Origin of the sequence: Brevundimonas terrae, from assembly GCF_011761985.1 — a bacterium.
Taxonomy (GTDB): Bacteria; Pseudomonadota; Alphaproteobacteria; order Caulobacterales; family Caulobacteraceae; genus Brevundimonas; species Brevundimonas terrae.
In genome coordinates this window covers 1-57671 of sequence record NZ_JAASQT010000001.1, presented here as the reverse complement: position 1 = coordinate 57671, position 57671 = coordinate 1, and the positions used below count along the sequence as shown (strand labels likewise).

Sequence of the window (57671 nt, the reverse complement as noted above, 5' to 3'; positions counted from 1 at the left end):
ACTGTTGATATTGGCAAATTAATTGACAAAATATCGATGTCGCATGTGCGGGGAGCAACCCTGCCGGTGACAGTTCGCGTGACAAGCGCGGATATCATACGGGCGCTCGGGGAGGGGCGCGATCAAGGGGATCGATGGTGGTCGGGCTTGAGGCTCGGGCCTGTTGATCCGGCTTGAGCCTCTTCCTTGCGCGGTCGATCTGTTCACCGTTTGCCAAAAGTAGAGCCTGACCATGCATCCCAGTCATTATGCCCGTCTCACCCCCGACAAGCCTGCGGTCATAATGGCAGGTAGCGGTGAGCGCCTGACCTTTGGCGAGCTGGAGGCCGACAGCAATCGCGCGGCGCAGCTGTTCCGCTCGCTGGGGCTGAAGGCAGGCGATGCGGTCGCGGCCTATCTGCCCAATATTCCAGCCTATTTTTCGGTGGCTTGGGCGGCCCAGCGTTCGGGCCTGTATTTTGTCGCTCTGTCGTCGCGCCTGACGCTGGAAGAGGTGGAATACATCGCCCGCGACAGCGGCGCGAAGGTGGTTGTGGCCGGTGCCAATCTGGAAAATACCGGCAGTCTGGCTTCGAAACTTTCGGACCTGTGCTTGTTCACCATTGGCGGTGCCGTCGAGGGCTTCAGGTCGTGGGAAGAGGCGACCTCCGCCATGCCTGCGGAGCGTATCGCCGACGAGATTGCGGGCGGCGAAATGCTGTATTCGTCGGGTACAACAGGGCGTCCCAAGGGCATCCGTCCCGAACTGCCCGCCAATGGCGATATCACCGCCATGCCGATGACGACTGTGGTGGCCAAGACCCGCTTCGAAGCCAATGAGGACAGCGTCTATCTGTGTCCGGCACCGCTCTATCATGCGGCCCCGCTGCGCTGGTCGATGGCGATCCAGCATCTGGGCGGCACGGTCGTGGTGATGGAAAAATACGATGCCGAAGCCGCTCTGGCCGCCATCGACCACTATCGCGTGACGCACAGCCAATGGGTGCCGACCCATTTCATCCGTATGCTGAAACTGCCCGATGAAGTGCGCGCCAAATATGATGTTTCGAGCCTGAAACTGGCCATCCATGCCTCGGCCCCGTGCCCTGTGCCGGTCAAAAAGGCGATGATCGACTGGTTCGGCCCCATACTCGTGGAATATTACGCAGGCACCGAGGGCAATGGCATGACCATTATCAACTCGCACGAATGGCTGAAAAAGCCCGGCTCGGTGGGCAAGGCGAACTTTTGCGTCGTGCATATCTGCGATGATGACGGTGTTGAACTGGCCGCCAACGAGATCGGCAATGTCTATTTCGAGGGCGATCACCCGTTCGAATATCACAACGCCCCTGAAAAGACGGCGGGTGCCTATCACGACAAGGGCTGGACCACGCTGGGCGATATCGGGCGACTGGATGAAGACGGCTATCTGTTCCTGACCGACCGCAAGAGCTTCATGATCATTTCAGGCGGAGTGAACATCTATCCGCAGGAGATCGAGAACCATCTGATCGGACATCCCAAGGTGGCAGATGTGGCAGTCATCGGTGCGCCATGCCCCGAGATGGGCGAGCGCGTGGTGGCGGTGGTCCAGCCCGCAAACTGGGATGATGCCAATGACGATTTTGCGGCAGAGCTTCAGGCCTGGGCGCGCACGGCCCTGTCGGGGATCAAGGTGCCGCGCCAGTATGATTTCATGGCAGAGTTGCCGCGCCACGATACGGGCAAGCTCTATAAGCGGTTGATCCGCGATAAATACTGGGAACAGGCCGCAGGCTGAGTTCTATAAGAAAACCCCCGCCGGATCGCTCCGGCGGGGGTTTTTGTTGTTGAGGCTTTGGACCTAGTTTTGGATCAGAGCCGCAGCCGCCGCTTCCTTGCGGTCATTGTCATGGACGGCGGCAATGATGGCCTTGCGTGCGATCAGGATCACGCCAACGCCGACAACCAGAGACACAGCCGTCACAACGGCCAGAGCCTTGCCGAGGCTGCTTGGGCCTTCAAAGAAATGCTCGCTGATATAGCCGGTGATCAGCGGGCCAAGACCCATACCGGCCATATTGGCGACCAGCAGATAGATGGCGGTCATACGGCCGCGCATCGATGCGGGCGTCAGGATTTGCAGCGTACCGGCTTGAAGGCCGCCAATGGTCGAGACGGTGGCCATACCGGCAGCGATCAGCACCAGCGCAATATTGGTGTCGTTGACCAGATAGCCGCCTAGCAGCAGCGGGAACTGGATGATGGCTGCGCCCAGAACGATACGCACCGGCGCATCGGCGTGGCCTTTCTTGGCCGAGCGGTCGGACAGAACACCACCAATGGCCAGACCAATGGTGCCGAACACGCCGATGATGATGCCGAAAGCCAGACCCAGTTGGGCGGGCGGCATGGCATGGGCGCGGGCAAAGTGGGCCGGAGCCCACAGCATGGCCCCGTAGGCCGCAATCACCAGAATGGAATAGCCGATGATGACACCGCCAAAGGCCAGTTTGTGGCTCTTGGCCAGCTCGAATACGGCGCTCAGCGGCGGGGCTTTGACATTGCCGCGACGGCGCGGGGCTTCGCGCACGGTAAGGCCCATCAGGATGGCCAGCGGAATACCCAGAAGGCCCACAGCCACAAAGGCCAGGCGCCAGCCGGTCAACTCACCCCACGGCAACGGCACCGAGGTCTTCATGGCCCAGCCCACCAGCATACCGCCAAACAGCATGGCCACGCCGCCACCCAGCGACACGCCCATATTGTAGAGGCTGACGGCAAAGCCCAGCCGCTTCTTCTCGAAACGGTCGGCAATGGTGGAATAGGCGGCAGGCGATAGGGTCGCCTCGCCGATACCCACCATGGCGCGTGCGGCCAAAAGCGTCATGAAACCGGCAGCAAAACCGCTGACGGCTGTGGCGGCGCTCCAACCCAAAACCCCGAAGATGATCAGGTTGCGGCGGTTGCCGCTATCGGCCATCGCGCCGAAGGGGATGCCCATGATCGAATAGAGCAGCACAAAACCAAAGCCGACCAGAAGGCCGACCTGTGTGTCGCCAAGACCAAGGTCCGCACGGATCGGGTCGATCATCAAACTGATCAGAACGCGATCCATGAAGGACAGCATATAGGCCAGCATCAGGACCAGAACGACATAGATCGCATAGCGTGAACTGTTCTTGCCGGTGGCGACAGGGGTATCGGTTGGGGATGTCATCGGGGACCTCCTGAACTGTACGGGGGTAGGATGGAGATCATGGGCATTGTGAAATCTGCGTGGCCCAATCGGTCAGTGGTTTTGAATCGAAATACTCGTCCAGACGGGTGATCCGGCCATTCTCGACACGGCAGACGAGGGTGGCAGCAAGCTCGAGGACGGGGCCTTTGACATGCACCGCATTGAGCAGGTGTTGTTGCACATAGCCACCGGCAAATACCTGAACGCGGCGGTTCAGATAGCGGCGCTCCGAGGTCTTGCCGACAAAACCCTTCAGAACGTCTAGATTGGCCTGCCGGTCCACACCAGCGCCAACCGTATTGAGCCAGACGACGACGTCAGGATCGTAGCAGGCCCTTACGGTGTCGATATCGCCCTGCTCGATGGCGCTGATGAAGCGGTCGGCCAGCTCGCGGATTGCGGCTTCGCCGGAGAGGTTTGCATCGCTCATGGGTTATCCGTTGAAAGCCAGTTTTAGACCCGCAGTTTCCCAGCGCGTCTTGTAGAGAATTCCGGTCGAAGAAGCCGTGATCCAGGCATCCTTCATATCGGCACCACCAAAACAGATATTGGTGGTGATGAAGTCCGGAACCGGCACGTCCTTCTGGTCGCCATTGGGCGCGATGATCGTGATGCGGCCATTGACGCCGGTGGCAACGCAGACATCGCCATCCTGCTGGATAGCAAGACTGTCGAATGGCTGATATCCGGGTAGGGTCAGGATCAGGCGACCCGGCATGTAGGACACTTCGGGAGCTTTCAGAACGCCCGCTTCGAGGATGTCATAGGCCCACAGACGACCGGTCCATGTTTCGGCGACATAGAGGGTCTGGCCGTCGGGCGACAGGCCACAGCCGTTCGGCCATGACAGGCGATCGCGTTGGCGGGAGATGAAGCTGCCATCGGTCTTGGCGTAATAGAGCGCGCCATAATCGCGGGTGGCGTCGTTTTCCTTGCCTAGATCGGTGAACCAGAAGCCGCCTTGGCTGTCGAAAACGATATCGTTGGGGGCGCTCAAGGGGCGTCCGTCACACTCGGTATAGAGGATCTCGACCGCGCCGGTTTCCAGATCGACGGCTTGAATACAGCCACCGGCATAATCGGCCGCGGCACCATGCGGAACCATGACGCCGCCGTCCAGATCGATCCAGCCAAGCCCGCCATTATTGCACACATAGGCACGGCCATCCGGACCGATAGCGGCCCCGTTCGGGCCACCACCCAGATCGGCAACGACGCTGACCGTGCCGTCGGGGGTCACACGGCTCAGGGTTTTGCGGCGGATTTCGACCAGAATGACCGAACCATCGGCCATGGCGATCGGGCCTTCGGGGAATTGCAGGCCGGTCGTGACGGGTATGAGCTGCATGGGTGATTTCTCTGGGTTCAAGGACAGGTCCTGTGGCATCAGACGATCGGGTGGTTGACGGGCAGGCCGAAATGGCTACGGCCCACCTGCTCGCGGCAGATGTCCCAGTCCCAGAAGGCATGCGATGTGACCGTCGCCAGATCGCGCCAGAAGCGCTGCAGAGGCTGGTCGTGGTGGTAGTTGGAGGAACCGGCATTGGTCATCATGTTCTCGACCGCCTTGCGCCCCGTATGGGCGAGGTAGCCTGCCGAGCCCTTGAGGCTGATACGGTCTTCCATGGTGTAGCCGGTCTGGATCAGGGCTTCGGTGCGGGCAATCTGGGCGCGGCCGAGAATGTCGACAGCCTGTGTCGCGACCTTCATCTCGCCCAATACGATGTGGGTGTGCTGCTGGTCCTTGACCACGGTGCCCGAGAAGTTGCGGACGCGGCGGTCCACAATCTCCTCGAAGGCTGACAGAGCACCCTTCAGGCCGCCGGTCAGAACCGGAATAATTGTGGCATAGGCCATCGGCACCAGCGGCACGCTGTACATCGGGTTTTCGTAACCCGACGAGCCTTCAGTGCGACCATTACGCAGGTCTACGCCGTCCAGCGACATGTGATCGGGAACGAAAACATTATCGACGATGATGTCGTTGGAGCCGGTACCTGCCATGCCTGTGAAATGCCAGACATCGTCAACGTTGACCGACGAGATCGGCATGACGAAACTGCGCGGCGTTTTCTCAGGCGTCAGGCCTGAAACCATGACCCAGTCGGCATGCATAATGCCCGAACCCCAAGGCGATCTGCCCGAGATACGCCAGCCACCTTCGACTTTTTCGGTTTTCATGGTGGGGGCGGTTGCCGCGGGCAGCATGACAAAGCCGCGCGCCTTCAGAATTACTTCCTGCGCCGTCGGGTGAAGTTTGGCGGCATAGAGGTTGTGGCCGATATAGAAGGAGGCAATCCACGCTGTGGAGACGCAGCCCTGTGCGATAATATCGACGACTTCAAACATCGTCTGAATGTCCGATTCCGCGCCGCCCCAACGCCTAGGGATAAGCATCTGGATCAGGCCGGCATCGATCAGGTCGCGCATATTGTCATCATGCGGACGGCGCAGGGCTTCGGTTGCTGCCGCGCGCGATTTGATCACAGGCAGCAGCTCTCTGGCGCGCCCGATAAGTTCTGCGGAAGTTGTCATAGGGAACTCGAAATTGGGTAACGAAAAGACCGGCCCCGTGGGGGACCGGTCTGAATCGGCTTAGAAGGTGAAGCTCAGGTCCACACCGATTTCGCGCGGTGGCTGGTAGACACGTGCTGCCAGCAGAGGCCCGACACCAAAGGTGTTGTTGATGATCACTTCATCCGTCAGGTTTTTGCCCCACAGGCTGACACGCCAGCGGCCATCCGGCAGTTCCAGTGCAACGCTGCCATCAATGATGGTGTTGGCTTTGCGTACGGCAAAGTCGGATAGTGCATTGAGGGCGTTGAAGCTGGTGTACATATCGCTCGCATAGCGGGCACTGGCTTGCGCTGTGACCTGACCGAAATCGTACGACTTCTTGTAGTTAAGTGTGACGCTGTTGCTCCACTCGGGGGCATAGGTCATCGGCAGGTTGCTGCGGTCGATCAGGCCCAGACCGTCACCCAGATCAGCAGTGAACTCGTCGAAGGCGGCATCCAGATAACCAACCGTAGCGGTAAGGGTGAGGGCGTCGGTCAGCAGGGCTGATGCTTCGGCTTCGAAGCCGGTGATGCTCGCGCTGCCGACGTTGGCAACCAGGGTCTGGTTGATGTTGGTGCCCGGGATAAGCTGCTGAACGCTTTGCTGCATATCTTTGTATTCACTGGTGAATACTGATGCGTTCAGGCGCAGGCGACGATCGAGCAGTTCGCTCTTCACGCCGATTTCGAACGAATCCACGGTTTCGGAATCGTAAGGTCCCACAGCTTCGAACGATCCGGCGCGACCATTGAACCCGCCCGCACGGAAGCCGCGCGAATACTGGGCGAAGGTCATCAGGGTGTCGGACCACTTGTAGCTGATGCCGAACTTGGGCGAGAAATCATCGAAGCTGGCGTCGAAGGTTCTCGCGTTCGGGAAGAACAGAGGCTGGGTGGTGAAGGTCTTCTCTTCCTTGCTGTAACGGCCACCGGCCGTCAGCGTCAGGTTCGGGATGATCTCGTAATCAGCCTGACCGAAGAGCGCCCAGGAGTCAGCCTTTTGGTTCGTATAGATGGTCGAACCGGCCGGAGCGCCGGTAACGGGATCTGGTGCTCCGAAGACCAGACCGAATTGACCAGTGCCGATTTCGTATTCCTGCGTCATGTAATAGGCACCGACGACGTAGTTCAGCGGGCCTTCTGCGGTCGAGCTGAGGCGTAGTTCCTGGCTGAACTGCTCATGGGTCTCGTCGCGGTGGACGGTCATGAAGGCGAGAGGGGTCGAGTCGAAATCGCTCAGGACATTGGTGTCCGTGCTACGATAGCCGGTGATGGAGGTCAGCTTGACGGCACCCAGATCCCAGTTCGCATTCAGCGTAATGCCCAGCGCTTCCAGATTGGAGAAGACGTCGTCACCGATGTGGGTCAGGAAGGGATCGCCATCGGCATCGGCAGGCTGGCCGAAACCGGGCAGGATCATACCCGGCAGGCTGGCATTCTCGGTGCCCGGGCCGGTGCCCTCGTCCTTGGTGTAATCAATGATCAGGGTTGCGTCGAAATTGGCTGTCGGGGTCCACAACAGGGCGCCACGCATGGACATGACGTCCTGAGCGCCCATATCGCGACCGTCGAAATTCTTGACGTAACCGTCATAGGTCTTGGCGAGGAACGAGAACTTGCCAGCGAGCGTGTCGTCGATCAGACCACCCTCTACGCCTGCACGCAGTTCCTGACGGCCATTGGAGCCGAAGGTTAGCTGCCCGCGCGCGCCAAAGTCGAAGGTCGGACGACGCGACTGGACGCTGACAACGCCGCCGATGGTGTTACGGCCATACAGCGTGCCTTGCGGACCACGCAGGATGGTGACGCCGCCAACATCGAAGAAGTCCTGAACGGCACCGACGTTACGCGACAGGTATACGCCGTCCAGTTCGACGCCGACCGACGGCTCGAAGCTGGATTCAACATCGGCAAAACCGAGGCCGCGGATGAAGAAGGCGCTGGCGAACGGATACGCACCGACGGGGGCCAGTACGACGTTCGGGATCTTGCCGTCGAGGCTGGTCAGGCTTTCGACCTTGCTGTCTTGCAGCGATTCCATGCTGAAGGCGCTGACGGCGAGCGGCACTTCCTGCAGGCGTTGTTCACGGCGCTGGGCGGTGACGACGATGTCCGAGACCTGCGCAGCTTGTTCTTGTGTGGTGTCCTGAGCGGCATCGGTCGATGCCATGGCGGGGGTGGCGAGAACGGTCGCCATAACGACCCCGCATTTCAGCCAGTTCGAGTACCTCATTTGATCCCTCCTCAAGTGTTTTTGTTATTGAGGGGAGATTGAGGTTATGTCAGATTTTTTGTCAAACGATTTGACGTTACCGATGCAAAAAAACTGATTGATTGATTAAATAATTAATAGTCATTTGAAAATAAACAGAAAGTAATTTTAGGCAATGATGAGTGGGTGAGTCCAATTATCGGCTGAAATAGCCTCAAGAGGTATTTAGCTGGGCACAAGTGAAGCCGAAAACAAGGCTATATAGTGGCCTTGTCGCGAGAGGACGCGCCAAAGCTGACACGAACGATCAATGGGTCTTGATTATCGAAAGAGTGTCGATTCAAGCTTTGGGTTTGCGTTGGCGGATCAGGCCTTCCTGGGTGACGCTGGCGACCAGTTTGCCGTCGCGGCTGAAGATCTGGCCGCGATTAAAGCCGCGTGCGCCGGAGGCTGACGGGCTGTCGGTGACGTAGAGCAGCCAGTCATCGGCACGGAAGGGTTCGTGGAACCAGATGGCGTGGTCGAGGCTGGCAATCTGGAACTGTTTGTCGAAATAGCTGATGGCGTGGGGCAGGCCGCAGGTGCTGAGCAGGGTCATGTCCGAGGCATAGGCCAGAACGGCGCGGTGCAGGCTTTCGTCATCACCGATCGGGGCCACGGTGCGGAACCATGAGGCATGGCGCGGCTCGGTCGCAAACGGGGCCAGCGGATTGCGCGTATAGACGTGGCGGAATTCCAGCGGGCGCGGGCGCAGCAAATGCTCGCGCAGGGGGGCAGGGATCAGCTCGGCATTGGCACGCCACAGCTCCGCTTCGCTGACCAATTCCTCGGGCGGGGTCACATCGGGCATGGTGTCCTGATGCTCGAAACCGTCCTCGGGCACCTGAAACGACAGCAACATGTTCAGGATCGGCTCGCCGTTTTGCGAGGCAATCACGCGGCGGGTGGCAAAGGTGCGTCCGTCATGGTCGCGCGCGACGCGGAAGATGATCGGTCTGCCCTCTTCGCCGGGGCGCATGAAATAGCAATGCAGCGAGTGACAGCGACGTCCCTCGACGGTCATCTGGGCCGCTTGCAGTGCCTGCGCGACCACCTGCCCCCCATAAACGCGCCCCTTGCCACCGGGCAGCGGGATGCCGCGATAAAGGTCCGTGTCCAGCGTTTCGACCGTCAGCAGATCAATCAGTCCCTCCACACGCGCCGGAGCGGAAGGTGACGAAGGGTCTTGCGGTGAAGGGATTTCGGTCATCGGACGCTTTGAAAAAAGGTTCGGGGAGAGGGGCGGATCATCTGCCGAGAGAGGCACCTTCGCAAGAGCCAAGCGCGACACGGAGGCCTTGTGAGGCAAGGCCGGTTGCCGAATTTTCGCGTGAAGCCGGGTGTCGTCATTGGAGATTTCTACCGGAAAGGGTCATTTTTGGACCCTTTTGGGAATATTCTTCGCAAACACAACTTTTGCGAGATGTTGAAATATTATGTTTCCAATGAAACTAAAATCGGGAAAAACGAGTATAAATTTATATAAAGAGCAATTTTACGGAAATCATTTTCCATTTTCCATTTGCCATTCGTCGTTCTCTGAATAAGTATTTTTGATCACGGCGCGGAATTTTTTGGAGATTCTGTGCCGAGGGATTGTTGTTGTCAGTAGGGCTGAGGGGGAGACGCGCATGCGCCTCGGGGAACAAATTCATTCAGGTCGCAAGGCCCGTCGTGTCTTGCTGGCCGGGGCCTGTGCCTATGCCGCACTGTCTGCGGGGGCCGCCTTCGCACAGGAAGCGCCGCTAGAGGGCGAGGATCAGGTGGCACAGGTCAGCGACATCGTCGTGACCGGCTCGCGCATTGCCCGCCGTGACTATTCGTCGAACAGCCCGCTGACCTCGGTCAGCTCGGAGACCATCGAGAACACCGGTCAGGTCACGGTCGAAAAAGCCCTGACCCAGATGCCGCAATTTTCCGGCTCGATGGGCCAGAGCACGGCAGGGTCCTCCTCGACCTCGCTGAACGGCGGTCAAGCCTATGCCAGCCTTCGCGGCCTTGGCTCCAAGCGCACCCTGTTGCTGCTGGACGGCAAGCGCCTGCAACCGTCGAACCCTGACGGTTCGGTGGATCTGAACATCATCCCCGAAGCCCTGATCGGCAATGTCGAGGTCATCACCGGCGGGGCCTCGACGGCCTATGGCTCGGATGCGACTGCGGGCGTGGTGAACTTCATCCTCAAGCGCGACATTCAAGGCGTCACCGTCGCCTCGCAATACGGCATCAGTGATTACGGAGACGGCGAAAGCTTCCGCCTGTCCGTAACCGCGGGCGACCGTTTTGCCGATGATCGCGGTCGCGCCGTGATCTCGCTCGACTATTCGATGCGCGACGTCGCCTATCAGAACAAGCGCGACTATTATTTCACCCGCAACCGTCAATCCAATACGGCGATCATTTCCCAAGGTGCCGCCTGGTTTGGCAGCAACCGCCCGACGCTGGATGCCGTCAATGACGTCTTTGTCGGCGATTATGGTCTGGACCCTGTGCTGGGCGCGGGCGGCTTCTATAACGGCCAGATCGGTTTCAATACCGGCGACGACAGCCTGTTCAATCTGGGCGGCGCATCGCCGGTCATGAACTTCAAGGACCCGGAAACGGACAACCACTTCCTGAATGCCGCAGGCACCAACATGCTGTGGGGATGGAACAAGGGTCGGGTCCAGAACGAAAACGAGCGCTATTCGCTGTTCTCGCGCGTGGATTACCAGCTCACGCCGACCATCGATTTCTACCTGCAGGGATCGCTGACCAGCTATGAGTCCGAGGGGACCTTCAACCCGACGTTGGCCGGTCTGGCCTATGCGCTGTCGGCACCGGTCACCAACCCGTATATCAGCAACGAATTCGCCCACATTCTGGCCTCGCGCCCGAACCCGACGGCTGATTTCGCTCTGTGGAAGGACCTGGATTTCGCCGGCGAGCGCCTGCAATCCTATGCCTATAACGTCTCGCAGTTCATTGGCGGCCTGACCGGACAGGTCGGCTATAAGGACTGGACGTGGGAAGCCTATGCCAGCGTGTCCAAGGCCGATTTCGAGAACAAGCAGTCCGGTGGTGTCAGCCGCTCGGCGATCTCGCGACTGCTGTACAGCCCGACCGGCGGTTCGGAATTCTGTGCGGGCGGTTTCAATCCGTTCGGTAACCACAACCCGTCGGCCGAATGCGTGAACTATATGGTGCGCGGCACCACTAACACCAACGAGCTGACCCAGCGCATGGCCGAGGCCTCGGTGCAGGGCGGGCTGTTCGAGCTTCCGGCGGGCGAGGTGCGTTTCGCCGCCGGTGTCGGCTATCGCTACAACCATTTCGACTTCCGTCCTGATGCGGCCCTCGACCAGCCGGACGGCACCAGCGACATCCTTGGCTATAGCGAGCTTCGCGCCTCTTCGGGCAATGTGGACAGCACCGAGGTGTTTGCCGAATTCCTCGTGCCGCTGCTGAAGGACCTGCCCTTCATCCAGTCGCTGGAAATGGATCTGGGCTATCGCTTCTCGGACTATAGCTCGGTGGGCGGGGTCCATGCCTACAAGGCCGATGTGAACTGGCAGATCAACGACATTGTGCGTATTCGCGGCGGCTATAACCGCGCCGTACGTGCGCCCAGCGTCGGTGAGCTGTACTCGCCCATCTCGGCGGCGACCGTGGATATCGGCAACCCGTCAGCGGCCAATACCAATGGCGATCCCTGCGATGTCCGCTCCAGCTTCCGTCAGGGACCGAACGGCCAGAAGGTCGCCGATCTGTGCGTCGCGCTGGGCGTGCCCGCCGCTCTGATCGACAGCTACCAGTTCGGGGCCGCACAAGTGTTTGCCCTAACCGGCGGCAACCCCGATCTGGAAGAAGAAACCGCCGATACCTATTCGTTCGGTACTGTTCTTCAGCCGACTTTCCACTCGCCGTGGTTGAGCAATATCTCGGCATCGATTGACTGGTACCAGATCAAGGTCGCCGATGCGGTCGGCACCTTGGGCGTCGGCAATGGCATCCGTTATTGCTTCAATGACGGCGGCAACAACCCGAACTTCGATCCGAACAACTATTACTGCACCTTGCAGGACCGCAACACCAATGACGGCTACATGGTCAATCCCAGCCAGCCTTTGTTGAATCTGGGCCAGTTCAATGTGACCGGTATCGATGTCCAACTGGACTGGCGTCTGCATCTGGCCGATGTGGGTCTGGCACAGGCGGGCAGCATCAGCATCGGCACGGCGATCAGCTATCTGGACAGCTTCGAAATCCAGGCCCTGCCGGGTGCGCCGACCTTTGACTATGCCGGTACATGGGGCACGGCCATCGAGGCCAATGCAGGACAGGCCCACCCCGAATGGAAGGCGTCCACCAGCTTTACCTATTCGCGTGACAGCTGGAATGTCGGCCTGCGCTGGAGGCACATGTCGGAGATGATGAACTCGGCCCGCGTGACGTCGCCCAACAGCACGACGCGCGGTGTGGATGCCTATGACGTCTTCGACCTGAATGCCCGTGTCGATCTGCCATGGGAAACGTCTGTGCGCTTTACCGTGACCAACCTGTTCAACGAGGCTCCGCCTCAGGTCGGTGATGTGCGCGGCACCTATGATGCCCAGAACTATGACACCTTGGGCCGCTATTATTCGCTGGCCGTCACCAAGAAGTTCTGATCCGTTTCAGGCCGGAGACGCAAACTGTCTCCGGCCCGATTTTCCGTATTCCGGCGGGGTTGAGTGCGCCGTGAAAGTCTAGAGTATCCGTTTAGGGGGCGGTGCCATTCGCACCGCGGAGGAGGAAGTATGAAACTGAACCTGAAGAAGAGCTGGGCCTTTGGTCTGGCGGCCGTACTGATGGCTTCGGCCAGCGCTGCTGCGGCCCAGAACGTGTCCTATATCCATGCCGGTCGCGTACTGGCCGATCCGGCCACCGGCCGCGTGACCGAGCGCCAGACGCTGGTGATCGAGGATGGCAAGGTCAAGGAAATCCGCGACGGCTTCGTGGGTGAAGGTACGGTTGTGGACCTGTCGGACAAGTTCGTCCTGCCGGGCTTCATCGACAGCCACGTCCACCTCGGTGGCCAGCAAGGCGATGGCGACCGCGCCAGCCGCTTTACCAGCACCTCTGCCGATGCGGCTCTGCGCGGCGCACAATATGCCAAGATCACGCTGGAGGCCGGTTTTACCACGGTGGCCGATCTGGGCGGTAATGCCGACGCGGTTGTCGGCCTGCGTAATGCTGTGGCCCAAGGCCGTATTGTCGGCCCGCGCATTCTGGCCTCGGCCGGTACGGTGACCCCGCATGGCGGCCACGGCGATGCCAATGGCGTGCCGGAATCCATGGTGCCGCTGATGCGTACCACGGGCGTCTGCTCGGGGCCGGACGACTGCCGCCGTGCCGTGCGCGAGCGCGTGCGTTCGGGCGCTGATGTCATCAAGATCACGGCGACCGGCGGCGTTCTGTCCGATACCGGTGCAGGCCTGAACCAGCAGTTCTCGCAAGGTGAGCTGGAAGCCATTGTCGAGACCGCCCACTTCATGGGCCGTCGCGTCACCGCCCACGCCCACGGCACGGACGGTATCAACAGCTTCCTGCGCGCCGGTGGTGACTCGATCGAGCACGGCACCTTCCTCGACAATGAAGGCATCCGCATGCTGAAGGCCAATGGCGGCTATCTGGTCCCGACCTTGCTGGCCGGTGACTTTGTGGCCCGCGAAGCCCAGCGTCCGGGCACCTTCTTCACCGCCAACCAGCGTAAGAAGTCGCTGGAAGCCGGTCCGCTGATGCTGGACATGGCGCGCCGCGCCCACGCCGCCGGTGTGAAGATCGCGTTCGGCACCGACAACGGCGTTGGCCCGCACGGCGACAATGCCCGTGAGTTCGTGCTGCTGGTCCAAGCCGGTCTGACTCCGATCGAAGCCATCCGTACCGCCACCATCAATGCGGCCGACCACTTTGGTCTGCAAGACGAGATCGGCCGTATCACGGCAGGCTATAATGCCGACATCATCGCCGTTGACGGTGACCCGTTGCAGGACGTGGCCACCCTGCGTGACGTCAAATTCGTCATGCGCGCAGGCAATGTCTACAAGCAGTAGGTCGAAAGACTGACCGCTGAAAACGCGAAAGGCCGCTCCGCAAGGGGCGGCCTTTTTCGCGTGTGACTTTTGGCATGCCGATGTGGAAAAAGAGCGCATCGCGGCGTGATTTGCGCTAGGGGGAGCGCCCCCCGATCAATGCCTGACCTGAAAGTCCGCCGCGTGACTGTTTCTTCTGCTGCCGCCCCCATCGCTACTCTGGGTATCGACTTTGGCACCACCAATACGGTGATGGCGCTCAGCCTACCGGGGCAGGAGGCGCAGGTGGTGACGCTGCAAGGGCCAGCCGGTGGTCTGTCGGGTTTCCGCTCGGCGCTGGGCTTCCAGATCATCCCCGCCGCCGACGGATCGGCACCCGAACGCATCATCTCGGCAGGGCCATGGGCCGTCGAAACCTATCTGGAAGATCCGCTGGATACGCGCTTTATCCAGTCGTTCAAAAACTTTGCCGCCAGTGCTGCCTTCAGCGAAACCGTCATCGACGGTCGCCGCTACAGGTTTGAAGACCTGCTGGCCGTGTTCATGGAGCAGGTGCGCCAACATGCGGGCGAGGCGCTGCAAAACCTGCCGCCGCGCGTGATCGTGGGCCGCCCCGTCACCTTTGCGGGCGGCAATCCCAACGAGCCGCTGGCGCTGGAGCGCTATCAGGCGGCGTTCACGCAACTGGGCTTTGGCGATATCCGCTATGCCTATGAACCCGTTGGTGCGGCCTTCTATTTTGCCCGCTCATTGGAAAAGGCCGCGACCGTTCTGGTGGCCGACTTCGGCGGCGGTACCAGCGACTTTTCCATCATCCGGTTCGAGCCAACGCTTGATGGCCTGCGCTCCACGCCGCTGGGCCGCGCCGGTGTCGGCATTGCGGGCGATGCGTTTGACTATCGCATCATCGACAATCTGGTGTCGCCGGAACTGGGCAAGGGCACGACCTATACGGCTATGGGCAAGACCCTGCCGGTGCCGCAGCGCTATTTCACCGCCTTTGCCAAATGGGAGCAGCTGGCCCTGCTGCGGGCCTCGCGCGACATGAAGGACATTCGCGGTCTGGTCCGTAATGCCGACGAGCCGGAAAAGATGGAACGTCTGGTCGAGGTGCTGGACGAAAACTACGGCTATGCCCTGTACCAGTCCGTCTCGGCGCTCAAGATCGCCCTGTCGTCACAGGACGAGGCGGAGTTCGTCTTCGCACAGGGCGATGTCGATATCCGCCACACCGTCAGCCGTGACACCTTCGAGGGCTGGATCGCCCCCGAACTGGCCCAGATCGAAGGGGCGGTGGACCTTGCGCTGGAACGGGCAGGGATGGCTCCCGAGGGTATTGATCGCGTCTTCCTGACCGGCGGCACGTCCTTTGTGCCTGCGGTGCGCCGCATGTTTGTGGACCGCTTTAGCGAGGAACGCATCGAAAGCGGCAGCGAGTTCGAATCCATCGCTTCCGGTCTGGCCCTGATCGGACAGGAAACCGATCTGGACATGTGGAGCGAGACGCAAAACGCGGCCTAAACGGCCCGAGCATGGCTGTGGCCCGATCATGTTGCAATGCGGGATAAAGGTCCGACATTCGACAGAGGCGAGGATGGTTGTTCCTTGAAATCTGCCGAAGCGATGTTTTTGTTGCGTGGCAACTGCCCGTTTCCTCAGGCGAAGCGCACGCAATATTTCGACATGGCCATTTTAAAGGTGGATTTTTGCGTCTGGCTGCCTTAGGTCAGCGGCATGGTTGAGAAGCTTGCACATGCAGGTGTCGCCCGTCTGCGCATGGCTCCGATGAGCCTAGCCATGGGACGACTTATGAGTGGCCGCCGGGGTTAACGGCTGCCTCGGTGGCGACTTGCGTTCGCCGCACATCTCCCGACTGTAATCTGCTTGACCAAGAGAGGCGCAACACATGCTGCGCGACCCCTCGGTAAAATACCGTGCCTTCCCCCAAATCGACCTGCCAAACCGTCAGTGGCCGTCGCAATCCATCACCAAGGCCCCGCGCTGGCTGTCCACGGACCTGCGTGACGGCAATCAGGCGCTGGCCGACCCGATGGATGCCGACAAGAAGCAGCGCTTCTTCGACATGCTGGTAAAGATCGGCCTGAAAGAAATCGAGGTCGGTTTCCCGTCGGCGGGCGCGACCGAGTTCGACTTTATCTCGGGTCTGGTGCGTCAGGATCGCATCCCCGAAGATGTGATGGTGCAGGTGCTGACCCAGTCCCGCCGCGACCTGATCCAGAAGACGTTTGAATCGCTGGAAGGCGCCCGTACCGCCACCGTCCACCTGTATAATGCGGTGTCCCCCGCATGGCGCGAAGTCGTGTTCAATATGGACCGCGCCGGGGTAAAGGCACTGGCCATCGAAGGCGCAAAAATGCTGCGCGAAGAGGCCGAGAAACGCCCCGACACCGACTGGCGTTTTGAATATTCTCCCGAAACCTTCTCGACCGCCGAACTGGATTTTTCTCTGGAGGTCTGCGAGGCCGTTCAGGACATTCTGGAGCCGACGGTTGAAAAGCCGATCATCTTCAATCTGCCTGCGACGGTCGAATGCTCGACCCCCAACATCTATGCCGACCAGATCGAATGGATGATCCGCAACCTGTCACGCCGCGAGGCCGCGATCATATCTCTGCACCCGCATAATGACCGTGGCACGGGCGTTGCCGCGGCCGAACTGGGCCTGATGGCCGGTGCCGACCGGATCGAGGGCTGTATCTTCGGCAATGGCGAGCGCACCGGTAATGTCGATCTGGTGACGTTGGCGCTCAATATGTACACGCAAGGTGTCTCGCCGGAACTGGACTTCTCCGACATGGAGGAGATCGTCAAAACCGTCGAATACTGCAACCAGATCCCCGTCCATCCGCGCCATCCCTATGCCGGTGAGCTGGTCTTCACCGCCTTCTCCGGTTCGCACCAGGATGCGATCAAGAAGGGCTTTGAAGCGCAGGAAAAACGCAACGACCAGTTCTGGAACGTGCCCTATCTGCCGATTGATCCCGCCGATATCGGGGCCAGCTATGAAGCGGTCATCCGTGTGAACTCGCAGTCCGGCAAGGGCGGCATGGCGTGGGTACTGCAACAGGACAAGGGGTTGAGACTGCCCAAGGCCATGCAGGCCGATTTCAGCCGCGCCGTTCAGAAAAAGGCCGACGAGGTCAGCCGCGAACTGACCAGTGCCGACATCTGGGATGCCTTCCAAAAGGCCTATCGTCTGGAAGGCGCGCAGTATTTCGAACTGATGACCTTTAGCGAACAAGGCCGCGCCAAGAGCGACGGCCAACGCGTCTTCACCGGCGACGTCAAGATCGGCCACAAGGTGACGCCGATCTCGGGTCGCGGTAATGGCCTGATCTCGGCCCTGCTGGACGGTATCCGCGAGGCGGGCGCCCCCGAGTTCGAAATCATCGACTATCAGGAACACGCCATCGGCGCTGGCACCGACGCCCGCGCCGCCGCCTATGTCCAGTGCAAGACCAAGGATGGCCGCACCGTCTTTGGTGCGGGCATGGACAGCGACGTCGCCACCGCCTCGGCCCGCGCCGTCATCAGCGCCGCCAACAGTGTGCTCGCCGCCTGATCCTGTCCATTCTTGATGCGGGAAGGGGCGGACCTGAAAAGGTTCGGCCCTTTCTTTTTGCAGCGGTTTCGCACCGTGGCGCATCAGGGCGTTCCTGTCGTATGACGGATGCTGACCAAGGGGGATTGCGTGACAGTATCGGCGGTTAAGACGCGGGCATCGGGCGCGAAATGGGCGTGGGGCAGCTTGCTTGTGACCCTGCCGGTGGTGGCATGGACGGCGCTGGCCGTGCATTACCAACTGCGGCCGCTCATCGGCGTCTGGGCCTATGCCGTCCCGCTGTTGATGCTGGCGGTTCAGGTCTGGGTGTCCTTGATGGGGCGCGGGCGAGCATGGGTGGTTCTTGCCATCATGGTCGCTGTCGTCGCTCTGGGCTGGGCGCAGGTTCGCCCGCTACAGGTGCGTGACTGGGCCCCCGAACTGTCGCACGGCGTTGTGGCCGATATCCAAGGCTCCACCGTGCATCTGTCCAATGTGCGCGACTTTCGCTGGCGCACCCGCGATGATGGCGAACAGCGCTGGATCAGCCAGACGGTCGATCTGGATCAACTTGAAACCGTCGATTTCATCAGCACCGTATGGGCCAGCCCCCACATCGCCCACACTATGGTCAGCTTCGGCTTTTCGGACGGCCAGCATGTGGTGTTCTCCGCTGAAATCCGCCGCGAAAAGCACGAGAAGTTTTCCGAAATCGGCGGCTTCTTCAAACAGTTCGAACTGGTCCTGATCGGGGCCACCGAAGAGGACATCGTCAAGCTGCGCACCCATGCGCGCAACGAGGACGTGTCCATCTTCCCGCTGACCATGACGCCTGCGCAAAGGAAGGCCCTGTTCCTGTCCTATGTCGGCCTCGGCAATGATCTGGCCGCCAAGCCACGCTTTTACCAGACCATCACCACCAACTGCACGACCGTGATCTGGAAGCTTGCCCGCACCGTGGAAAAGCGCCTGCCGATGGACTGGCGCATCCTGCTGTCGGGCCACACGCAGGACTATCTGTATGACCTCGGCGTGATCAAAAACGACCGCCCGTTGACGGACATCAAGGCCAAGGCCCACATCACCGAAACCGCCCGCGCCTTGCCGGACACCGCGCCCTATTCCCAAGCCATTCGCCAAGGCCTGAGCTAGATAGGGCCTGAGCTGGATCACGGTATGTTCGACGTTTGGCTGCCGCCCTTGCAGGACAACCGCAAGGGTGAGACACACAGCCAAACCCGTTAAACATGCGTAGTGAATATGACCTTCTCAGCTCCCGTCGCCGCCCCCATCTCCGTCGAGGAACGCCACGCCCGCATTCGCACATTGGCGGCGCGACTTCAGGCTGATGGTCTGGGGGCCATGCTTCTGGGGCCAACCAATTCGCTGCGTTACTATACGGGGCTGGACTGGCACCCGTCAGAGCGGCTGACCGGTGCGCTGGTGCATGCCGACGGGCGTGTCCAGTATGTCTGCCCCCGCTTCGAGCTGGACAAGATTGCCGGTGTGACGGGCAATGACTATGCCGTCGCGGGCGAAATCCTGACATGGGAAGAAGAAGAAAGCCCCTATGCGCTGGTCGCGGGCGCGGTTGCCCCCGATGCGCGTCTGGCCGTCGATGATCAGGTCGCAACCTTTGTCTGGCTGGGCATGGCCCGCGCCATGGGTGCGGAGCGTCTGGTAGATGGTGCGCCGCTGATCGTGGCCCAGCGCGGCGTGAAATCAGCGACAGAGATCGCCCTGCTGATCCGTGCCAAGGCGATCACGCTGGAGGTCCTGCGCCGCACCCGCCACTGGTTGCAGGAAGGCGTGCTGACCTCCGAGGTCAAGCGCTTCATTGATGCCGAACACCGCAAACTGGGCGGCGAAGGCGGCTCGTGGTTCTGCCTCGTTTCGTTTGGCGATGACACCTGCCTGCCCCACGGTGGCGAAGGCGACCGCGCGCTGAAAAAGAACGATGTAGTGCTGATCGATACCGGCACGCTGGTGGATGGCTATCATTCCGACATCACCCGTACCTATGTGTTCGGTGAACCGAGTGACGAATTCCGCCGCGTCTGGGACCACGAGAAAAAAGCCCAGGCTCTGGCCTTCGAGGCCGCCCGTATCGGTGCCGAGTGCCAGAGCGTCGATGTGGCGGCGCGTGATTACCTGACCGGTCTGGGCTATGGCCCCGACTATCGCCTGCCGGGTCTGCCGCACCGCACCGGCCACGGCGTCGGTCTGGATATCCACGAAGCCCCCAATCTGGTGCGCGGCGATACCACGCCGCTGCAAGCGGGTATGTGCTTCTCCAACGAACCCATGCTGGTCATCCCCGGCCAGTTCGGCGTCCGCCTCGAAGACCATTTCTACATGAGCGAAACCGGCCCCGTCTGGTTCACCCAACCCTCCCACAGCCTCGACGACCCGTTCGGCGAAAACGCCTGACGGTTCGATGAGGGCCAAAGGACTGGCTATCTGATAGCCAGTTCGTGGATCTCGATCCGGAGACCGCCGAGGGGGGAGGCTGTGAAACCCAGCTTTGCGCCATGGGCGATGACGGCGGATTTGGCGATGGACAAGCCAAGGCCGCTGCCGTCGCTGCGCGAGTTGGCGGGACGGTAGAAACGCTGGCCCAGTTTGGACAGTTCGTCTGGCGAGACGCCGACACCGTCATCCTCGACAATCAGGACGGGACCGTCTGCTTGGTCTTCAATGGCGATCCGGATGGTCTGGTGGGCATGGGCGATGGCATTGGTCAGCAGATTGCTGAGGACCAGTTCAAACCGTGCCGGCACGACATGCAGGGTTCGCTCGCTGCCAATGATCTGCAGACGCTTGTCTGTATTAAGCGGGGCCAGTAGGTCGCCCAGTGTCAGCCAGCGCCTGTCCCCTTCGTTCAGGGGCGATGCCTCGTCCTCACGCGCGAGGGTCAGAAGATTGGTGACCAGACGGGCGGTCCGGTCCACCGAGGTCTGGATCAGTTTCAGGGCATCGGCACGGGCTTGCGGATCGGAAGTGCTGGCCGCGACCTGAGCCTGTATGCGGATACCGGCCAGAGGGGTCCGCAGTTCGTGGGCAGCGGCGGCTGTGAACTCGGTTTCACGCTGGCGTGCGGCCATGACACGGGCCATCAGGTCATTGACCGCATGCACCACCGGATGCAGCTCCGACGCATCGGAGGGCAGGTCCAGCGGTGGCAGGGTTTTCGTATCGCGCCCGACCAGAGCGGCGGCCATTCTGCGGACGGGCCGCAAACCTGCATCCAGTGCGCCCCAGATTAGAAAACCCAGCACGACAAGGCCCAGCAAGGCAGGCAATAACAGGCCTTGGACCACACTGCCGACAAGGCCGTCGCGCACCGCCAGACTGTCGCCGACCATCACCCAATAGGGCGTGCGGGGCACCTGTACCGTATAGACCCGCCATGTCTCGCCATTGATGGTGCGCTGTGAAAACCCTTCCTCGGATGTGGCCAGCATCTGGGTGGGGGCGCTGTTGGATTTGGCCACCAGATCACCGCCCAAAGTCCAGATCTGGCAGGACAGTTTCTGGCCATCGCCAAGACCTGTTGCCGGGGCGGGGGGGCGGATAACCGGCACAACCTGACCCTCCCCGATCAGGGACGAAACCATTCCCGCCGACTCCATCAGGCGGCGGTCCAGCACGCGCTGAACCTCGGCGCGGGTCTGTAACTGCACCCAGACAACCGACCCGCCCCAGACGAGCGAGGTCATCAGGATCAGCACCAGAAAGATACGAAGCCGCATGGAGGTCATTGCAGGGTGTACCCCACGCCGCGCACGGTGCGGATAAAGGTGCTGCCTAGTTTGGCGCGCAGATTGTGGATGTGCACCTCGACAGCATTGGAGCCGATATCTTCTTGCCAGCTATAGAGCCGTTCTTCGAGCTGGCTGCGCGACAGCACCTGTGACGGGCGCTCCATTAGCGCATAGAGGATGTCGAACTCGCGCCGTGACAGGAGCATGATTTCGTTTTCCTGCCAGACCTGACGCGAAACCGGATCGACCTTTACCGCGCCGTGGGTGACGAAATTCTCGTACAGGCCGAGATTGCGGCGACGCACAGCCCTCAGACGCGCGGCCAGCTCATCCAGATCGAACGGTTTGACGATATAGTCGTCGGCCCCCGTATCCAGTCCTTCGATGCGCTGGACGGTGTGGTCACGCGCCGTCAGCACAATGACACTGGTGTCGAGCGCCTTTGAGCGAATGAAGCGCAGCACATCCAGCCCGTCGCCATCCGGCAGGCCGAGATCGAGTATGGCCGCATCGAACGGCGTGGTTTCCAGCGCAGCCAAGGCTTCCTCGACCGTGTGCAGCAGCTCGACAACATAGCCGCGCTCCCGCAGGCCGATCCTCAGACCGTCTGCAATGACCGGATCGTCTTCAACCACCAGAACTCTCATGACGCGACCGCTGACACTGTGGGCTTAAGTTTGGCTTAAGCTGTGGCGGCGAGGGCCACCGGATGAACCTTTCCAGCCGTCTATCCCATGTCGCGGCGATAATTGTGACTATGGTCACTATCGCCATCATGCCGCTTTCGTCCCACGCTGCCCAGTTTTTGACAGCGGACGAAGCCTTTGTCCTGCGTGCGGAGCGACAGGCCGACGGCAGCCTGCGTCTTCGCTGGACCATAGCGGACGGGCACTATCTGTATCGTGACCATACCAAGGTGAAGACCGACGGGCAGGTGCTGGCCGCCACCCTGTCGTCGGGAATGGAAAAGGACGATCCGGGTTTCGGGCTGGTGAGTGTCTGGTTCGATCGCGGCGAGGCCGTCATCGGATCCCAAGCCCTGACCCGCGCCGGAAATCCGGCAAGGGTTCAGGTGACCTATCAGGGCTGTCAGGACGGCTCGGTCTGTTTCCCGCCGACGACGCAGGATGTCGAGGTGCCGTCGGTACCTGTCGTTTCCAGAGAACCGGCCAAGACACCGGAGCCGGTACCTCAACCCGCGCCGATGCCCCAACCTGCGCCGGTAATCGACGAGCAGGCTGCGCCCGCCGAGGTTGTGGAACCTCAAACCGCTTCCGTTGCGCTGGATGCGCCTGTTGCCGCAGAGCAGGCACGACCGGAAGTCATGCCAGAAACGATGATCGAGCGCCTTGAACGCCAAGGCGGCCAGATATGGATATTGGCGGCCTTCTTCGGGTTTGGTCTGTTGCTGGCCTTCACGCCCTGCGTCTTTCCCATGTACCCCATTCTGGCCGGAGTGATCGGGCAGGGGACCAGCGGCACACGCAGAGGCTTCTTCCTGTCTGTGGCCTATGTTCTGGGTCTGGCGACGGCGTTTGCGGCGCTGGGGGTTGCGGCGGCATGGTCGGGCCAGAATCTGCAAATGGCCCTTCAGTCGCCTTGGGCCATCGGCATTTTTGCGACTGTGTTTCTGGTGCTGGCGGCGTCCATGCTGGGCGGATTTGATCTCAGCCTGCCGCGATGGTGGATGGACCGTTTCAACGGACCGGCGCGAACCGGAAAACGCTCGCTGTTCTCGGCAGGGGGGATGGGGTTCGCATCGGCCCTGATTGTGGGACCGTGCGTGACCGCGCCATTGGCCGGTGCCTTGCTCTATATCACGCAGACGGGCGACGTCGTTCTGGGGGCATCGGCCCTGTTCGCCCTCGGTCTGGGCAAGGGCGTGCCGCTGGTCTTGTTCGGCACAGCCGGTGCCCGTTTCCTGCCCAGGGCGGGGGTCTGGATGAACCATGTGAAGGCGGCTTTCGGCTTCATCTTCCTGATCATGGCGTGGTGGCTTTTGTCGCGCATTCTGCCTGTTGAAGCCGTGATGGTGTCGGGGGCCTTGATCGCCTTTGCCGTCGCGGCGGCGCTGGTACGCCTCGGCAAAGGAGGGCACGCAGCACTGTCAGTGCCCTGTCGCGCCTTGGCCATGGCCGCCGGATTGTGGGGCGCGTTGCTTGTGGCCGGTGTGGCGCTGGGGGCCAATGATCCTTGGCGTCCGCTATCAGCTTTGAGCGCCGGATCATCGAACGGCACAACGGAAACCGACCCCTATCCGGTTGCCGCGATTGTCGAGGACGGCGCGTCACTGAAAGCCGCCCTACAGCGTGCCTCCGCACGCGGTGTGCCCGCCGTCGTCTATTTCACGGCAGACTGGTGCGTGACCTGTAGAGCGGTTGAGCGCGATGTTTTGCCCGCTTCCGAAGTGGTTCAGGCCTTGGGCCGCGCTGATCTGATCAAGGTCGATGTCACATCAAACACCGACGAGGTGCGCGGCCTGATGACCGAATACGGCGTGGTTGGCCCTCCAACCATGGTGTTTGTGGGGGCCGAAGGTTCCGAGCGCACCGCAGGGCGTCTGGTCGGAAAGATCACCCGCGAGGCTATGTTACAGGGCATCGAAATGGCCGGAGAAGCGCCGCGATGAATGCTCTGCAACTCGGTCCTCTGGTCCTGTCGGGCGAGCGTTTTGCCATCATCGCCGGCGTCTTCGTGTTCATGATCGGCACGGGCCTGTTGGCATCGCGGGTCAGCGAGCGGTTCAATCTCTGGAGTACAGTGGTCGTCTTTGCCGGACTGGCGGCGGCCCGTCTGGGCCATGTGGCTGGCAACTGGCAGTATTTCCACGATGATCCCCTGCGTATCCTTGCCGTCTGGCAGGGCGGTTTTCAGTGGGTCTGGGTCGTGCCGGTTTTACTGGTGGCCGGTATTGTCCTGCTGAAAACCACCACTGAACGCGCATGGGCCATCGCGCCAGCGGGCGTCAGTGCCTTTGTGTTCACTCTCATCTATCAGTTGGCATCGGCAACCGAGCCCATGCCTGCGCCGCATATCGCGCTTGAGCCACTGGACGGACCTGCTGTCATCCTCGCCCAAGGCGATGGCCGCCCCACCGTCATCAATCTGTGGGCGAGCTGGTGCGCGCCGTGTCGCCGCGAAATGCCCGCTTTGGAACAGGCCGAACAGGCCAATCCCGATGTGCGCTTCGTGATGGTCAATCAGGGCGAGGGCAGGCAGAAGGTGCAGGACTTCCTCGAGACGGAAGGCATCACCATGCAACATGTCCTGCTGGATCAGGGCATGCAGGTGCAGAGACATTACCGGACGGTGGGCCTGCCTGTGACCCTGTTCCTCAATGCCGATGGCACATTGCGTCACGCCCATGTGGGCGAAATCGCGCCCGAGCAGATCGCCAAACAGATCGCCCGCCTGAAGTAAGGGGTCTTAAGCCTGACTTAAGCCGGAAGGGCGACGGCGGGGCAGTATTTTAAAGCCCGCCAAATCTTTGCGGGCCGATCTAGGAGATATCCATGAAGCTCGTACCGCTCAGCGCCGCTTTGGTCGCCGCCGCAACCTTGGTTGCCTGTGGTCCGGCAGATGCCAACAGCCCGCCCCAGAACGGCGGTGCCATGGTCATGGATGTGGGCTTTAGTGCCCTGCTCAGAGCGCCCGCCACGCCCTTCCTCGGTGCCGAGGACGCCGACATCACCATCATCGGCTACATGGATTATAACTGCCAGTACTGCAAAATGATGATCCCCGAACTGGAGGGCCTGCTGGCGGCAGACCCCAAGGTTCGCATCCTGTACAAGGAATGGCCCATCTTCGGCGAAGTGTCCGAGAATGCCTCCCGTCTGGCGCTGGCTGCGGGCTATCAGGGCAAGTACCACGATGTGCACAAGGCCTTTATGAGCGCGCCCAGCCGCATCGACAGCGATGCAACCGCACGCCGTCTGGCCACCGAAGCCGGTGTCGACATGGCCCGTCTGGATACCGACCTCGCCCAGAACCGTGCCGCCATCGACGCCGTACTTCGTCGCAACACCGTCGAGGCCTCTGCCTTAGCCCTACGCGGCACCCCCGCCTTCGTCGTCAACGGTATCCTGATCCCCGGCGGCATAAAGCAGCAACAGTTCGAAACCCTAATCGCCCGCATCCGCTCCGGCCAACCACTCTATTGAGCAGGTGGGCCCAAAAGTGTGCCCAAAGCGACACCCAAGCATCTGTTTTGATTGAGGAACCGTGGCGGACAGAGAGGAAGTCCTCTCGTTTAAGGAAATCAATCAGTTAGCTTGTCTAATGGCCCCAATAGGGGTCTTTGATTTCAAAAGGCTTTTTACCCAATTGTCTAACGAGCGCGGGGGCGTTTCAGCCATGAAAAACCCCGCCAGCGTTGCAGCGCTAGACGGGGTCCATAACAACTTGCGACAAGGCACAAGCAAGGTGCCTTTCTACGGCGTTCAGGCTCGCACCGCAACCGCGGAGGCCGCCCAATGAGCCGCCGCCTAGACCCCGACAACTTCACTGCCGAGAAACTGGCCTGGCACCAACTGCTCAGCGCCACGCCGGGCCTATCGCTTCCGGCCAAGGCTGTGGCGGGCCAGATCCTCCATGACCTAAACTCGCTTCAGGGCGGCGCATGGCGCGGTCAGGACAGCATGAGCGAGCTTTTGGGTGTCAGCGAGCGCCAACTGCGTCGCCTGCTCTCAGAGCTTCAGAAAGCGGGTTTCCTCGACATCGAGGTCCAGAAGGGTAGGGGGCGTACCAACCGTTACTTCGCTACGGTCCCCACTGGTATCGAACTCTTCCGCCCGAAGGCGTCGGACTGCACCCAAAAGGCTCCTCAAACGGAGACAGTAAAGCGGACACCAGCGTCCTCTTATCCCGCCAAAAACCGGACACCCATGACCAAAAAACCGGACATGGATGGCCGACAATACCTTTATAAACCCATTAAAGACTCTCGAGCGCCTCTCAGGTCGTCGCCAAAGGCGACCCCTGTTGTCGCATGTTTTCCCAATCCAGATATCCGACGTGAGGTGCTCGCCCTGATCGGTCCAGAAAAGACGGCAAGCTATCTGGACAGTGCTCTCTGGGATGCTGCCTCACGGATGATCTTAACGCCGCACGCCCTCGGTGCTGACCGTTTGCGTGAGTTTGCGGGGCGATACCTAGCGAGGGAAAATATTGGCGTTTCGTTTGGCACTAGCGAGCAATCTCGGCACGCGGCCTAGAGCCAATTGGTGCTTAGCTCTTGATCCAGTTTCAGTATTTTATGTCGATAAGCGCATATGCAATATTTATGCTTAAAAGAGCATATTTAGACTTTATGTTGAAAGCGCCATAAATCTGGTTTATGCTGAATGGCGCATAGGAGAGGCCGTATGGAACAGCTCGCGCGTTCACCCCGCCAGCTCGGGGATTTCATCCAGCGATGCCGGAAAGCCAAGGGGCTGAACCAGTCCGAACTGGCTGATCTCGCTGGCACTCGACAAGAAATGGTTTCGAAGATCGAGAGCGGCGCGCCCGGCTCCAGGATCGCTACCATCTACGACCTGCTGGCGGCGCTCGATCTGGAAATGACGCTCACGCCCCGGTCGCGCAGTTCTTCAGGTGATATCGAGGACATCTTCTGATGGGGCGTCGTCGGGCCTATGTGCCTCTGAACGTCCTGATCAACGGTCGGCAGGTTGGTCGCCTAGAGAAAGAGGCCGACGGTGCCGTCTTCTTCCAGTACAGTCGCGACTGGATGGATTGGCAGCAGACCTTCCCGATCTCTCTGTCCCTGCCCCTGCAAGAGGCTGCCTTTCGAGGCGCGGCGGTCAATGCGGTGTTCGACAACCTCCTGCCGGACAATCCTGCGGCACGCAAACAGGTCGCCGAGAAGACCGGGGCCCAAGGCGTCGACACCTATAGCCTGTTGTCGGAAATCGGCAGGGACTGCGTTGGCGCGATGCAGTTCCTCCCCGACGGGCTGGACATCGATACCTCGGGGGCCATCGAGGCGGAGCCGATTAGCAACGCCGGGATCGAGACCCTGCTTGCTAATCTCGCCCGGGCCCCGCTTGGCGTCGATCCCGACGAAGGCTTCCGCATTTCCATCGCTGGTGCGCAGGAGAAGACGGCCCTGCTGTTCCATGAGGGGCAATGGAAACGACCGATCGGATCCACGCCGACGACGCACATCCTGAAGCCCCAGCTGGGCCGCATACCGACCGCGTCAGGCGAGGTGGATCTCAGTCACAGTGTCGACAACGAGCACTACTGTCTCGCCCTTCTGCGGGCCTTCGGTCTGGAGACGGCGAAGACCGAGATCGCGACCTTCGGTAAAAGGCGGGTGCTGGTTGTGGAACGGTTTGATCGAGTCTGGCGGTCGGACGGCCGGCTGCTTCGCCTGCCTCAGGAAGACATGTGCCAGGCGCTGTCCATCCCCTCCAGCCAGAAGTACCAGTCCTACGGAGGACCGGGGATGCAGGACATCCTCGATCGTCTTCAGGAAGCCGACGATCCGGCCCGAGACCGGATGGCCTTCTTCCGCAGCCAGATTCTGTTCTGGCTGACCGGTGCCACGGACGGCCACGCCAAGAACTTCAGCCTATTCTTGAGGCCGGGCGGACGGTTCCAGCTGACCCCCTTTTATGATGTGCTAACGGCCCAACCGGCCTTTGATGCGAAGCAGATCCTCCATAAGGACTTCCGTCTGGCCATCTCGGCTGGGGCGTCGCCGCACTACCGGATCGACAATGTCCTCGGGCGTCACTTCATCCAGAGCGGCAAGGCTGCGGGCCTAGGTCGGGCAGCCATGCGAAGGGTAGTTGACGAGATCCTGGCTGGTGCAGCGACGGCACCAGATAGGGCATTGGCCGACATGCCAAACGATTTCCACTCAGAAGCCCATGATGCGATCAAGACCATCCTGCCGCGACGATTGAAACTCCTAGAGACCGCCTACGAGGAACTCTGACGTGCATGCTTAGGGCGTGTCAGCCCATGGCACATGCATCCGATGTACCGAATCTAGGCCAACGAAGTGGCCCAGTGCATCCGATGTACCGAATTCAGAGCGCCAAATCGGCCCTTCTGCATCTGAAGTACCGAATCTGGGCCAGCGAGAATGGCGCAGTGCATCCAATGTACCGAATTCAGAGTGCCAAACCGGCCCTTCTGCATCTGAAGTACCTAATCTGGGCCAGCGAAATGGTCCAGTGCATCCGATGTACCGAATCTAGAGCGCCAACTCGGCCCCTCTGCATCTGAAGTGCCGAATCTAGGCCAATGAGAATGGCCCAGTGCATCCGATGTACCGAATATAGAGCGCCAAATCGGCCCCTGTGCATCTAAAGTACCGGACCTAGGCCTCCGAGAAAGACCGTTAGTGACTCATAGCAGCGGTTGGGAAGGTCCGCTGCTAGCCAGTCGTTGGGTACATCAGCTCTGGATCACTAACATCGGCAGTATGAGGTGATAGTCAGCTCTATAGAATACCGAACGCCATTATCTATCCAATCTTACGTGATCAGCCTATTAACTGTGTGGAGTGAGCCAGTCATAGCCGCCGGCTTGCGTGAAATGGTTGAGAGCTCGGGGGAGTTTAGATGGCGCGATCAGCAACAGAGCGATCGGAAATAATCGCTCGACTAGTGGAGCGTGCGAACATTGTCGAAGTGGCGGTGGGCTTAGGTCTACAAGTCGAACGACGCCAGGCGGAGCCGCGCAAGGCGATCTGTCCGTTCCACGACGACAAAGATCCTTCCTTAAGCTTGTACGGTTCACGGAACGGGAAACGAGGCCACTACCACTGCTTCGTCTGCGGCGCTCACGGTGACGCAATCAAGCTGGTCCAAACCTATGAAAATCTTACATTTGGTGAGGCGGTTACGCGCTTAGCTCGTCTTATGGGGGAAGATATTCCCGGAGGGCTGGTAGCTCAATCTGATCGGCGCGCGGGCGGGAATGAGCTGAGCGAGTTAATCCAGAAGGCGTCGTCTCGGGCTAAGGCGGGGGCTACCTACGCTGTCGAACGGGGCTTCGACCCAGCGTGGCTTCGGGAACGTGGTGTGGCCAACCTAAGTCTCACACCACTTATCGAAAAAGCGCGCAAAGATCGAGTGCTTGAAGAAGCTCTTGTCGCTGCGGGGATCGCTCGTCGCCGCGATGAGGGAGAAGTTAGAGAGTTGTGGCAGGAGGGCTTGCGCGGCTTCTTCAGCGGCGAGCGTTTAGTCTTCCAGATCAATGATGAGCGCGGTGTCGTAGCCGGTTTTGCCGCGCGATCGCTTACGAACAATAAGCCGAAGTATCTCTACTCTTACGGCTTTCCTCGGCGAGACGTCTTGTACAGGGCGGATGCCGTCATGCGGCGGTTGGAATCGGAACATGTAAACTCCGACGGGCAGCCGTTCGATCTCTACATCGTCGAAGGCTTGTTCGACGCCTTGCGTTTCGAAGCATTGGGCTTCAACGCCGTGGGGATACTTGGTGCCCGGATGACGCCAGGACAGCTCGATGTCCTGCGGGGCCTAGCCATCGTAGCCTCTCGTTTTGGCCGCGAACTTAACATTCACATCTTTCTCGATCGTGACGAGGCTGGGCGGCTTGGTGCCTACGACGCTTCACTGGCGATCCTACGAATGTTGGAGGATGAAGCGCCCTTCAGCCTTGACGTCATCTGGCCCGCTGAGGACGATGGAAAAAAGATCGACCCTGATACGGCGCTACGAGCGCTTGATCGTCAGGCGGCGACGTCAGTCTTGAGCAACTGGTCAGTACAGCCACTCACGTTCCTAGCGTCCCATTTATTAGCGCTGGATCCGCGCGCCATTGAGTGGGATTCGGTCTCGCGTCTGAAACGCGCGTCCGCTGCGCGCACCATCGCTCAATCAATTGCCGGAGTAGGTTGGACGAAGATTGCCGCCTCGCTAACGACATCGGATAGAGACTCGGGCCTTGTCGAGTTTGCCGAGCTGGTGAGCGTCTATGCTCAGCCAGCTCTGTCAAGGAGTCCGTCGCTTCTACAGGACACGTCCTTCCGTTCAACGCCCGACACCTCAGCGGATTTACTCACCGCTCTGACGCTCGCGCGGTCGTCAACGTCTAGGCGCGAGTATCCCACCGACGATGCATCTTGGGATCGTCTTGGAGCGGCGGCATCAACGGCGCTACATCTTCATGCACAAAGGCTCAAGCTTGGAGACGGACCATCGACGACGTTGCTCGCACGTGAAATTCCTAAGGGAGGCGGACGCTATCGCCTGAAACGGGGTCCCGTCGCTGAAGACGCGCTTATCCAGCAGTATATTCTGATCGAACTTCTGCGCACTCGTCCGGATTGTCCGGCATTTGAGATGAATGTGCCGGCGGTCCGGTATGCGTTAAATCGAGATGGTGATGGTGTAATCTACTGTACTGGGTCTGATCATGATGCGGAACCAGTTAGCTTCGCCTACCAGATAGACATGGCGATCGTGAACGGGGAGGCACCGCCCCGCCGGGAGGGTCCGTTCCGTCCATACTTCGATTGCTGGCGATCATTCATCGATTTTGTGGAATCCAAAATTAAGGCGTTCCACCACGACGAGCTCCAAATTCTTCGTCTCGACGTAGCTGGTTTCTACGATAACATTCGACGCGACGCGGTTGAAGATGCGTTGACCCGACCACTTGCAGCGGCCATCTCTGCACTGGCGGCTTCTGACGGTGGCGTAGGCGCGTTCGCAAAGCTATTCCGTCCCGAAGCCTCAGAGAGTCCGGAGAGACGAGCAGAGGCGACAACAGATTTTCTTCTGAAGCACACCTTTGGGTTGAAACATCGCCACCCGGATACAGGGCAAGAAGTCGAAGAAGATCCGCTCAAGGGCATCCCACAAGGGCCCGATCTGTCTGCCTACCTTGCAAACATTTCCTTGTTCGAACTGGACGAGCTGATGCGAAGGGAGATAGCCCAGATTAACGCTGCACTCTCTGATCGGGACGCCTGTGGGGCGGCGTATGCGCGATACGTCGATGACATTGTGATCGTGTGCGCAGACCTTTCTACTGCATCACTCTTGCGAAGAAAGATCGAGGCGCATCTCGCCACTCTCGGTTTGTCGCTAAATCGGAAAAACGCCACTCCGCCGCCCATGACTCGTGAGGAGGCAAGGGCGTGGATCACAGACAACAGGGCGGGATTTGGCTTCTCGGGGCCATTGGCTGATCTGCCAACGACCGAGGCTATGGACCCCCTCGCAGAGGCGGGTGACATCGATAGAAAGACGGCGCTTGGGTTATTGTACGATCCAGAGTTGGATGACCCGGCCAACTCTGAGCGGACAATATCTCGGATCGGCTGGGCACTTCAGGCACCAGACCTCAGGTTTAATGATCGGGCTAGCGCTTACAGGCGCCTCTGGACGTTGGCTGCATCGGGCACGCCTGTGGCAGTCGAGCAGGTTGCAGGCGATTTCTTGAGTCTTGTCAGAGAAGTCGATCCTGCCGTTCTGCTGGTAGTTGATGGCGATCCCCGACGCGATATTTTGTTGGCCTGTATTGAAGGGCTCGACAGGGCGCTCCGCCTTTCCGTTCCTAGCGGAATGCTGCCCGACGCTGCATGTGAGGAGATAGCTGCGCGAACCCAAGCACTGGCGCACGCGGTGCTTCAGGATGTTTTCACGCCGCTGGTTTCGGCGTTCGGAGAGGATGCGCAAGGCTCATTCCTTCGGCGCTACGATGTCCGAACTCAGATCTGCATGATTGGGCAGCTCGCCGCCCAGATCGTAGCTCGAAATGGCGAAGTCGAACTGGGGGCCTTGCGTAAGTACACCGACGGCACTGCAAAGGAGCAGCCCCTCTACAGTGGTCTTTTATGGTCACTGCATCGGTTTGATCGTCGGATCTTCGGTCCAAGCGAAATCACGGTCACCCGATCTAACGCCACTAGTGTCGCTTTCGCCCAACTTCATGGTGCCATCGTCAAGCTTCAGAGACTGGGGCGCATCGGAGGACAGGCAGAGGAGCTTCTGCCGCTGTCAGAAGCTTTGCTTGCTGATCCTGAGCACATCGTTTCGTCAGTGAACCAGATCCTCCGCATTTGGAGTCCTGACACTGACAGCGCGGGACTACTTAAACCTACGCAGTTGGAGCTTGATGCTGCTGCCACCCTCGTCAACCTTACTCACAGTAAGTTTGCCGAGGTGGCCGAAAGACGCCCCCATCTTCTCAGCATGATCGCGGGTCACACAGACGCGAGGCCTCTACCTTCGCCTCCGGGTTTGCAGACGCATGGTCTCCTTCTCTGGCGCCCAGACGGACAACTTCTGCTCGCTAAAGCGTCCGAAGATATCGATGATCCAGTCGGCGTCGAATGGGTCACGAGGGAAAGCGTCTTGAACTCCAGCATCGTGCTGAAGACCGCTAATCTCCCTGCCGGCTGTGAGCCAGTGTTCATCCGACCGCAGGACTGGACCCCGCGCCTTATTGCCGAGACCTATAGAGCCTTCTTCTCCCTTTGGAGGAAGCTCGACGACGATGCTGGGGAGGCGATTTCTGTTCCTACGGTATTCTCTTTCTTTGCCAGATTAGATAACGGCGCGATCTGTGATCACCGAATGGTATCGTGGACCGCTTCGCCGACGACCGTGGATGGGCACGCTTTTGTTCGGACTGGGCAGGCACTCGAGGCTCGAAGTGTCTTCGCTGAAGGCGCTGATTTCTGGCGCTTCGGCTGGGCTATCCGCGATCTCTGCGGTCGCGACCAAGTACCAGGCGACGATGAAGATGGAGCTGAGGCTCAAGCGTCCGCTCGGCTCGAGCGGGATACTCACAGGCGCGAAGCAATTCTTTCGCGTGTTTTGCCGCGGTTATCTGGTGCTGATCGGTGGGGGCCAGGTGAGATTAAGCCCGGCAAGAACATGCCAACCCGGATCGAGCGGGGGCTCAGACTCCTCGAGCGGTTTGGGGAAGGAACTGTTGGCGTAGATGCGGCGTACCTTGTTTCAGCCCTAAGCGAAGGCTTGTTCATGAACGAGAGGGTCAATGGGTCTGACAACCTATCGATTCCTGGGGCACCGGTAAGTCTTCTGGCGCGAGCGGCAAGGCGTGCGATGCGAGCCGTGCCTGAGGCTGCTGTACATTGGGCGACTGTGGAGGAGCCAAGTGCACCCTATCGGCGCACCGCCCTAGCCTGGTTCACTGTAGCCACTCGACTGCGCCTTCATCTAGCGGACTTGGGAGAGGGCGCGGCGCATCCACTTCGATCTCTGGCTCTGGGCGCTGAAGTTCTCGGTGTCGTGGCCGACCTTCGCGCACTGGTCTTCGAGTTAGCTGGCGGCCTAGATCGGACGGTTCTCGAACGCCTCTCATCTATTCGAATTGCTCAAGGATGGCTCCACGATGTTGTGGGATCGGAGATTCGCCTAGTCGACGACAGCAGATCATTAGACCCCGCGGCCGACGTGCAGATAAAAAGGCTCCTAGAGGTATTCTCCGAGATCGTCCTAGGAACCCGCGCCGGAACGAGAGGGCTTCGCGACATCATATCTCCATCAGGTTGGGTTGTGCTGGCGGCGACCCTGCTACAGGTCTTGGTGGTCGACGATGATGAAGTCGGCCTTCGTCCGCGCCTTTGGCCCATGGATCTATTGAAGCTTGAACGAGCAGAGAAGGCCCTGACTGTGCTGTTGAAGGCAATCGCCCCGGCATCGTCTGCAGTGGTGGACAGTGACGAATGGCCCTGGGACGCTTTCGCTGAGATTTATGAAGGCTGGCCGGAAGACCTCGGCGAAACACTACGCGAACTCACAGAAGCGGCCACCTTAAGCGTAACTACATGCCGATCTGGCGTGAATCCACGTGGTGAAGATGCCTATACGGGCCGGCAGACGGTTCGGTTGTCCGACGGAACCTCCATAGGAATTTCAGACTGGCAGGTAGATATCGCTCACATCCGCGGAGAAAAGGGCATCGCGACTGAAAGTCGCGAAGTCTCGGGACGGATGCAGTACGCCTATTCATTAACATGGGCAGGTGAACGCTTGCTCGGGCTGCATCTTGTCTCTCGCCAGCTCTCGGCTACGGCCTTCGGACGCCAGGAAGTTGGTAATTCCGATGCTGCCGAAGATACTGAGCAATTGAACCTTGCAAGCCTCTCTGCAGACAAGGACGCCCCTGTGGTCGGTATGGACGATACCAGACCCGTTCCAAACTCGCGTCCCAATCGATCAACAATCGAGCGGGGAGATTTTGCGGACGATAAGATCAATGTCATTCGACAGCTGCAGCAGAAGGCTTGGAGGGTTCGCGCAGGCTACAAAGGATTCGGCCGGCAGAGGGTCGCGCTACTCCAGTGGGACGTCGTCGACAGCTATGAGGCGCCTGGAGCAAAACTGGGACGTAACGAGGGCCTTCTAAAATCAACCGGAGCCATTGTTGACGAGAAGGATCTCAAGATTGGCGGAGCATTTGCTTCGACGACCGAGTATCGCCGACGAGCGATTTTAAAAGCGGCGCTATCCGCCTGCATCGACTTCGGTGTCGATGGACTTGTCCTTCCAGAATACAGCTTGCGACCGGAGACGGTGAATTGGCTGGCTCGGCAACTCAAACAGACGGCTGCGCCGATTATCGTCTGGTGCGGCACCTTCCGTCTTCCAGGAGGGACCCAGCTCGACTACCAAAACTCTGGAGGCGAGCCCTACCTCAGTGTGAACACCAAGAATACACCCGTCGGTCGGGATCGGTTCGATGATCACACGGCGCTGCTGACCTGCCTCCGTGTCCCCGCAGGCAGCCGTGCAGGAGATAGAGTCAAGGTTGCCGTCCGTCGTAAGCGGTATCCGTCTGCTGCGGCTGGAGAACTCATCCGCCCGCCCGTCAACGAGCCTTGGCGCCCCTTGCTAGAAGACGCAAACAGTCCATTCGACCTCGCATCGTTCTCCCTGGAGCTCATTTGCTCGGAGATGTTCCCGCATGCCAGTAGCGCCAACTTTGTCGGCATTATCGACGAGAACGAGGTGCTCGCACGAAGATACGGACTGGTGCAGAATACGACACCTCCGTTCGAGTATTTGACCTGTGACGTTTATGAGTTCGCGAAGTGGACTTCCTACCGCAACAGGCAAAAAATTCAGGGCGATACGGACCAGCATCTGTGGCGTGGGCAGCGACTTCAGAGGACCCTTATAGTCCTACCTGCGATGACCACACGGTCAGCGGACTATCACATCTTTGGCCAGAACCAGTATCTCGCCGCCGGCCTCGTTACCGTTTTCTGCAACGCTGTGGAGACTCATTACGCATGCGGAGAGAGCTGCTTCATCGGGCTGGATGGGTGGCGCGAAACAGAGCCGCCGACGTCGCCGTATTGGGGGATTGCTCCAGGTATATTCCAGATTGGAGCTAAGAAACACTCGGGGCCATTAGGTAGAGGTGAGGCGGCGATGGTGATCGCCGACCTCGATCTCATGAGGACATCTGACCAGAAGCCGCGTCCGCATTATCAAGACAAGCCCCTCGAACTTGTGGCCCACTTGCCACTCATCTTCCACACGGAAGCAGCGGGCGGCGGTGTGAAAGGCGATGACCCGCATGGTCGGCGCCGCATTAGATTGCGAGCCTTGGACGCCTCGAACTCCGATGTTTCGTTCGATCAAGCCGTGGAGACGATTTACGACGCGCTTGCCGCTGAAAAGGAATGGCGCGCGGAGATGGGCGTGTTGCAAGCGGACCGCGTCGCAAGCGTCGCGCACGATGCAGCAGTAGCTGCCATTGACGCAGGACTCCGGACAATTGCTGCTTTCTCTGAAAAGAGCGAATGGGCGGACAAGCGTAGGAAGGCATTCAGTGCGGATCGATTTAAATATCCGTCGTCAACTCCTTGTCCTGCTCTGGTTGACTGGATCTATGTCGATGACCGTTGGGTTACAGGAGATCGGGGCGATGGATTCGACGCTGATCAAGATCCGCTGCTTCAGGATTACCCTAGGCTCACGGTGCCTAGAACTATTTCCGAACCAGATCGAAAGCCGGCCTGATCCACGGCGGGATTTGACAAGCATTTAAAGGAATTCGGGAACTGTGACTGAACTCGAGCGCATGGCGCAGCTTCTGGAAGAGTCAGGCGACTATCGAGTCCTCCGACGCCTGAGGTCCCAGGTTGGATCCCCGCCGCCACCGTCGAGCGACGTGCGGACCGGGCTGTTTCTAGATGTAGAAACCACAGGGCTTGATCTGCTACGAAGCGAGGCGATCGAACTTGCGATCGTACCATTCGAGTTCACTTTGGATGGCCAAGTTTTCAGAACTGGGGAACCTCTCAGTCAGCTGAACGAGCCCAGCGCACCATTGTCAGCCGAAATTACGGCACTGACCGGACTAACGGATGCTGCCCTCGAGGGGAAACGGTTCGAAGTAAAAGCGATCGAAGCTATCGTTGGGCCAGCCTCGCTGATCATCGCGCACAACGCTGCATTTGACAGACCGTTTGCAGAACGGATTTCAAGTGCGTTCAAGTCTAAGCCTTGGGCATGCTCAATGACCGGCGTGCCTTGGAGAGTGGAGGGTCTCGAAAGCCGCCGTCTATCCGATCTCTTGGCGCACTTTGGCCTCTTCTTCGACAGCCACCGCGCGTGTGAAGATTGTCTCGCAGGGGTCGAGTTACTCCGGATGCTGCTCCCTCGTTCAGGAGAGCTCGTAATGACGGCCCTTCTTGATGGTGCTCGGCGAGCCACTTACCGTATCTCTGCAAAGCGCGCGCCGTTTGATGCCAAGGGCAAGCTTAAGGCTAGGGGATATCGCTGGAACGGGGAGGCATCCCTCGGACCTCACGCTTGGTCGATCGAAGTCGAAGCCGAGCAGGTGGAACTCGAGCTCCAGTTTCTTGAGCAGGAAGTCTTCTTCGGGGCTGCTGAAATTCCGATCGCAAAGGTCACAGCCTTTGAGCGCTTTTCCGCGACGCAATACTAGACTAAATAGTGAGCCGCAAATCTAGCCAAACCATCCGTGCATCACGTCATCGAACGTACATTATACGGCTGTTTCCGCATGTCCGGTTCTGGCGCTAAGCGGACGTACTGGCGGCTCCATTGAAGATCGCGTTCGGCAATATCTCGCGTGATTTTAGGCACGCGCTTAGCGCGTTGATTACATCGTATGCCACCAGATGATTCGATCTGGACTGTTTTACGTCAGTCTTTCCATGCCTCCCTAAATTGCTCAACTTATGGTGGTAAATAAGTTAAATCTACTGAAATCTACCGAAATATGGTGCTCAATCTGCAAGTGTGAAGCCTACATTCATAGCTTTTGATTGTATTTCAGCTAAAGTCTAACTTTTAGCGCCTCCATGAGTTGTAAGTTTCGGCTCTTTTAATAGCGATTGACAGGCAGGATATGTAAAGCGGGCCAGAACGTACCGTTTTGTCTCCATCTTTACGGACTTACTCGATAAATCTCGACGTAAGGCATTCTTTTCTTTGACGTAAACGTCGCGATTTGTTCCATTTCTCTCAATTCGATCGCTAACGGACATTTCCGTAGGCGGCGCATTATTGTTGGAGGATTGGGTGTCCAGACGAGTAACGACAGTGAAGAAGACCGATCTACGTCGAGCTCTCGGAATAGTCCGTGAAGCTGGTGTTGATCTGGTGTCTTTGGACCTGCTGCCCAGCGGAACGATGCGTCTCAATTTCGTGGAGCTGAGCGCGGACAAATCTGCAGAACCTGTCGACGAGGAGGTGGCTGCATGGGACGCGGCCTTGGCGTAACCAAGAGGCGCGGCGTGAGCCGCTACGAAAGCAAAGGCAAGCTTTACTACCGCTTCCGCCTAGCCGGAAAGCCAAGCGTTTCATTGCCGGGGGAGCCTTACACCCCCGAGTTCGAAGAGGCGTACCAACGTGCATTGCAGGGGACGTTGAACCCTGGGGCGCTTCGCACGGTAGACGGTACGTTGGGTGCGCTCGCAGTAGCCTATTATGGATCTTCCGACTGGCGGGAGAAGTCCAAGTCCACGCAAACTACCTATCGGCGATTTATAGAATACATACGCCAAGAGTACGCGGACCGATCCGTTAGGGCATTGAAGCCCGAGCACATCGTCAAACTACGAGACAAAATTACTAAGCGAGCCGACGACAGTGATGTGAAGCTACAGTCGGACAAAATCCAAATGTCAGGACCGACCATGGCTAATCGGCTCGTCAGTATCCTGAGGGGGATGCTGGACTTTGCGGTGGATCGCGGATGGCGAGCTGACAATCCCGCAAAAGATATCAAACCGATTTCCGTCAAGACGGATGGATTCCCGCCATGGTCAGAGAGCGAAATCGAAGCCTTTGAAGCTTATTGGCCGATAGGATGTCGTGAACGGCTGATCTTTGATCTGCTGCTATATACGGCTCAGCGCTCCGGGGATGTGCGCGCGATGACATGGCAGGACATTCGTGAGGGGACTATTGCCGTCAAGCAAGAGAAGACCAAGACCTCCCTAGTTTTACCTATCCATCCGCGCCTCAAAGCGACTTTAGACGCTTCGTCGTCAAACTACCGAACGATCGTCGCCAACCGCTCGGGTGAAGGGTACTCTGCAGGCGGGTTTGGTAATTTGATCAGGGAGGCCGCAAGAGAAGCCGGGATTCAAGGTCGCTCTGCGCACGGCTTGCGTAAGTCGGCCGCTACGCGTCTAGCGGATGCGGGCTGCACTGAAGTGCAGATCCAGGCTGTGACCGGCCACAAGACGACTAAAGAACTCGCCAAATATATCGAAGCGCGGAACCAGCGGCTGCTGGCCGAGGCCGCGATGGCGAAAATCTGAAGCGTGAAACAATGTTCTTATTGTCTAACGGCATAGCCTTGTTAGGCAATAGTCTCTCGAAACGACTGATTTGTAAGGGTTTTAAAATGGTGGTGGCGGACAGAGAGGGATTCGAACCCTCGGTACGCTTTCACGTACACACGCTTTCCAAGCGTGCGCGATCGACCACTCCGCCACCTGTCCGTTCCACGAGCTTGTCGTGCGTCCGCTGGATGGTCTATCCGGCGGAGGCGTGGCTGATAGAACAGCATGAGCCTCTCGGCAAGGGATGTATGTGTTCCTATATGGGTTTATGTTGAATTTAGTCCCGTTTTTGCGAGAATTTATCGATGTTGACCCAAAAGACCGACGAACCAGTGACCGCAGAGACGGCTTTGCCGGGGCGTAATGTGCCTTTGCAGACTGATGAAACGCATTTTGTGCTCGGAAATCCCCTGAAAGGCCCGCATCCGCAGGGATTCGAATCGGCCATCTTTGGCATGGGCTGTTTTTGGGGTGTGGAGCGCGTGTTCTGGCAGTTGCCGGGCGTGTGGGTGACTTCGGCGGGTTATGCGGGCGGTCTGACGCCCAACCCGACCTATGAAGAGGTCTGCTCGGGTCGCACCGGCCATAACGAGGTGGTGCAGGTCGTGTTTGATCCGGCCAAGATCACCTATGGCGAGCTGTTGAAGGTGTTCTGGGAAAACCATGACCCGACGCAGGGTATGCGTCAGGGCAATGATATCGGCACCCAGTACCGTTCGGCCATCTATTATGCCGATGAAGCCCAGCGCGATGCGGCGCTGGCGTCAAAGGCGGCCTATCAGGCGGCACTGAATGAATCGGGACGTGGTGCGATCACCACCGAGATTCTGGAAGCGCCGGAATACTATTATGCCGAGGACTATCATCAGGGCTATCTGGCCAAGAACCCTGCCGGTTATTGCGGCATTGGCGGTACGGGCGTGGTTTGCCCGATCGGCCTTGGCGTTCAGGCAGGCGCATAGGGGCAGGCCATGCAGCACGGACAGGTCGAAGGCGTTTGCCTCTCGCTGAAGGGGACAACAGTCGAGCGCCCCTTTGGTCCCGACAGTCAGACCTTCAAGGTCGGCGGCAAGATCTTCGCCATCCTCGGTGACGACGGCGGCCTGTCCATCAAGCTGTCGGAAGTGGCCTATGAGGCCCTGACGGAGCTGGGGGTCATGCGCCGTGCGCCCTACCTGCCACGCGGGGGCTGGGCCTATACGGACGATGTGACGGGCTGGGACGATCAGGAACTGTCGGACCTGATCGCCCGCTCGCACGAACTGGTGGCGGCGGGCCTGACGAAAAAGGCCCGTCTGGAGCTAGGGCTTTAGGTGCTTTGGCGCGAACGCAGCCACAGATAGGCGATGCCCAAGGGTGCGATAAAGATCGAGAAGCACCACAGCGCATAGTTCACCACTAGCTTGAGCGGCATCAGGATGATGACGGGCAGGATAAAGACATTGCCGCCCATCATCACCCGCTTGATCTCGTCCCAGACCAGTTTGGAAAACGGGAACAGCAGCGCTCCAATACCGAACACTGACAGGGTCGCGATGCGGTCGAACGTCAGTGGCTCTCCCTTAGCCATATAGATGACGAACCACACCATCATCGCCATGAGGACGGCGCTGATCACATAGGCGCGGATCAGATAGGTCGGCTGTAACGCGCCGAAAATACGCTTTAAAAACATAATAGTCCGTATTGGGTGATGGATCGTGACGCTGTCTTAGCGACAGGCGGCGAGGAAGTCGTGCACCGGTGTCTTGGTGCCGGACTGTGGTGACAGACCCGCCCAGCGCCCTTCATGGGCCATGACCAGCCAGCCCAGCTTGGCAAAGCTGAGAAGTACGGGGTCGTTGGCCGTGGTCTGGGCGTGCAGCAGATAGCCGTCGAACATTTCCGCCGCTTCCTGACGGGCCGCATAGGTCTGGCGGGTCTCGCTGGTGCCAAGGGTGATGGTCTTGGTTTTGGCGTCCAGAGTGGGGGTGCTCATCTGGATCTGGTTCGAGCCGGGACGGCAGGAAAAGCCGAGCGGAATGTCATCCGAATTCGCCACGCCATAGGCCAGTTGCACCGTCTGCGGCTGGCGCTCGAAATGCCAGTCATAGTCGTCCATTGGCGCAGGAGCAGCGGAGGGCAGGGCCATATTCGGGGCCGCTGGCAGGCTGGCACAGGCGGCCAGCAGCGCCAAACCGGCACAGGCCGTAAGCGCCGGAACGCGACGGGACATGAAGGGCAGGGAGGGGGCAGCAAAAAACGGACGTGTCATATGGAAATGGCTCGGTTGAAAATGGTTTCAAAGGGCGCGATCAGCCCGCACAGGCTTGGGCAAAGCGGCGTAGCAGCGGCAGGTTTTGCGGCCCGACCGAAATGGTTTTGACCATCTCCTCGCGCGCGATCTTCATTTCGCCATTGCCCACAAACGCCATGAAGAGCGGATGATCGGCGGGCAGGGATGTGGACAGGCGACGCCGCACAGTCTGCATTTCGCCGGTGATGCTATGCGGGCCGGAACGCAGCACCACCGGACCATTGCCCAGATCGGCGGCATCATAGAGCGACAGGCGCACCCGCCCGCTGCGTGGCTCGCATTCCAGTGTGGTCTTCAGTTGCGGCGTGTCGGGGATTTCCTGTGCCAGCACGATAGGCTCGCCATCGGCATACAGGGTCCAGACCCATGGCGCGCCGACCGTGACGGTCGCGGGTCTGGCGTCCTGTCGTGCAGGGGATGGGGGGTTCTGGGCATGTGCCGCAGAGGCGGGCCCCAATATCAACAGGCCCGCCATCATATTCAGGACGGTGACAGGTTTGCGCTGTCGGTGTCCCGTTTGTCGTCTCCGGTCGTGCGTCATGCTCGCTCCGTTTGACTGTGCAAGAGGGTGATCCTGACGCATCAGCGGTCTGTTTGGCAACTATGGCCGCTCAAGGGCGGGGGTTGAAGCGCGGGTGCGGCAAAAAATGCCGGTATCTTTCAGGCACGACAAAGGGCGGCAAGTTTGACCTGGCTTGCCGCCACAGATGCCTGTTTTTGTCGGCCCGAAGCGGGCCGAAAGCTCCTTGGGCCGATCAGAACGGGCTGAAACGCTCTACGAGTGACTGTGCAGCCGGTGTGGACTGCATGCGGCTGATGTCGCCGCGACCGGCATACGAGATGCGCGCCTCGGCAATCTGGGTGTGGGCGATGGTGTTGGCGCTGGAAATGTCCTCGGGGCGGACAATGCCGGCAACCGTCAGTTCGCGCACTTCGCGGTTGGTGCGCACTTCCTGACGGCCCTGAATGACAAGGTTTCCGTTGGGCATGACGGCGGTGATGATGGCCGCCACCGTCAGATTGACGCGCTCGGAGCGGTTCACACTGCCCGAACCATTGGCCGAAACCTCGCCCTCTGTGCCGATCATATTGGCCGGATCAAACCCGCCGGGGAACAGCTTGCCGATGCTGTTTTCAAACCCGAAGAAGTTGCTGACCCCGCCCGATGCGCTGTTGGAACGCTGGCGGTTGGTGCTGTTCTGGGTCTGGGCGCGGTCATTGATGTCGATATTGACGGTCAGGATGTCGCCGACACGACGCGCGCGCTGGTCACCAAAGAAGGACCGCGCCCCTGTGCGCCACAGGCTGTTGGCGCTGGCGGGGGTGGCTTCGGGCAGATAGGCCTGCTGGGCGGGAACCAGTGCCGACGGATAGACCATCGGGGCCAGTTCGGGGCCTTTGACGGCCTCCATAGCGGTCGAGCAGGCAGCAAGGGGAAGGCAGGCGGCGGCGAGGATCAGAATCTTGCGCATGGTCATCATGTCTTTCTGGCTCAGCGAGCGGCGTACTGGTTGGAACGGGTGGAGGCGGACCGCATCATTTGCGCGGCCGGTCCGGCAATGGCGCGGCCGGGGGCCACGGCCACGGCCTCGATGGTGCGGTTGGATTGCAGGTTCAGGATGCTGACCGTGTCGCCCTGCGTGGCATTGCGCTGGGCGCGGCCGGTGATGGTCAGTTCAATGCCGTTGTCCTGATACAGGACCTCGATCATGTCGTTACGCGCAATCACCTGCGGAGCAGCCAGATCGCGGGCATTGACGGCCTGACCGGCACGCATCGGGCGGCGGGCCGACAGGCCGATAATTTCGGCGGCATCTTGCGGACCCGAGACAGGGGCCAGATGGGCCTGAACCTGTGTCCACATCACGTCCTCGGGCTGGATGACCTCGCCCGCCGACAGGCTGCGGGTAAAGGTCAGGGCCTCGACCATGGCACCGGCGCGGGCAGGCGCGGACGCCATTGCCGACTGTACAGCTAAGGGCGCACCCTCGCGCACGATAATGCGGCGGATACCTGCGGTATTGGCCCAGTCCAGTCCGGCGCGGCGGGCGGCAATCTGCACCTGTGCGGCATCCAGAACGGCGCTGGGGCCGGAACGGCGACCCACAACAACACCGGCGGCGGCACCCGCACCCTCGAACAGTTCGCCAAGCGTGATCTGGCCGTCCGCATCGGTGGGCGAGGGGATCAGATTGACGGCACGGCTCTGGGCCTGCGCGTCCATGGCAAAGGCCGAGACGGCAAGGGCGCTGGCCCCCATCAGGATCGTGGCTGTTTTCAGAAGGCGTTTCATGGTTCAGCGCCTTCCCTAGTTCTTCAGCTGGGCCGAGACGGACAGCATTTCATCGGCGGTGGTGATGACCTTGGAGTTCATCTCGTAGGCCCGCTGGGCCACGATCAACGAAGTGATTTCCGACACGGAATCCACGTTCGAGGCCTCGGTATAGCGGTGCAGCAGATGGCCAAAACCGACCTCGTCGGGAATGCCGACATTGGGCGCGCCCGAGGCTGCGGTTTCCAGCAACAGGTTGTCGCCGATGGCCTCAAGGCCCGCTTCGTTCATGAAGCTGGCGATTTCCAGTTGGCCCACGATCTGCGGTTCCGGCTCGCCGTCGAGGGCCACCTGTACCTGACCCGAACGCGAGATCGAGATATCGACCGTGTTCTCGGGGATGGTGATGGCTGGCTCGACCAGATAGCCGTCCTTGGACACCAACTGCCCCTCGGCATTGACCGCGAAATTACCGGCGCGGGTAAAGGCGGTTTCCCCTGATGGCAGGGTGATCTGGAAATAGCCCTTGCCGTTGATGGCAATGTCGAAATCATTGCCGCTCTGGGTCGGCGTGCCCTGGGCGGTGATGCGGTACACCGCACCGGCCTTCACACCCATACCGATCTGGATGCCGGTGGGGACGACCGTGCCCTGCGTGGACGACTGTGCGCCCATACGCTCGACATTCTGGTACAGAAGGTCTTGGAATTCAGCACGTTGGCGCTTGTAGCCAATCGTGTTCATGTTGGCGATGTTGTTCGAGATGACCTCGACGTTCAACTGCTGGGCGGCCATGCCCGAGGCGGCGGTACGGAGTGCGCGCATTGCTCAGACCTTCCTTAGGAAACCTTACCCAGTCGCTCGACGGCGCGGCGGCTGAGGTCGTTGGTGTTTTCGATCATGCGGGTCACGCTTTCATAAGCGCGGTTGATCTCGACCAGATTGGTGATCTCGATCAGGGTGTTGACGTTGGAGCCTTCCAGCATCCCCTGACGCACGCGGGCGTCTGCGGCCTCGATGGGCTGTAGGTTGGAGATGTTGCGATAGAGGTTGTCACCGCCCTTTTCCAACACCGACAGGTCCCCGAAACGCACCACGCCGAGGCGGCCGACAATCTCGCCGTCCTGCGTGATGGTGCCGTCCTGTGCGACGGTGATCGGGCCCAGTTCGGGATTGACGATCAGCTCGCCCGCATCGGTCTGGACCGGCAAACCGTCCTGCGTGGTCAGGCGGCCTTCGGCGTCCATGGTGAACGATCCGTCGCGGGTATAGGCGGGGCCGTTGGCGGTGGTGACGGTGAAGAAGGTGCCTTCACCCTCGATACCGAAATCAAGGTCGCGGCCCGTCTGCTTCAGAGCGGCCTGACCGAAATCGCGGCCCACACCCTTGTCCAGCACAAAGCTGGCCGAGGGGCGCACGGCGTGGTTACGGGCCCGCTGACCGATCTCGGTGCCGACCAGCATCTGCTCGACCTTGAAACCGGTCGTATCGGAATTGGCGATGTTGTTGGCCACGATGTCGAGTTCGCGGCGCAGCGTCATCTGGCGGGACAATCCGATATAGGCGGCGTTTTCCAAAGCATGGGCTCCTTCGCCATTCGTATTCGCAACAGTCGTGCCAACTGGTCGAACCCAATGATTTCAGTGCCTTAGCTTTTTGACGTTAAAACCGCCCGGCAGGATTTGCCTCATGGTTAATGGCTTGTTAACCAAAATAGCCCCACACAGCTATGCTGTAGGTTGGGGTTATTCCGCATGCTGAAACTGAAGCTGGGCAAGAAGAAGGACGAGAACGCTGTTCCGGCCGTGGTCGAAGGCGAGACCGCGCAGGATGTCGATGCGTCCGAAGCCCCGGCCAAGAAGAAGCCGCCCCTGCTGGTCATCATCATCGGTGCCGCCGTGCTGGTGGCCGCCATCGGCGGTGGCGCGGCCTTTATGCTGATGAAGCCCAAAAGCCCCGAGGCCGAACAACCGGCCGATGCCCACGCGGCCAAAAAAGACGACAAAAAAGCAGACGCCCACGGCAAGGAGGGCGAAGCCCCCGCAGGCGCTGCGGCGGGCACGATTGCTGCCGGCCCTGACGGTGTGACCTTCTACACGCTGCCCGACCTGATCGTGAACATCCAGTCGCCGGAAGGGCGCACGACCTATCTCAAGCTCAAGCTGACGCTGGAAATGAAGGACGCGGCTGTGGCTTCGCGCCTTCAGGCCGAGGCCCCGCGTCTGAACGACATGCTGCAAAGCTTCCTGCGCGAACTGCGCCCCGATGATCTGGCCGGTTCGGCGGGTTCGTACCAGTTGCGGGCCGAACTGCTGCGCCGCGTCAATCTGGTGGCGGCACCGGGTAAGGTGGATGCGGTCCTGATCGAAGAAATGCTGGTGCAATAGCCATGAGCGATACGTTCGGCACAGTGGATGAAGACCCGTTCGGCAGCGATGCCGGAACTTCCGAACGCGTCCTTAATCAGGATGAGATCGACAGCCTGCTGGGCTTCGATATGGATGATGGCTCGGGCGATGACCGCAGCGGCATCCGGGCGATCATCAACTCGGCGCTGGTTTCCTATGAGCGTCTGCCGATGCTCGAAATCGTCTTCGACCGCCTTGTGCGCTTGATGACGACCAGCCTTCGCAACTTTACCTCCGACAACGTCGAGGTGTCGCTGGACACCATCTCGTCGATCCGTTTCGGCGACTATCTGAACTCGATCCCGCTTCCGGCCATTCTGGCGGTGTTCCGCGCCGAGGAGCTGGACAATTACGGTCTGCTGACCGTCGATTCCAACCTGATCTATTCGATCGTGGACGTGCTGCTGGGTGGCCGTCGCGGCACCGCTGCCCTGCGGATCGAGGGCCGTCCCTATACGACTATCGAGCGCGCCTTGGTGCAGCGCATGGTCGAGGTGATCCTGAACGATGCGCGTCAGGCGTTCGAGCCGCTGACGCCGGTGCATTTCAATCTGGACCGTCTGGAAACCAATCCGCGCTTTGCCGCGATTGCACGCCCTGCCAATGCGGCCATTCTGGTCAAGCTGCGTATCGACATGGAAGACCGTGGCGGTCGCGTCGAGCTTCTGCTGCCCTATTCGACCCTCGAACCGATCCGCAAAATGCTGTTGCAGCAGTTCATGGGCGAGAAGTTCGGGCGCGACAATATCTGGGAAGGCCACCTGGCCACCGAGCTTTGGACCACCGATACAGAGGTGCGCTGCGTTCTGGATGAACAGCAGATGCCGCTGTCCAAGGTGCTGGACCTCAAGGTCGGCGACACCCTGATGCTGAACGCCACGCCGGAATCCGATGTCACGGTCAAGGCGGGCACGGTCAATCTGACGGTCGGCAAGATGGGCCGTCGCGGTCAACACGTTGCGGTGCGCGTCGAGGCACCGATTTCAACAGAGGCGGCCATGCGCGTCGCCGGGAGGCAGAACTGGTGACGGGTGTAATTCTGGACGGCACGCTGATGGTGCTGCTGATCGCGGCCATCGCCTATGGTGTGAAACTGGAACGCAAGCTGAAAGCCTTGCGTGAAGGGCAACTGGCCTTTGCCGGTGCGGTCAAGGAACTGAACAATGCTGCCGGTCGTGCCGAACAGGCGCTGGCGACATTGCGGGCCTCGGGTGCCGAAACGGACCTGCTGCACGACCGCATCCTCAAGGCACGTCAGGTGAAGCAGGAACTGGAAGCCCTGATTATCCGCGCGCCGAAATCGGCCGCAACTGCCGCCGCGACCGCCCGTCCGGTGGCCGAGGAAGAGCCGCTGGAACTGGTCTCGACCATGGCCCTGATCAATGACGAGAACGAGCGCGCCCGCCGCATGGCGGGTCTGATGCAGCGCATCGAAACCGCCAATGCCGCCGTGCCGCCGCCCGCGCCCAAGGCCGAAGCCCCCAAGGAAGGCAGCCTGACCGGTATGCTTCAGGCACTGGCCGCTAACCAAGCGGCTCAACAATCTCTCAACCTTGCCCGTCGTAGTCTCGACGAGGATATGTTTGCGGTTTGAATTTTAGTCCTCTCAAGCCGACGGCTTGAGAGGGAGTGCCCCTAACGCCTGTCACGCGGTGACAGGCTACTTGAGGGGATTTCTTCCTCACGGCTCCGTCGTTGTGCTGGAGCGCTTGAGGGGGGAGCATCCGGCACGGATTGTCGGGCTGCTTGAGGTGGTACCCTCAAGCGAGTAAGCGTCACCTTCTTCGTCCTCTGTTTCGGTCATTGCCATGAGCAAGTTGCCCCGCCTTCTGCCCCTGATTGCCATCGCCATTGGCGGTGTCGTCGCCGTGCGCGCGGCAGGTGTGGCACCGGACCTGTTCAGTGGCGCGGCAGCATGGGCACAAGAAGGCGCACCGGCGGCGGCCGATAGCGCCACCGAGACCGCAGCGACGACCGCTGCCCCTCCCGCCGTTTGCGCCCTGACGCCCGAACAACTGGCCCAACAGGCGGGCATCTCGCCTGCCGAACTGCGGATCATCCAGTCCCTGTCCAAGCGCCGCGAAGCGCTGGATGCGCGTGACGCCGATTTCGCCACCACCCTGCCGCTGATGGTGGCCGCCGAGCAAAAGCTGGATGCCAAGCTCAAGGCGCTGGAAGCTCTCAAGGGCGAGATCAGTGGTCTGATGGGCCAGATGGACGAACAGGAAAAGGCCGAGAGCGAACGTCTGGTGGCTGTCTATTCGGCCATGCGTCCGCGAGAGGCGGCGGCTGTTTTCGTGTCGCTGAACGACTCTGTGCGTCTTCCGGTAGCACAGGGCATGCGCCCGCGCACCCTGGCCGCCATCATGGCCCAGATGCCCCCCGCAGCGGCCCGCGAGCTGACCGAGAAAATGGCCAAACGCTATGAAACCAAGCCGCTGGTCGAGCGTGCCTCGGCGGCGGCAGGCGAGCCTGTCCGTCCTGCGACGCCCGCTGCGGCACCGGCAGCAGCTCCGGCAGCGGCTCCGGCGGCCCCCGCTGCCTGATCTGTTGGCATAAGGCCCGACAGCGGCTATTCAGCGCCATCATTTTTCCAAGCTTCCCCAAGGATGCCCGTCATGTCCGACGTAATGCCCGACCGCTTGTCGGTTGATCCCGACAGCCCGTACCACAATGCCGAACTGCTGATGAAAGGCATCGGCATCCGCTTCAAGGGCGAAGAAAAGACCAACGTAGAAGAATATTGCGTCTCCGAGGGCTGGGTGCGTCTGGCTATCGGCAACCGCGTTGACCGTCGCGGCAAGGCCCTGACCATCAAGCTGCAAGGCGAAGTCGAGCCTTTCCTCAAAGGCGAGTAATTCGCTGCTGAAATTCTCTTGGCGGGCCGAGGAATTGTGACTTCCTGTCGCACCCTTGGCCCGCTAGGTTCCCTGCTTTCAGTGATCGCAGGGGGAAGTGATGTCGTTCAAATCGGGTCTGTTGGCGGGCGTATTCGCGCTTGGCCTTTTTAGCACTCCGGCGCTGGCACAGGATGCCGCGACCATCGCCGCCGCAGAAACCCTGCGAGATCAGGCCCTCAACGACAATATCGCCTACGAATATACCCGCGACGTGACGACCCTGTTCGGGCCGCGTCCGGCAGGTGCCGATACCGATCACGCCGCTGCCGCTTGGGCTGCCGACTGGATGCGCGCCCACGGTTTTGAAAATGTCCGCGTTGAGACCTTCCCGCTGGTCGGCTGGAACCGTGGTGCCGAAAGCGTTGAAATCGTCGGTGTTGGTGCACAAAAGCTGTCCGCCGCTGCCCTTGGACACTCGATTGCCACGCCCGCCGAAGGGATCGAGGCCGAGATCGTCCATTTCACCAGCCTTGATGCCCTGAATGCCGCCCCTGTCGGTTCGCTGAACGGCAAGATTGCCGTGGTGGATGCCGGCCAGATGCCGCGCACTCGTGACGGCTCGGGCTATGGCCCGCTGTCGCGTGTTCGCTCGCAAGGCCCCAAGGCGGCCAAGGATCGCGGCGCCGTGGCCTTTGTCATGCGCTCGGCGGGCTCGGATCACCACCGCATGCCGCACACCGGCACCACCGGCTATCATGATGGCGTTGTGCCGCTGCCGTCCTTTGCCCTGTCGGCCCCCGATGCCGATCAGGTGGCGCGTCTGGTCGCTGCCGGTCAGCCGATCCGCATGAAGCTGTTCTCCTCGGCCAGCACCTATGAAACCCACAGCCAGAACGTCATCGGCGAAATCCGTGGCGCAACCCGCCCCGACGAAGTGATCGTTCTGGGCTCGCACATGGATAGCTGGGATCTGGGCACCGGTGCCATTGATGACGCGGCAGGCGGCGGTATCACGCTGGCGACCGCCAAGATCATTGCCGATGCCGGTCGTCCCGCCCGCACCATCCGTGTGGTGCTGTATGGTGCCGAAGAAGTCGCCCAGCCGACCGATCACGGCAATGGCGGCGGGGCCTATGTCCGCAATATCGGCGCAGAGATCGAAAAGCACATCATTGCGGGCGAGAGCGATCTCGGGGCTGACAACATCTATGATCTGGGCCTGCCGCCCGGCACGCAAAACAGCGAGTTTGCCCAAAAGGCTCTGGCTGTGCTGGCACCGCTCGGCATCGCTGCCGGTGGCGAAGAGCGTTTCGGCGGCGTGGATATTGCGCCTCTGGCCCGCAACGGCGTTCCGGTGTTCGGCCTCAGTCAGGACGCCACCCGCTATTTCGACTTGCACCACACGGCCGATGACACGTTCGACAAGATCGATCCGGTCCAGATGCGCCAGAATGTGGCGGCATGGGTGGCGCTGGTGAAGCTGATTGCTGATTCAGAGGTGGACTTTAGGGCCATTGCTGCGGCAAACACGGCTTCCATCGCGTCGAACTGAATCGGTTCGGCGGTGGCGCTGCGAGCGTGGCGAAATTGGTAGACGCAACAGACTTAAAATCTGTCGACTTCGGTCTTGCGGGTTCGATTCCCGCCGCTCGCACCATTCACTGGATCTAGAGCCTGTTATGGCGGGGCATATTGCCTCGTTATCGCCGGTTGTTGTGTTTCTGTCATCGGGCGCAGATAAGCCCGAGCATATTGTTTTCCCGTTTTAGCGGACACGGTGGGTTATGCTGTTTAAACGTCTTCTGGTGGGTGCAGCCTCGGCAGCGCTGGCCCTGGCTTCGGTGTCTCCGGCTCTGGCCGAAGACACGCACGAGGGCGGCCCGCATCTGGTCGTGACCGTGGTCGTGGACCAGCTCAGCGCCAATCTGTTCAACCAGTATCGCAGCCATTTTACCGGCGGCTTCAAGCGTCTGCTGGATGAAGGTCTGGTTCACGCCAACGGCTTCCAGACCCACGGTGTCACCGAAACCTGCCCCGGCCATTCGACCGTGCTGACGGGTATGCACCCGACCCATACCGGCATCGGCGTGAACTACAGCGTCAATGGCGCGACCGGCGAAGGCCGCTATTGCATGGCGTCCGAGGTCAATACGCTGGCCCACGGCAAGATCACCGATAACGGCAATGTCGGCACCGAGCTTTTGAAGGTCGATACGGTCGGTGACTGGCTGGTGGCGCAAAGCCCCGACAGCCGTGTGTTCGCCGTTTCGGGCAAGGATCGCGGCGCGATGAATCTGGCGGGCCACCATGGCCGCGCCTTCTGGTTCACCGATGGTTTTGGCCTGACCACCTATGTCCGTCCGGGTGAAACCGCCACCGAGCGTCTGGCTCCTGTCGCCCAGTTCAACACCGCCTATCCCGATATCGAGAAGGACGGTCTGTGGACCGGTGCCTATGCGGTGTGCAACGCCATTTCGGCCGATGTCGATGTGGTAGATGGCCGTTTTGTTTCGTCCATCCCACCTTACCGCACCTCGTTCTCGGCCTCGCCGAAATATGACGAGGAAACCCTGCGCGCCGCCACCTATCTGTTGCAGTCCCAGCGACTGGGGCAGGGCGGCAAGGTGGACATGCTGGGCGTGTCCCTGTCGGGTACCGACATCATCGGCCACACCTTCGGCACCCAAGGCCGCGAACAGTGCGAACAGATCATGCGTCTGGATACCGCGCTGGGCGCCTTCCTTGCCGAGCTGGACAAGGTCGAGGGCGGCGTAATCTTGTCCCTGACCGCCGACCACGGTGGCTCGGACACCAATGAGCGCACCGCCGCGCGCGGCTTCCCGTTTGCGGGCCGTGCCGACCTGTCGGCCGTTCCGGCGGCCAATATCGCGCTGCGCGAGCAGTTCGGTCTGGACTTTGATCCGCTGAACCGTGGTGCCTCGGGTATGCGTATTACCGATGCCCAAAAGCGCACCATGGCCGAGCCGATGCGTACCCAGATCGCACATGCCGCCGTCGAGCTGCTGAACGGCAAGGGCGATCTGTTCTATGTCGGCTTTATCGACGACATCCTGTCCCAGCCTGTGCCGGACAGCCTTTATCCTGAAAACCTGACCGTTCCTGAGCGCCTGCGCCTGTCGGCGGTCAAGGATGTATCGGCGGACCTGATGATTGTACTGGCGCCCGGCAAGGCCACGGGTGGCCGTCTGGGCTCCAACCTGTCCAGCCACGGCCAGCCGTGGGATTATGACCGCCGCGTGCCGATCATCTTCTGGACGCCACATGCCGAAGGTCAGGAACGTTTCATGCCGGTGCGCACCATCGACATCGCCCCGACCATCGCCAACATCATCGGTGTCGAGACGCCGAAACTGGATGGCCGCTGCATGGATCTGGGTCTGGGGGAAAGCCCGTCCTGTCCGGTGGAGTAGGCCAAAGAATAGACCCGCAATAAACTCTTGTTTCGTAAGCCGCAGGTGCCATGGCGCCTGCGGCTTTTCGTTGGCACAAAGGTAACAACACCACCGCTAGAGTGGTTTTGCGTCTCCGAGGAAACATCTGCATGAACCGTGCCCGCCACACTCGCATCGTTGCCACCCTGGGGCCAGCCAGCCGCTCCCCCGAACAGGTGCTGGCTTTGGCGGAGGCAGGCGTGGATGTGTTCCGTCTGAACTTTAGCCACGGCAGCCATGAAGACCATGCCCATGCGCTGACTGCGGTGCGTAATGCCGAAACGGTCGTCGGCCGTCCCTTGGGTATTCTGGCCGACCTTCAGGGGCCAAAACTGCGTCTGGGGGCCTTTGCCGAGGGCGCGATTGCCGTTTCTGCCGGTCACAGGATGCGTTTTGACCTGTTGCCCGAAGCGGGCGATGCCACGCGGGTCCAGATGCCGCATCCCGAAATCTTTGCGGCCCTTCGCGCGGGCATGAGCCTGCTGATCGATGATGGCCGCGTGCGCCTCAAGGTGCTGGACGCCACGCCGGACTATGCCGATGTCGAGGTTATCAGCGGCAGCGCCCTGTCCAACCGCAAGGGTGTGGCGGTGCCGGACTGCATCATCCCCGTCTCGGCCCTGACGCCCAAGGATCGCGAAGACCTGAACTTTGCCCTACGTCTGGGGGTGGACTGGGTGGCGCTCAGCTTTGTTCAAAAGCCCGAGGACATGGCCGAACTGCGCCGCATCGTGGACGGTCGCGCCGCCTGTCTGGCCAAGATCGAAAAGCCGCAGGCCCTGCAATCGCTGGAAGCCATCCTCGATTATTGCGACGGCGTGATGGTGGCGCGTGGCGATCTGGGTGTGGAAATGCAGCCCGAGGACGTGCCGGTGGCGCAAAAGCAAATCCTGCGTGCCGCCCGCCAGCGCGGCGTGCCCGCCATCGTCGCCACCCAGATGCTGGAATCCATGACCACCGCACCGGCCCCGACACGGGCCGAGGCATCGGATGTGGCCAATGCGGTCTATGAGGGTGCCGATGCCCTGATGCTGTCGGCAGAAACCGCCGCAGGGGATTATCCGCTGGAAAGCGTGCAGATCATGGGCCGCATCATGGAGCGTGTAGAGCGCGATCCGATGTGGGCGGGCCTGATGGATGCCGAACATGCCGGTATGGAGATTGAGGACGTGGACGCCCTTGTCGCCGCCGCCCGCAAGGCGTCGGATGCGGCCTCGACCGCCTGTATGGTGGTTTACACCACGACCGGCAGCACGGCGCGCCGTATGTCGCGCGAGCGTCCGCTGCAACCGGTTCTGGCCCTGACCCCCAATATCGATACGGCGCGTCGTCTGGCACTGGTCTGGGGCTTGGAGCCGCGTCTGGGCCGCCAGCCGGAATCGCTGGAAGGTCTGACCGACGATGCGGTGGTGGCGGCGATGGAGCACGGTCTGGCCCAGTCCGGCCAGCGTATCCTGATCCTTGCCGGTACACCCTTCGGTGCCCCCGGTGCCGCCAATCTGCTGCGTCTGGCCAGAGCCGGATAAAGGGTCGGGATAAGCAACCGGATTAAAGAACAGGGACGGGGCTTATGCCCAATTGACCTGTGCCATCGGTTACGCGCTACGATAGCGCCATGAGTCGGTGCGGTGAATGATCAAATATATCGGGTCCAAACGGGCGCTGCTGGGGCAGGTCGGAAGCGTGGTGCAACGCATCCTGCCGGAAGGCGGACGTGTCTGTGACCTGTTTTCAGGTTCGTCCCGCGTCGGCCATTCGCTGAAAAAGCAGGGCTTTCAGGTCTGGTCCAATGACCACAACGCCTATGCCCACACACTGGCCACCGCCTATGTGCAGGCCGACCGTGAACTCTGGGCCGACAAGGCCGAGACTATTCTGGCGGAACTTCGTGAAATAAAGCCCGAGGCGGGCTGGTTCACGCGCATGTTCTGCGAGGAGGCCCGCTTCTTCCATCCCGATAACGGCGCGCGCATCGATGCCATGCGCGAGCATATCGAGCGCATGGACCTTGAGCCGGAACTGAAGGCCGTTGTGCTGGTGGCGCTGATGGAGGCCGCCGACCGTGTGGATTCCACGGCGGGGCTACAGATGGCCTATATGAAGCAGTGGGCCCCGCGTGCGCTAAAGCCGCTGCAACTACGCCTGCCCGATATCCTGCCCTCGGTGGCCGGTGGTCCCTGCATCGCCACCCGCGCCGATGCCGTGGAAATCGCCCCGCGTATCGAGGCCGATCTGGTCTATCTGGACCCGCCCTATAACCAGCACTCCTATCTGGCCAACTATCACTGCTGGGAAAGTCTGGTCCTGTGGGACAAGCCGGAAACCTATGGCGTGGCCCGCAAGCGTGTGGATGTGCGCGAACGCAAAAGCGACTTCAACTCCAAGCCCCGGATCAAGGCCGCCCTTAAATCGGTCATCGACGGTCTTTCGGCCCCTAATCTGGTCGTCAGCTTCAATGACGAGGGCTATCTGGATCGGGAAGACATGGAGGCGCTGCTGGAAGGGCACGGCCATGTTCAGGTTCTGGAAATACCAAGACCGCGTTATGTCGGCGCGCGCATCGGTATTCATAATCTGAAGGGCGAAAAAGTCGGCGCGGTCGGCAGGCTGCGCAATGTCGAACGCCTGTTTGTGGCGACCGAAAAGCCGGTGGATATTTCAGGTATTGTCTGAAACCCCGAAGCGGCGCGGATTTGACTTAAGTATTGATAGCGCTGCTGTTTGGAACAGGTATGTCGGGTAGTCGTTACTGCCACATGACACGTCCAGTATCCCATGGCCCTGTGCGCGATACACGCGCCCCACGGGCCGCCAACGCGTACCGTATTGCCGAAAGGCTTGATCGACCCCAGCGCTATTCCAGCGAGTGGCGGCAACTGTGCCGGGCCGACCGCACACGGCAATCTCTGTATGCTTTTCAAGACCTGTTCGAAGACGAAGAGGCCGAAAATGACGCCCTCGATCAGGGCGTTGTCAAACCGGAAGACGACAGGGTCCGCAGCGCCTATTTCCTCGGTGCCGTCGCGGTCGGGACGCTGTGCCTGTTATTGGGCGCCTTCTTCGTGGTCTAGGCCACGGGCCGCCAGCAAGGCGCGGATCGGCGCATAGGACGATCGGTGATGCGCGCACGGCCCGTGCTCGGCCAGCGCCGCACGGTGCGCCGCCGATCCATAGCCCTTGTGACGGGCAAAGCCATAATGCGGATACTGCCCGTCCAGTTCGACCAGCAGATGATCCCGCGTCGTCTTGGCCAGAATGGACGCCGCCGCCACCGACAGCGACAACCCGTCACCGCCCACCGTTGTATCGACCCGACACGGCAGGTTGAACTTGTAGTTGCCGTCAATCAGCGCTCCGACCGGCTGTATCGCCAGCGCCGCCACCGCCCGCTGCATGGCCAGCTCGGTCGCCCGCAGGATATTGATGGTGTCGATCTCCTCCACCGAGGCATGGCCAATCCCCCATGCCAGCGCCTTTTCCTTGATGACCGGCATCAGCGCCTCGCGCCGCTTCTCCGTCAGGGCCTTGCTGTCATTCAGGCCCGCCGGAATATCGTCAGGGTTCAGGATCACCGCCGCCGCCGTCACCGGCCCCGCCCAAGGCCCGCGTCCGGCCTCGTCCACGCCGCACACATACCCCTTCCACACCGCCGCCAGATGGTCTTCGAGGTCCATCGTCAACGGCGGTTTGATAATCTTGGTGCGCTTGGGCTTGAGGGTATCGGTCATGGCAGGGATATGGACCGAACCGTCTTGCGGCGAAAGCCGTTCACGGCCTGATCCTGCGCGATAGCGGAATTCGCGCTCAGGCAGGCTGGCGCGCCCACAGGCGGGCAAAGACAGGCCAATAGCGCCAGACGAGCAGCAGGTACCAGACCGGCCAGATCGTGCCCCACACATATTTGCCGGTCAAAAACCAGTGGAAGCAGGCAATAACCAGAACAGAAGGGCCAAGGATAATCAATCCAACGGGCGCAGTCCGGTTAAACAGAACCGCCACCCCCGCCACGAGGAAGCTGGCGATAAGCAGCGGTGTCATGAACCCCGTCGCATCGAGCGCCAGTGTGAAATGTGCCGCCTCCGCGACACTTTCCGGTGGGTGATGCCCCCCGAATTTCACCAGCACCATCACAGTGGCCAGCAAGAAATACAGCCCGAACAGGACCCTAAACGCCGACCATGCGATGTCTTGATACCTCATGCGAAAACGCTGAACCCCATGATAGGGAAAAGCAATGTAATTACGTTCGATGACTGGTGGTATTATTTAGCATGGACGGTCTCCACCCTCGGCGGACACACTCAATGTCCGATAAGGGTGGGAAGCGGACATTGGAAACTCGCACAGCGCGATCTGAATTTCAGGGGCTCGGCGGTCTGCTTGGCGCGGTCAGTATCTGCGCAGCGGCGCTGGAAGCTTCGCGTTCGCAAAGGCTGTCAAAAAGCGAAAGGGACTCCCACAGCAAGATGTCCATTCCGATTTCGCGGCGTCGCTGATCTACTGCATCCACCGTGTCGATGCTCGACCTATCGAACCTCCCGTCGCGACAAGGCCGGTTTGTGCCGAAGGGTTGGTGGTCCCCTTGGGCAAGCGCGTTTCGATCAACCATTCGGGCATAGTCTTCCGGCATCAGTCGGCCAGCCCTGACTTCGCTCAGCACCATCGGGAGGACCATGTCGCGAAAAGCGCGGCTGGCGCTGCCGGGCGACGGATTCGCATGTTGTGCGATCAACCATGCCCCCTGCGCTGCCTCGCCCTTCAACGGCGGCCATCCGCGAGCCGTGACAATGGAGCGTAGACGAGAGATATTATCGTCATCGACCCGTTTCCAGGCTGCAGAGAGGCAGGTTCGATCTCCTTCTTGGCAACCCAGTTCGGCATCCGACGCCCTGCGAACCCCCTGATCCGCGTCCTTGCGGAGTGCGAACTCACGACCGAGGCATTCGTCGTCTGACACCTGACAAGCCAGCAGATTTGCCTGATCCAGTGATCTGTACGGCAGGGCGGGCGACGATTGCGTCGTGAGCAGCGCCAGTAGCAAAAGGATCATCGGCTACATCTCCAGTGGTCCGTAAAGCTGTCAGCATGAGCGCTGGTCCGCAACTAGTCGGCGGCGGCAATGAAATGTCGCCTATGGGTCGAGGCCGTGTAAAAACGTGCTCAGCTGGTTTTACCCGCATCGGGCATCGAGACGCAGAGTGTCATCATCTCATGCCCTGATCGCTTCC

47 protein-coding genes and 2 tRNA genes are annotated in these 57671 nt (G+C 60.3%); 30 read left to right on the top strand and 19 right to left on the bottom strand.

Translation table 11 applies throughout. From position 1 onward, the window contains the following. The first annotated feature begins 232 nt into the window (after positions 1-232). Complete coding sequence (locus FHS64_RS00245) at positions 233-1762, top strand: acyl-CoA synthetase (protein ID WP_167173969.1); 1530 nt, start codon at positions 233-235, stop codon at positions 1760-1762. A 63-nt stretch (positions 1763-1825) separates the two neighbouring features. On the opposite strand, the gene FHS64_RS00240 is transcribed toward FHS64_RS00245, so the two are convergent. The 6 genes from FHS64_RS00240 to FHS64_RS00215 form a co-directional block, all read right to left on the bottom strand. Beyond that, positions 1826-3181 carry a spinster family MFS transporter gene (locus FHS64_RS00240; RefSeq protein ID WP_167173966.1) on the bottom strand — a complete coding sequence of 452 codons (1356 nt, stop codon included), beginning with the start codon at positions 3179-3181 and terminating at the stop codon, positions 1826-1828. 37 nt (positions 3182-3218) lie between these two features. Next, entirely contained in the window at positions 3219-3632 is a 414-nt protein-coding gene (locus FHS64_RS00235) for a nuclear transport factor 2 family protein (RefSeq protein ID WP_167173963.1), read from the bottom strand. 3 nt (positions 3633-3635) lie between these two features. Next, positions 3636-4550: an SMP-30/gluconolactonase/LRE family protein gene (locus tag FHS64_RS00230; protein WP_167173960.1), complete on the bottom strand. Its 915-nt coding sequence runs from the start codon at positions 4548-4550 to the stop codon at positions 3636-3638. 38 nt (positions 4551-4588) lie between these two features. Next, on the bottom strand, positions 4589-5737 hold the full coding sequence (locus FHS64_RS00225; RefSeq protein WP_167173957.1) for an acyl-CoA dehydrogenase family protein: 1149 nt from the start codon (positions 5735-5737) through the stop codon (positions 4589-4591). A 60-nt stretch (positions 5738-5797) separates the two neighbouring features. Next, the gene (locus tag FHS64_RS00220) at positions 5798-7993 is read right to left on the bottom strand and encodes a TonB-dependent receptor (protein WP_167173955.1); all 2196 of its coding nucleotides are present in this window, start codon (positions 7991-7993) and stop codon (positions 5798-5800) included. A 319-nt stretch (positions 7994-8312) separates the two neighbouring features. After that, positions 8313-9221 carry an acyl-CoA thioesterase gene (locus tag FHS64_RS00215; RefSeq protein ID WP_167173952.1) on the bottom strand — a complete coding sequence of 303 codons (909 nt, stop codon included), beginning with the start codon at positions 9219-9221 and terminating at the stop codon, positions 8313-8315. 421 nt (positions 9222-9642) lie between these two features. Here FHS64_RS00215 and FHS64_RS00210 point away from each other — a divergent pair, with 421 nt between their 5' ends. The 6 genes from FHS64_RS00210 to FHS64_RS00185 all read left to right on the top strand — a co-directional run bounded on the left by FHS64_RS00210 (position 9643) and on the right by FHS64_RS00185 (position 20053). After that, the gene (locus FHS64_RS00210) at positions 9643-12657 is read left to right on the top strand and encodes a TonB-dependent receptor domain-containing protein (RefSeq protein ID WP_167173949.1); all 3015 of its coding nucleotides are present in this window, start codon (positions 9643-9645) and stop codon (positions 12655-12657) included. Between the two features lie 129 nt (positions 12658-12786). Next, positions 12787-14082 carry a metal-dependent hydrolase family protein gene (locus FHS64_RS00205; protein WP_167173946.1) on the top strand — a complete coding sequence of 432 codons (1296 nt, stop codon included), beginning with the start codon at positions 12787-12789 and terminating at the stop codon, positions 14080-14082. A gap of 138 nt (positions 14083-14220) precedes the next feature. Beyond that, positions 14221-15582, top strand: a complete 1362-nt coding sequence (locus FHS64_RS00200; protein WP_167173943.1) for an Hsp70 family protein — start codon at positions 14221-14223, stop codon at positions 15580-15582. A gap of 385 nt (positions 15583-15967) precedes the next feature. After that, positions 15968-17644 carry a 2-isopropylmalate synthase gene (gene leuA, locus FHS64_RS00195; protein WP_167173941.1) on the top strand — a complete coding sequence of 559 codons (1677 nt, stop codon included), beginning with the start codon at positions 15968-15970 and terminating at the stop codon, positions 17642-17644. Between the two features lie 129 nt (positions 17645-17773). Further along, positions 17774-18775, top strand: coding sequence for a lipoprotein N-acyltransferase Lnb domain-containing protein (locus FHS64_RS00190; RefSeq protein WP_167173938.1), 1002 nt, complete (start codon positions 17774-17776; stop codon positions 18773-18775). A gap of 108 nt (positions 18776-18883) precedes the next feature. Next, entirely contained in the window at positions 18884-20053 is a 1170-nt protein-coding gene (locus FHS64_RS00185) for a M24 family metallopeptidase (RefSeq protein WP_167173934.1), read from the top strand. Positions 20054-20079: 26 nt separating this feature from the next. On the opposite strand, the gene FHS64_RS00180 is transcribed toward FHS64_RS00185, so the two are convergent. Both FHS64_RS00180 and FHS64_RS00175 read right to left on the bottom strand, forming a co-directional pair. Next, a complete protein-coding gene (locus FHS64_RS00180; protein ID WP_243862650.1) occupies positions 20080-21375 on the bottom strand; it encodes an ATP-binding protein in 1296 nt (431 codons plus the stop codon). Between the two features lie 5 nt (positions 21376-21380). Then, on the bottom strand, positions 21381-22034 hold the full coding sequence (locus FHS64_RS00175; protein WP_167173928.1) for a response regulator: 654 nt from the start codon (positions 22032-22034) through the stop codon (positions 21381-21383). A gap of 104 nt (positions 22035-22138) precedes the next feature. Between FHS64_RS00175 and dsbD the strand changes: the two genes are divergently transcribed. The 10 genes from dsbD to FHS64_RS14345 all read left to right on the top strand — a co-directional run bounded on the left by dsbD (position 22139) and on the right by FHS64_RS14345 (position 39151). Beyond that, positions 22139-24016 carry a protein-disulfide reductase DsbD gene (dsbD, locus tag FHS64_RS00170; RefSeq protein WP_341771033.1) on the top strand — a complete coding sequence of 626 codons (1878 nt, stop codon included), beginning with the start codon at positions 22139-22141 and terminating at the stop codon, positions 24014-24016. Next, the gene (locus FHS64_RS00165) at positions 24013-24807 is read left to right on the top strand and encodes a TlpA disulfide reductase family protein (RefSeq protein WP_167173923.1); all 795 of its coding nucleotides are present in this window, start codon (positions 24013-24015) and stop codon (positions 24805-24807) included. The genes dsbD and FHS64_RS00165 overlap by 4 nt, the downstream gene beginning before the upstream one ends. A gap of 92 nt (positions 24808-24899) precedes the next feature. Next, complete coding sequence (locus FHS64_RS00160) at positions 24900-25550, top strand: DsbA family protein (RefSeq protein ID WP_167173920.1); 651 nt, start codon at positions 24900-24902, stop codon at positions 25548-25550. Between the two features lie 312 nt (positions 25551-25862). Next, complete coding sequence (locus FHS64_RS00155; protein WP_167173917.1) at positions 25863-26603, top strand: helix-turn-helix domain-containing protein; 741 nt, start codon at positions 25863-25865, stop codon at positions 26601-26603. 150 nt (positions 26604-26753) lie between these two features. Next, positions 26754-27005: a helix-turn-helix domain-containing protein gene (locus tag FHS64_RS00150; RefSeq protein ID WP_167173914.1), complete on the top strand. Its 252-nt coding sequence runs from the start codon at positions 26754-26756 to the stop codon at positions 27003-27005. Then, positions 27005-28333 carry a type II toxin-antitoxin system HipA family toxin gene (locus tag FHS64_RS00145; protein WP_167173912.1) on the top strand — a complete coding sequence of 443 codons (1329 nt, stop codon included), beginning with the start codon at positions 27005-27007 and terminating at the stop codon, positions 28331-28333. The genes FHS64_RS00150 and FHS64_RS00145 overlap by 1 nt, the downstream gene beginning before the upstream one ends. A 631-nt stretch (positions 28334-28964) precedes the next feature. Continuing rightward, positions 28965-36374: a CHC2 zinc finger domain-containing protein gene (locus FHS64_RS00140; RefSeq protein WP_167173910.1), complete on the top strand. Its 7410-nt coding sequence runs from the start codon at positions 28965-28967 to the stop codon at positions 36372-36374. Between the two features lie 43 nt (positions 36375-36417). Continuing rightward, entirely contained in the window at positions 36418-37305 is an 888-nt protein-coding gene (locus tag FHS64_RS00135; protein ID WP_208380471.1) for a 3'-5' exonuclease, read from the top strand. A 620-nt stretch (positions 37306-37925) separates the two neighbouring features. Then, on the top strand, positions 37926-38105 hold the full coding sequence (locus tag FHS64_RS00130) for a hypothetical protein (protein ID WP_167173907.1): 180 nt from the start codon (positions 37926-37928) through the stop codon (positions 38103-38105). A 14-nt stretch (positions 38106-38119) separates the two neighbouring features. Continuing rightward, complete coding sequence (locus tag FHS64_RS14345) at positions 38120-39151, top strand: tyrosine-type recombinase/integrase (protein WP_167173904.1); 1032 nt, start codon at positions 38120-38122, stop codon at positions 39149-39151. Positions 39152-39244: 93 nt separating this feature from the next. Here FHS64_RS14345 and FHS64_RS00120 read toward each other — a convergent pair. Then, positions 39245-39334, bottom strand: a tRNA-Ser gene (locus tag FHS64_RS00120). 146 nt (positions 39335-39480) lie between these two features. Here FHS64_RS00120 and msrA point away from each other — a divergent pair. Beyond that, a complete protein-coding gene (gene msrA / locus FHS64_RS00115; RefSeq protein WP_167173901.1) occupies positions 39481-40137 on the top strand; it encodes a peptide-methionine (S)-S-oxide reductase MsrA in 657 nt (218 codons plus the stop codon). A 9-nt stretch (positions 40138-40146) separates the two neighbouring features. After that, complete coding sequence (locus FHS64_RS00110; RefSeq protein WP_167173898.1) at positions 40147-40488, top strand: MmcQ/YjbR family DNA-binding protein; 342 nt, start codon at positions 40147-40149, stop codon at positions 40486-40488. On the opposite strand, the gene FHS64_RS00105 is transcribed toward FHS64_RS00110, so the two are convergent. The 7 genes from FHS64_RS00105 to flgF form a co-directional block, all read right to left on the bottom strand. Further along, positions 40485-40850, bottom strand: a complete 366-nt coding sequence (locus tag FHS64_RS00105) for a hypothetical protein (protein WP_208380469.1) — start codon at positions 40848-40850, stop codon at positions 40485-40487. The genes FHS64_RS00110 and FHS64_RS00105 overlap by 4 nt on opposite strands. A gap of 36 nt (positions 40851-40886) precedes the next feature. Next, complete coding sequence (locus tag FHS64_RS00100; RefSeq protein WP_167173895.1) at positions 40887-41429, bottom strand: hypothetical protein; 543 nt, start codon at positions 41427-41429, stop codon at positions 40887-40889. A 40-nt stretch (positions 41430-41469) separates the two neighbouring features. Further along, on the bottom strand, positions 41470-42012 hold the full coding sequence (locus tag FHS64_RS00095) for a hypothetical protein (protein WP_167173892.1): 543 nt from the start codon (positions 42010-42012) through the stop codon (positions 41470-41472). A gap of 214 nt (positions 42013-42226) precedes the next feature. After that, positions 42227-42943 (bottom strand): flagellar basal body L-ring protein FlgH, encoded by a 717-nt coding sequence (gene flgH / locus FHS64_RS00090; RefSeq protein WP_167173889.1) that lies wholly within the window; start codon positions 42941-42943, stop codon positions 42227-42229. Positions 42944-42963: 20 nt separating this feature from the next. After that, entirely contained in the window at positions 42964-43764 is an 801-nt protein-coding gene (flgA, locus tag FHS64_RS00085; RefSeq protein WP_243862649.1) for a flagellar basal body P-ring formation chaperone FlgA, read from the bottom strand. Between the two features lie 15 nt (positions 43765-43779). Beyond that, positions 43780-44568, bottom strand: a complete 789-nt coding sequence (gene flgG, locus FHS64_RS00080; RefSeq protein WP_167173885.1) for a flagellar basal-body rod protein FlgG — start codon at positions 44566-44568, stop codon at positions 43780-43782. A gap of 14 nt (positions 44569-44582) precedes the next feature. Beyond that, a complete protein-coding gene (gene flgF, locus FHS64_RS00075) occupies positions 44583-45320 on the bottom strand; it encodes a flagellar basal-body rod protein FlgF (protein WP_167173882.1) in 738 nt (245 codons plus the stop codon). Between the two features lie 177 nt (positions 45321-45497). On the opposite strand from flgF, the gene FHS64_RS00070 reads away from it, so the two are divergent. The 11 genes from FHS64_RS00070 (at position 45498) to FHS64_RS00020 (ending at position 55514) form a co-directional block, all read left to right on the top strand. After that, positions 45498-46130, top strand: a complete 633-nt coding sequence (locus FHS64_RS00070) for a flagellar basal body-associated FliL family protein (RefSeq protein ID WP_167173879.1) — start codon at positions 45498-45500, stop codon at positions 46128-46130. A gap of 2 nt (positions 46131-46132) precedes the next feature. Then, on the top strand, positions 46133-47179 hold the full coding sequence (gene fliM, locus FHS64_RS00065; protein ID WP_167173876.1) for a flagellar motor switch protein FliM: 1047 nt from the start codon (positions 46133-46135) through the stop codon (positions 47177-47179). Beyond that, positions 47176-47745: a DUF6468 domain-containing protein gene (locus tag FHS64_RS00060; protein ID WP_167173873.1), complete on the top strand. Its 570-nt coding sequence runs from the start codon at positions 47176-47178 to the stop codon at positions 47743-47745. The genes fliM and FHS64_RS00060 overlap by 4 nt, the downstream gene beginning before the upstream one ends. 214 nt (positions 47746-47959) lie before the next feature. Beyond that, entirely contained in the window at positions 47960-48697 is a 738-nt protein-coding gene (locus FHS64_RS00055; RefSeq protein ID WP_167173870.1) for a MotE family protein, read from the top strand. A 72-nt stretch (positions 48698-48769) separates the two neighbouring features. Continuing rightward, on the top strand, positions 48770-49009 hold the full coding sequence (locus tag FHS64_RS00050) for a DUF3297 family protein (protein WP_167173867.1): 240 nt from the start codon (positions 48770-48772) through the stop codon (positions 49007-49009). 100 nt (positions 49010-49109) lie between these two features. Next, the gene (locus FHS64_RS00045) at positions 49110-50543 is read left to right on the top strand and encodes a M28 family peptidase (RefSeq protein WP_167173864.1); all 1434 of its coding nucleotides are present in this window, start codon (positions 49110-49112) and stop codon (positions 50541-50543) included. A gap of 20 nt (positions 50544-50563) precedes the next feature. After that, positions 50564-50648, top strand: a tRNA-Leu gene (locus FHS64_RS00040). A gap of 127 nt (positions 50649-50775) precedes the next feature. After that, positions 50776-52422: an alkaline phosphatase family protein gene (locus FHS64_RS00035; RefSeq protein ID WP_167173861.1), complete on the top strand. Its 1647-nt coding sequence runs from the start codon at positions 50776-50778 to the stop codon at positions 52420-52422. Between the two features lie 131 nt (positions 52423-52553). Beyond that, positions 52554-53969, top strand: a complete 1416-nt coding sequence (pyk, locus tag FHS64_RS00030) for a pyruvate kinase (RefSeq protein WP_167173858.1) — start codon at positions 52554-52556, stop codon at positions 53967-53969. Positions 53970-54075: 106 nt separating this feature from the next. Further along, a complete protein-coding gene (locus FHS64_RS00025; protein WP_167173855.1) occupies positions 54076-55116 on the top strand; it encodes a DNA adenine methylase in 1041 nt (346 codons plus the stop codon). An 83-nt stretch (positions 55117-55199) separates the two neighbouring features. Further along, complete coding sequence (locus FHS64_RS00020; protein ID WP_167173852.1) at positions 55200-55514, top strand: hypothetical protein; 315 nt, start codon at positions 55200-55202, stop codon at positions 55512-55514. Here the strand turns inward: FHS64_RS00020 and FHS64_RS00015 are convergent. From FHS64_RS00015 to FHS64_RS00005, 3 genes are all read right to left on the bottom strand, one after another. Next, positions 55488-56171, bottom strand: coding sequence for a ribonuclease HII (locus tag FHS64_RS00015; protein ID WP_424945230.1), 684 nt, complete (start codon positions 56169-56171; stop codon positions 55488-55490). The two genes, FHS64_RS00020 and FHS64_RS00015, sit on opposite strands and share 27 nt — an antisense overlap. A gap of 76 nt (positions 56172-56247) precedes the next feature. After that, the gene (locus FHS64_RS00010) at positions 56248-56643 is read right to left on the bottom strand and encodes a hypothetical protein (RefSeq protein WP_167173849.1); all 396 of its coding nucleotides are present in this window, start codon (positions 56641-56643) and stop codon (positions 56248-56250) included. 160 nt (positions 56644-56803) lie between these two features. Continuing rightward, on the bottom strand, positions 56804-57493 hold the full coding sequence (locus tag FHS64_RS00005) for a DUF6624 domain-containing protein (protein ID WP_167173846.1): 690 nt from the start codon (positions 57491-57493) through the stop codon (positions 56804-56806). Between the last annotated feature and the right edge of the window lie 178 nt (positions 57494-57671).

Coding starts and splice junctions, on each gene's coding strand:
- FHS64_RS00185 (WP_167173934.1), top strand. CDS start 18,884: ATGACCTTCTCAGCTCCCGTCGCCGCCCCCATCTCCGTCGAGGAACGC.
- flgH (WP_167173889.1), bottom strand. CDS start 42,943: ATGCGCAAGATTCTGATCCTCGCCGCCGCCTGCCTTCCCCTTGCTGCC.
- FHS64_RS00180 (WP_243862650.1), bottom strand. CDS start 21,375: ATGCGGCTTCGTATCTTTCTGGTGCTGATCCTGATGACCTCGCTCGTC.
- FHS64_RS00005 (WP_167173846.1), bottom strand. CDS start 57,493: ATGATCCTTTTGCTACTGGCGCTGCTCACGACGCAATCGTCGCCCGCC.
- FHS64_RS00155 (WP_167173917.1), top strand. CDS start 25,863: ATGAGCCGCCGCCTAGACCCCGACAACTTCACTGCCGAGAAACTGGCC.
- FHS64_RS00200 (WP_167173943.1), top strand. CDS start 14,221: ATGCCTGACCTGAAAGTCCGCCGCGTGACTGTTTCTTCTGCTGCCGCC.
- FHS64_RS00095 (WP_167173892.1), bottom strand. CDS start 42,012: ATGACGCACGACCGGAGACGACAAACGGGACACCGACAGCGCAAACCT.
- FHS64_RS00055 (WP_167173870.1), top strand. CDS start 47,960: ATGAGCAAGTTGCCCCGCCTTCTGCCCCTGATTGCCATCGCCATTGGC.
- FHS64_RS00050 (WP_167173867.1), top strand. CDS start 48,770: ATGTCCGACGTAATGCCCGACCGCTTGTCGGTTGATCCCGACAGCCCG.
- FHS64_RS00100 (WP_167173895.1), bottom strand. CDS start 41,429: ATGACACGTCCGTTTTTTGCTGCCCCCTCCCTGCCCTTCATGTCCCGT.
- FHS64_RS00225 (WP_167173957.1), bottom strand. CDS start 5,737: ATGACAACTTCCGCAGAACTTATCGGGCGCGCCAGAGAGCTGCTGCCT.
- FHS64_RS00150 (WP_167173914.1), top strand. CDS start 26,754: ATGGAACAGCTCGCGCGTTCACCCCGCCAGCTCGGGGATTTCATCCAG.
- FHS64_RS00245 (WP_167173969.1), top strand. CDS start 233: ATGCATCCCAGTCATTATGCCCGTCTCACCCCCGACAAGCCTGCGGTC.
- FHS64_RS00145 (WP_167173912.1), top strand. CDS start 27,005: ATGGGGCGTCGTCGGGCCTATGTGCCTCTGAACGTCCTGATCAACGGT.
- FHS64_RS00105 (WP_208380469.1), bottom strand. CDS start 40,850: ATGTTTTTAAAGCGTATTTTCGGCGCGTTACAGCCGACCTATCTGATC.
- FHS64_RS00220 (WP_167173955.1), bottom strand. CDS start 7,993: ATGAGGTACTCGAACTGGCTGAAATGCGGGGTCGTTATGGCGACCGTT.
- FHS64_RS00015 (WP_424945230.1), bottom strand. CDS start 56,171: ATGACCGATACCCTCAAGCCCAAGCGCACCAAGATTATCAAACCGCCG.
- FHS64_RS00160 (WP_167173920.1), top strand. CDS start 24,900: ATGAAGCTCGTACCGCTCAGCGCCGCTTTGGTCGCCGCCGCAACCTTG.
- FHS64_RS00175 (WP_167173928.1), bottom strand. CDS start 22,034: ATGAGAGTTCTGGTGGTTGAAGACGATCCGGTCATTGCAGACGGTCTG.
- flgG (WP_167173885.1), bottom strand. CDS start 44,568: ATGCGCGCACTCCGTACCGCCGCCTCGGGCATGGCCGCCCAGCAGTTG.
- flgA (WP_243862649.1), bottom strand. CDS start 43,764: ATGAAACGCCTTCTGAAAACAGCCACGATCCTGATGGGGGCCAGCGCC.
- FHS64_RS00210 (WP_167173949.1), top strand. CDS start 9,643: ATGCGCCTCGGGGAACAAATTCATTCAGGTCGCAAGGCCCGTCGTGTC.
- fliM (WP_167173876.1), top strand. CDS start 46,133: ATGAGCGATACGTTCGGCACAGTGGATGAAGACCCGTTCGGCAGCGAT.
- FHS64_RS00140 (WP_167173910.1), top strand. CDS start 28,965: ATGGCGCGATCAGCAACAGAGCGATCGGAAATAATCGCTCGACTAGTG.
- FHS64_RS00035 (WP_167173861.1), top strand. CDS start 50,776: ATGCTGTTTAAACGTCTTCTGGTGGGTGCAGCCTCGGCAGCGCTGGCC.
- FHS64_RS00205 (WP_167173946.1), top strand. CDS start 12,787: ATGAAACTGAACCTGAAGAAGAGCTGGGCCTTTGGTCTGGCGGCCGTA.
- leuA (WP_167173941.1), top strand. CDS start 15,968: ATGCTGCGCGACCCCTCGGTAAAATACCGTGCCTTCCCCCAAATCGAC.
- FHS64_RS00240 (WP_167173966.1), bottom strand. CDS start 3,181: ATGACATCCCCAACCGATACCCCTGTCGCCACCGGCAAGAACAGTTCA.
- FHS64_RS00165 (WP_167173923.1), top strand. CDS start 24,013: ATGAATGCTCTGCAACTCGGTCCTCTGGTCCTGTCGGGCGAGCGTTTT.
- FHS64_RS00010 (WP_167173849.1), bottom strand. CDS start 56,643: ATGAGGTATCAAGACATCGCATGGTCGGCGTTTAGGGTCCTGTTCGGG.
- FHS64_RS00230 (WP_167173960.1), bottom strand. CDS start 4,550: ATGCAGCTCATACCCGTCACGACCGGCCTGCAATTCCCCGAAGGCCCG.
- FHS64_RS00215 (WP_167173952.1), bottom strand. CDS start 9,221: ATGACCGAAATCCCTTCACCGCAAGACCCTTCGTCACCTTCCGCTCCG.
- FHS64_RS00020 (WP_167173852.1), top strand. CDS start 55,200: ATGACACGTCCAGTATCCCATGGCCCTGTGCGCGATACACGCGCCCCA.
- FHS64_RS00045 (WP_167173864.1), top strand. CDS start 49,110: ATGTCGTTCAAATCGGGTCTGTTGGCGGGCGTATTCGCGCTTGGCCTT.
- FHS64_RS00110 (WP_167173898.1), top strand. CDS start 40,147: ATGCAGCACGGACAGGTCGAAGGCGTTTGCCTCTCGCTGAAGGGGACA.
- FHS64_RS00025 (WP_167173855.1), top strand. CDS start 54,076: ATGATCAAATATATCGGGTCCAAACGGGCGCTGCTGGGGCAGGTCGGA.
- pyk (WP_167173858.1), top strand. CDS start 52,554: ATGAACCGTGCCCGCCACACTCGCATCGTTGCCACCCTGGGGCCAGCC.
- FHS64_RS00235 (WP_167173963.1), bottom strand. CDS start 3,632: ATGAGCGATGCAAACCTCTCCGGCGAAGCCGCAATCCGCGAGCTGGCC.
- FHS64_RS00070 (WP_167173879.1), top strand. CDS start 45,498: ATGCTGAAACTGAAGCTGGGCAAGAAGAAGGACGAGAACGCTGTTCCG.
- msrA (WP_167173901.1), top strand. CDS start 39,481: ATGTTGACCCAAAAGACCGACGAACCAGTGACCGCAGAGACGGCTTTG.